General features: G+C 61.0%; 50 protein-coding genes (1 of these 50 only partly in view). 46 read left to right on the top strand and 4 right to left on the bottom strand.

The genetic code is table 11. From position 1 onward, the window contains the following. Positions 1-84: 84 nt before the first annotated feature. The 4 genes from DXT77_RS30135 to phhA form a co-directional block, all read right to left on the bottom strand. Positions 85-216: a hypothetical protein gene (locus tag DXT77_RS30135; protein ID WP_256574703.1), complete on the bottom strand. Its 132-nt coding sequence runs from the start codon at positions 214-216 to the stop codon at positions 85-87. A 249-nt stretch (positions 217-465) separates the two neighbouring features. Beyond that, entirely contained in the window at positions 466-1,659 is a 1,194-nt protein-coding gene (locus tag DXT77_RS19740) for an amino acid aminotransferase (protein WP_119428847.1), read from the bottom strand. Beyond that, positions 1,659-2,015: a 4a-hydroxytetrahydrobiopterin dehydratase gene (locus DXT77_RS19735; protein ID WP_003222798.1), complete on the bottom strand. Its 357-nt coding sequence runs from the start codon at positions 2,013-2,015 to the stop codon at positions 1,659-1,661. The genes DXT77_RS19740 and DXT77_RS19735 overlap by 1 nt, the downstream gene beginning before the upstream one ends. Before the next feature lie 110 nt (positions 2,016-2,125). Then, positions 2,126-2,962, bottom strand: coding sequence for a phenylalanine 4-monooxygenase (gene phhA, locus DXT77_RS19730; RefSeq protein ID WP_225739972.1), 837 nt, complete (start codon positions 2,960-2,962; stop codon positions 2,126-2,128). 223 nt (positions 2,963-3,185) lie between these two features. Between phhA and DXT77_RS19725 the strand changes: the two genes are divergently transcribed. The 46 genes from DXT77_RS19725 to fliL form a co-directional block, all read left to right on the top strand. Beyond that, positions 3,186-4,745, top strand: a complete 1,560-nt coding sequence (locus tag DXT77_RS19725; protein WP_096822212.1) for a sigma-54-dependent transcriptional regulator — start codon at positions 3,186-3,188, stop codon at positions 4,743-4,745. Between the two features lie 310 nt (positions 4,746-5,055). Further along, entirely contained in the window at positions 5,056-5,796 is a 741-nt protein-coding gene (locus DXT77_RS19720) for a flagellar basal body rod protein FlgF (RefSeq protein WP_119428846.1), read from the top strand. A 45-nt stretch (positions 5,797-5,841) separates the two neighbouring features. Continuing rightward, positions 5,842-6,627, top strand: coding sequence for a flagellar basal-body rod protein FlgG (flgG, locus tag DXT77_RS19715; RefSeq protein ID WP_007958342.1), 786 nt, complete (start codon positions 5,842-5,844; stop codon positions 6,625-6,627). A 53-nt stretch (positions 6,628-6,680) separates the two neighbouring features. Next, positions 6,681-7,376: a flagellar basal body L-ring protein FlgH gene (flgH, locus tag DXT77_RS19710; RefSeq protein ID WP_007965503.1), complete on the top strand. Its 696-nt coding sequence runs from the start codon at positions 6,681-6,683 to the stop codon at positions 7,374-7,376. Positions 7,377-7,403: 27 nt separating this feature from the next. Then, the gene (locus DXT77_RS19705) at positions 7,404-8,492 is read left to right on the top strand and encodes a flagellar basal body P-ring protein FlgI (RefSeq protein ID WP_065260802.1); all 1,089 of its coding nucleotides are present in this window, start codon (positions 7,404-7,406) and stop codon (positions 8,490-8,492) included. Positions 8,493-8,503: 11 nt separating this feature from the next. Further along, positions 8,504-9,796, top strand: a complete 1,293-nt coding sequence (gene flgJ / locus DXT77_RS19700; protein ID WP_119428845.1) for a flagellar assembly peptidoglycan hydrolase FlgJ — start codon at positions 8,504-8,506, stop codon at positions 9,794-9,796. A gap of 21 nt (positions 9,797-9,817) precedes the next feature. Beyond that, on the top strand, positions 9,818-11,863 hold the full coding sequence (gene flgK / locus DXT77_RS19695) for a flagellar hook-associated protein FlgK (protein ID WP_119428844.1): 2,046 nt from the start codon (positions 9,818-9,820) through the stop codon (positions 11,861-11,863). 13 nt (positions 11,864-11,876) lie between these two features. Next, positions 11,877-13,448 (top strand): flagellar hook-associated protein 3, encoded by a 1,572-nt coding sequence (locus DXT77_RS19690; protein WP_119428843.1) that lies wholly within the window; start codon positions 11,877-11,879, stop codon positions 13,446-13,448. 116 nt (positions 13,449-13,564) lie between these two features. Beyond that, a complete protein-coding gene (locus DXT77_RS19685; protein ID WP_119428842.1) occupies positions 13,565-17,161 on the top strand; it encodes a glycosyltransferase in 3,597 nt (1,198 codons plus the stop codon). 229 nt (positions 17,162-17,390) lie between these two features. Next, positions 17,391-19,799: a calcium-binding protein gene (locus DXT77_RS29830; RefSeq protein ID WP_158593101.1), complete on the top strand. Its 2,409-nt coding sequence runs from the start codon at positions 17,391-17,393 to the stop codon at positions 19,797-19,799. A 253-nt stretch (positions 19,800-20,052) separates the two neighbouring features. After that, positions 20,053-20,826 (top strand): glucose-1-phosphate cytidylyltransferase, encoded by a 774-nt coding sequence (gene rfbF, locus DXT77_RS19675; protein WP_085733770.1) that lies wholly within the window; start codon positions 20,053-20,055, stop codon positions 20,824-20,826. Next, a complete protein-coding gene (gene rfbG, locus DXT77_RS19670; RefSeq protein ID WP_119428841.1) occupies positions 20,808-21,890 on the top strand; it encodes a CDP-glucose 4,6-dehydratase in 1,083 nt (360 codons plus the stop codon). The genes rfbF and rfbG overlap by 19 nt, the downstream gene beginning before the upstream one ends. Then, complete coding sequence (locus DXT77_RS19665; protein ID WP_119428840.1) at positions 21,887-22,447, top strand: dTDP-4-dehydrorhamnose 3,5-epimerase family protein; 561 nt, start codon at positions 21,887-21,889, stop codon at positions 22,445-22,447. Before rfbG ends, DXT77_RS19665 begins: the two co-directional genes overlap by 4 nt. Further along, complete coding sequence (locus DXT77_RS19660; protein WP_119428839.1) at positions 22,444-23,670, top strand: class I SAM-dependent methyltransferase; 1,227 nt, start codon at positions 22,444-22,446, stop codon at positions 23,668-23,670. Before DXT77_RS19665 ends, DXT77_RS19660 begins: the two co-directional genes overlap by 4 nt. Further along, a complete protein-coding gene (locus DXT77_RS19655; RefSeq protein WP_119428838.1) occupies positions 23,667-24,788 on the top strand; it encodes a DegT/DnrJ/EryC1/StrS aminotransferase family protein in 1,122 nt (373 codons plus the stop codon). Before DXT77_RS19660 ends, DXT77_RS19655 begins: the two co-directional genes overlap by 4 nt. Next, entirely contained in the window at positions 24,785-25,450 is a 666-nt protein-coding gene (locus DXT77_RS19650; RefSeq protein ID WP_119428837.1) for an acetyltransferase, read from the top strand. The genes DXT77_RS19655 and DXT77_RS19650 overlap by 4 nt, the downstream gene beginning before the upstream one ends. A 30-nt stretch (positions 25,451-25,480) precedes the next feature. Beyond that, complete coding sequence (locus DXT77_RS19645) at positions 25,481-26,209, top strand: cephalosporin hydroxylase family protein (protein WP_119428836.1); 729 nt, start codon at positions 25,481-25,483, stop codon at positions 26,207-26,209. 49 nt (positions 26,210-26,258) lie between these two features. Continuing rightward, complete coding sequence (locus tag DXT77_RS19640; RefSeq protein WP_119428835.1) at positions 26,259-29,183, top strand: TIGR00180 family glycosyltransferase; 2,925 nt, start codon at positions 26,259-26,261, stop codon at positions 29,181-29,183. A gap of 25 nt (positions 29,184-29,208) precedes the next feature. Then, a complete protein-coding gene (gene pseB / locus DXT77_RS19635; protein WP_119428834.1) occupies positions 29,209-30,210 on the top strand; it encodes a UDP-N-acetylglucosamine 4,6-dehydratase (inverting) in 1,002 nt (333 codons plus the stop codon). Beyond that, positions 30,207-31,364 (top strand): UDP-4-amino-4,6-dideoxy-N-acetyl-beta-L-altrosamine transaminase, encoded by a 1,158-nt coding sequence (gene pseC / locus DXT77_RS19630; protein WP_119428833.1) that lies wholly within the window; start codon positions 30,207-30,209, stop codon positions 31,362-31,364. Before pseB ends, pseC begins: the two co-directional genes overlap by 4 nt. 31 nt (positions 31,365-31,395) lie before the next feature. Continuing rightward, entirely contained in the window at positions 31,396-32,016 is a 621-nt protein-coding gene (locus tag DXT77_RS19625; protein WP_119428832.1) for a pseudaminic acid biosynthesis-associated methylase, read from the top strand. Further along, positions 32,013-32,708: a pseudaminic acid cytidylyltransferase gene (gene pseF / locus DXT77_RS19620; RefSeq protein ID WP_119428831.1), complete on the top strand. Its 696-nt coding sequence runs from the start codon at positions 32,013-32,015 to the stop codon at positions 32,706-32,708. The genes DXT77_RS19625 and pseF overlap by 4 nt, the downstream gene beginning before the upstream one ends. Beyond that, a complete protein-coding gene (gene pseG, locus DXT77_RS19615; RefSeq protein ID WP_119428830.1) occupies positions 32,705-34,207 on the top strand; it encodes a UDP-2,4-diacetamido-2,4,6-trideoxy-beta-L-altropyranose hydrolase in 1,503 nt (500 codons plus the stop codon). Before pseF ends, pseG begins: the two co-directional genes overlap by 4 nt. Then, a complete protein-coding gene (gene pseI / locus DXT77_RS19610; protein ID WP_119428829.1) occupies positions 34,204-35,256 on the top strand; it encodes a pseudaminic acid synthase in 1,053 nt (350 codons plus the stop codon). The genes pseG and pseI overlap by 4 nt, the downstream gene beginning before the upstream one ends. A 226-nt stretch (positions 35,257-35,482) precedes the next feature. After that, the gene (locus DXT77_RS19605; protein ID WP_085710450.1) at positions 35,483-36,409 is read left to right on the top strand and encodes a ketoacyl-ACP synthase III; all 927 of its coding nucleotides are present in this window, start codon (positions 35,483-35,485) and stop codon (positions 36,407-36,409) included. Positions 36,410-36,495: 86 nt separating this feature from the next. Continuing rightward, complete coding sequence (locus tag DXT77_RS19600; protein WP_119428828.1) at positions 36,496-37,788, top strand: motility associated factor glycosyltransferase family protein; 1,293 nt, start codon at positions 36,496-36,498, stop codon at positions 37,786-37,788. Next, the gene (locus DXT77_RS19595; protein WP_119428827.1) at positions 37,785-38,051 is read left to right on the top strand and encodes a hypothetical protein; all 267 of its coding nucleotides are present in this window, start codon (positions 37,785-37,787) and stop codon (positions 38,049-38,051) included. Before DXT77_RS19600 ends, DXT77_RS19595 begins: the two co-directional genes overlap by 4 nt. Positions 38,052-38,294: 243 nt before the next feature. Continuing rightward, the gene (locus DXT77_RS19590) at positions 38,295-39,146 is read left to right on the top strand and encodes a flagellin domain-containing protein (protein ID WP_064594348.1); all 852 of its coding nucleotides are present in this window, start codon (positions 38,295-38,297) and stop codon (positions 39,144-39,146) included. A gap of 71 nt (positions 39,147-39,217) precedes the next feature. Continuing rightward, positions 39,218-39,574, top strand: coding sequence for a flagellar protein FlaG (locus DXT77_RS19585; protein ID WP_119428826.1), 357 nt, complete (start codon positions 39,218-39,220; stop codon positions 39,572-39,574). An 81-nt stretch (positions 39,575-39,655) separates the two neighbouring features. Further along, the gene (fliD, locus tag DXT77_RS19580) at positions 39,656-41,119 is read left to right on the top strand and encodes a flagellar filament capping protein FliD (RefSeq protein ID WP_119428825.1); all 1,464 of its coding nucleotides are present in this window, start codon (positions 39,656-39,658) and stop codon (positions 41,117-41,119) included. A gap of 129 nt (positions 41,120-41,248) precedes the next feature. Beyond that, positions 41,249-41,647 carry a flagellar export chaperone FliS gene (gene fliS, locus DXT77_RS19575; protein ID WP_119428824.1) on the top strand — a complete coding sequence of 133 codons (399 nt, stop codon included), beginning with the start codon at positions 41,249-41,251 and terminating at the stop codon, positions 41,645-41,647. A gap of 10 nt (positions 41,648-41,657) precedes the next feature. Beyond that, positions 41,658-41,954, top strand: coding sequence for a flagellar protein FliT (locus tag DXT77_RS19570; protein WP_085733751.1), 297 nt, complete (start codon positions 41,658-41,660; stop codon positions 41,952-41,954). A 172-nt stretch (positions 41,955-42,126) separates the two neighbouring features. Next, a complete protein-coding gene (locus DXT77_RS19565; protein ID WP_003222863.1) occupies positions 42,127-43,602 on the top strand; it encodes a sigma-54 dependent transcriptional regulator in 1,476 nt (491 codons plus the stop codon). 110 nt (positions 43,603-43,712) lie between these two features. Then, on the top strand, positions 43,713-44,924 hold the full coding sequence (locus tag DXT77_RS19560; RefSeq protein ID WP_119428823.1) for a PAS domain-containing sensor histidine kinase: 1,212 nt from the start codon (positions 43,713-43,715) through the stop codon (positions 44,922-44,924). Between the two features lie 5 nt (positions 44,925-44,929). Further along, positions 44,930-46,321 (top strand): sigma-54-dependent response regulator transcription factor FleR, encoded by a 1,392-nt coding sequence (gene fleR, locus DXT77_RS19555; RefSeq protein WP_119428848.1) that lies wholly within the window; start codon positions 44,930-44,932, stop codon positions 46,319-46,321. 128 nt (positions 46,322-46,449) lie between these two features. Continuing rightward, positions 46,450-46,779, top strand: coding sequence for a flagellar hook-basal body complex protein FliE (gene fliE / locus DXT77_RS19550; protein ID WP_085710460.1), 330 nt, complete (start codon positions 46,450-46,452; stop codon positions 46,777-46,779). 15 nt (positions 46,780-46,794) lie between these two features. Further along, positions 46,795-48,582, top strand: coding sequence for a flagellar basal-body MS-ring/collar protein FliF (gene fliF, locus DXT77_RS19545; RefSeq protein WP_119428822.1), 1,788 nt, complete (start codon positions 46,795-46,797; stop codon positions 48,580-48,582). Then, complete coding sequence (gene fliG, locus DXT77_RS19540; protein WP_007958288.1) at positions 48,575-49,594, top strand: flagellar motor switch protein FliG; 1,020 nt, start codon at positions 48,575-48,577, stop codon at positions 49,592-49,594. The genes fliF and fliG overlap by 8 nt, the downstream gene beginning before the upstream one ends. Positions 49,595-49,598: 4 nt before the next feature. Continuing rightward, positions 49,599-50,405, top strand: coding sequence for a flagellar assembly protein FliH (gene fliH, locus DXT77_RS19535; RefSeq protein WP_119428821.1), 807 nt, complete (start codon positions 49,599-49,601; stop codon positions 50,403-50,405). After that, positions 50,395-51,753, top strand: coding sequence for a flagellar protein export ATPase FliI (gene fliI / locus DXT77_RS19530; RefSeq protein ID WP_119428820.1), 1,359 nt, complete (start codon positions 50,395-50,397; stop codon positions 51,751-51,753). The genes fliH and fliI overlap by 11 nt, the downstream gene beginning before the upstream one ends. Positions 51,754-51,759: 6 nt before the next feature. Then, entirely contained in the window at positions 51,760-52,209 is a 450-nt protein-coding gene (gene fliJ, locus DXT77_RS19525) for a flagellar export protein FliJ (RefSeq protein ID WP_119428819.1), read from the top strand. Between the two features lie 101 nt (positions 52,210-52,310). Beyond that, positions 52,311-52,616 carry an STAS domain-containing protein gene (locus tag DXT77_RS19520; protein ID WP_119428818.1) on the top strand — a complete coding sequence of 102 codons (306 nt, stop codon included), beginning with the start codon at positions 52,311-52,313 and terminating at the stop codon, positions 52,614-52,616. A 5-nt stretch (positions 52,617-52,621) separates the two neighbouring features. Then, a complete protein-coding gene (locus DXT77_RS19515) occupies positions 52,622-54,325 on the top strand; it encodes a fused response regulator/phosphatase (protein WP_119428817.1) in 1,704 nt (567 codons plus the stop codon). A 30-nt stretch (positions 54,326-54,355) separates the two neighbouring features. Further along, on the top strand, positions 54,356-54,703 hold the full coding sequence (locus tag DXT77_RS19510; protein WP_119428816.1) for an Hpt domain-containing protein: 348 nt from the start codon (positions 54,356-54,358) through the stop codon (positions 54,701-54,703). Between the two features lie 105 nt (positions 54,704-54,808). Continuing rightward, on the top strand, positions 54,809-56,185 hold the full coding sequence (locus tag DXT77_RS19505; RefSeq protein WP_119428815.1) for a flagellar hook-length control protein FliK: 1,377 nt from the start codon (positions 54,809-54,811) through the stop codon (positions 56,183-56,185). A 212-nt stretch (positions 56,186-56,397) separates the two neighbouring features. After that, position 56,398, top strand: partial view of a flagellar basal body-associated protein FliL gene (gene fliL, locus DXT77_RS19500; RefSeq protein ID WP_085733741.1) — a 1-nt sliver only. 503 nt of this gene lie beyond the right edge of the window; a 1-nt sliver of its 504-nt coding sequence is all that appears in the window; the start codon is cut by the window's right edge — 1 of its three bases falls inside, at position 56,398; the stop codon falls past the right edge of the window.

Raw genomic sequence — 56,398 nt, 5'->3', positions numbered from 1 at the left:
AGATGTGTATAAGAGACAGCGGTTTCAGGCAGTGTGGAAAGCGCATGTTAGCGCTTTCCACACGGTCTGTACGGCGGGTGTTACTTACTCTTCGCTGTCGGCCGGGCGGCTTTCGGCGGCTTCTTTCGGCTCGGGCTGTTGGGCGCCGGCTTGTTGCGTGGTCGTCTGCTCAGGTACGTGCAGGCTTGGGAAGGGGAGATTGGGAATCTCGTGCATGGTTGCGCTCCTCGCTAAGTCTGTTGATAGATCTGGTAGATCCGCGCTTTCAGAAAGCCTGCGAAGGATACAGCAGGAAAAGTGACAATCAGATTTTTAAATCCATTTGTTGCGACAAATGGCCACATGAGCGAAGGCGGCACACAAATCATTGTGGGAGCGAGCCTGCTCGCGATGAGTGCGTGCCAGTCGACATTTGTGCTGACTGATACACCGCTATCGCGAGCAGGCTCGCTCCCACAATTGTGTTTATTTGCAGACGTTGGCGATCGCCTCGGCCAGCAGATCGAGGCGCGTCGCATCGATCCCGGCGACGTTGGCCCGGCCCGAGCTGACCATGTACACGCTGTGATGCTCACGCAGGTTTTTCACTTGTTCCGGCGACAGGCCGGTGTAGGAAAACATCCCGCGTTGCACGCCAATGTGCGCAAAACGCTCGCGCAAGCCGTGGGGCTCCAGCGCTTCCACCAGTCCACTGCGCAACTGGGCGATGCGCAGACGCATGGCTTCCACTTCGTCGGCCCAGCGGCGTTTCAGCTCCGGGTCGGCGAGGATCGTGGCGACCACAGCCGCGCCATGATCCGGCGGAGTCGACCACAGGTTGCGGGCGATATGCGCCAGTTGGCTGCGGATGTCGATCAGCTTGTCGGCGGTTTTCGCGCAGACGATCAGCGCACCGGTGCGGTCGCGGTACAGGCCGAAGTTCTTCGAGCAGGAACTGGTGATCAGCAGCTCGGGCAACTCGGCGGCGAACAGCCGGGTTGACCAGGCATCCTGCTCCAGACCGTCGCCGAAACCCTGGTAGGCAAAGTCGATCAGCGGCAGCAGGTTGCGGCTGCGCACCACGTCCAGCACCCGGTGCCAGTCGTCGTGACTCAGATCGAAACCGGTCGGGTTGTGGCAGCACGCGTGCAGCAGCACCACATCGCCTTTCGGCACTTCATTGAGCACGGCGAGCATCGCATCGACGTCGAGACGGTTGTCGCTGCCGACGTACGGGTAATGGCAGATCTTGACCCCGGCGGCCGCGAAAATCGTTTCGTGGATCGGCCAGGTCGGGTTGCTCAGCCATACGCCTTTGCCCGGCAGGCATTGCGCGATGAAGTCTGCCGCCAGACGCAGGGCACCCGTGCCGCCCGGGGTCTGGGTGGCGCCGGCGCGCTGCTGGGCGATCAGTGCCGAATCGGCACCGAGCACCAGCTCATTGATCACCTTGCCGAACAGCGGATTGCCATGGCCACCGATGTAGGTCTTGGTGTCCTGACTCTCGACCAGACGCGCCTCGGCGATTTTCACCGCCTCGGGGATTGGCGTCAGGCCCTGGGCATCCTTGTAGACGCCCACACCGAGGTCGAACTTGCGCGGGTTGGAATCCTGCGCGTAGGCCTCCATCAGGCCGAGGATCGGGTCGCCGGGCACCCGGCCGATGGCGTCGAAGTGCATTACTTGCGTCCTTCTGCAGTCTTGGCCACTTCGTCGGTGCGCGCGGCCATGATGAAGTCGTTGCGGTGCAGGCCTTTGATCGAGTGGCTCCACCAGGTCACGGTGACTTTGCCCCACTCGGTCAGCAGGCCCGGGTGGTGACCTTCGGCCTCGGAGATCTCGCCGACGGCGTTGGTGAAGGCCAGGGCGTGCTTGAAATTCTTGAACAGGAAGACTTTTTCCAGCTGCATGATGCTGTCGCGTACTTCGATGTTCCAGTCAGGGATCTGCTTGATCAGGATCGGCAATTCTTCATCGCTGACCTGTGGAGCATCGGCACGGCACGCTTCGCAATGGGCTTGGTTCAAGGTGGACATGGTGTACTTCCTGAAATCTAGAGGTGTTTTTTTATATTGGCTGGCAATGCCGTCACGCTAAACCAAAGCCGCGACGACTGACAGACTCACTTGTAAGTAAAAGCCACGGTTCACGCAGCTTTTGGTTTCGGCGGAAATTTCGGCGCGTGCAGACCCAACTGCATGCCTTGCTTGACCATGCCCATGATGTCTTCGTGGGCGAGATCGAACAGGCGCTTGAGGTTCGGCAGGACAAAATACAGCGGTTGCAGGATGTCGATGCGATACGGCGTGCGCATGGCTTCCAGCGGATCGAAGGCCTGGTGTTCAGGTTCGTCCGACAGCGAGTAAACGGTTTCTTTTGGCGAAGACAGGATGCCGCCACCGTAGATGCGTTTGCCTTGCGGGGTGTCGACCAGGCCGAACTCGATGGTCATCCAGTACAGGCGCGCCAGATAAACGCGTTCTTCCTTGGTCGCTTGCAGACCGAGCTTGCCGTAGGTGTGGGTGAATTCGGCGAACCACGGGTTGGTCAGCAGCGGGCAGTGGCCAAAGATCTCGTGGAAAATGTCCGGCTCTTGCAGGTAGTCCAGTTCTTCACGGGTGCGAATGAAGGTGGCCACCGGAAACTGCTTGCTGGCGAGCAATTCGAAAAAGGTCTGGAAGGGAATCAGTGCCGGGACGCGGGCGACCTGCCAGCCGGTGGTCTCGCCGAGCACCTTGTTGATCTCGCCCAGTTGCGGGATGCGGTCGTGGGGCAGGCCGAGTTTTTCGATACCGTCCAGGTATTCCTGGCACGCACGACCCTCGATCACTTTCAACTGGCGGGTGATCAGCGTGTTCCACACCGCGTGTTCTTCGGCGGGGTAGTCGATAAAACCTTGCGCATCGGGCTCGCGGGCCACGTATTGCGTCTGCTTCATACTGCTCTCCTGCGAGGGGAATTCGTTCTTGTTATGTCCTGCTATGGACTGAGAAATACCCCAGAGCGTGCCGTGTTGCAGCAGGTTGAAGAACCGTCGGGTAGGAAAAGTCTCTATAAATCGTAAAATTATCGTTACGCTTTGTGCGATAAGTCGTGATTGCGGTGATTCGAGGGTTTGAAACGATCTGTGTCTGTCACATAATCTTGACGACTATCTTGCGGGCGGTAGAGAAAAATCCGCCCCTTTACCTGTTTCGGGCCTTTATATGCGTATCAAAGTCCATTGCCAGAACCGCATCGGCATCCTGCGCGACATTCTCAATCTGCTGGTGGAGTACGGGATCAACGTCGCCCGCGGCGAGGTCGGCGGTGAACACGGCAACGCGATCTATCTGCATTGCCCGAACCTGATCAACCTGCAGTTCCAGGCGTTGCGGCCGAAGTTCGAAGCCATCGCCGGGGTGTTTGGTGTGAAGCGGGTAGGGCTGATGCCCAGCGAGCGTCGGCACATGGAGCTGAATGCGTTGCTCGGGGCGCTGGAGTTTCCGGTGCTATCGATCGACATGGGTGGCTCGATCGTTGCCGCCAACCGTGCGGCGGCGCAGTTGCTCGGCGTGCGGGTCGACGAAGTGCCGGGGATTCCGCTGTCGCGTTACGCCGAAGACTTCGACCTGCCGGAGCTGGTGCGCGCCAACAAGTCGCGAATCAACGGCATGCGGGTCAAGGTCAAGGGCGACATCTTTCTGGCCGACATCGCTCCCCTCCAGTCGGAGCACGATGACAGCGAGGCCATGGCCGGTGCGGTATTGACGCTGCACCGGGCGGACCGGGTCGGCGAGCGCATCTATAACGTGCGCAAGCAGGAGCTGCGGGGTTTCGACAGCATCTTCCAGAGCTCGAAAGTGATGGCGGCGGTGGTGCGCGAAGCCCGGCGCATGGCGCCGCTCGATGCGCCTCTTCTAATTGAAGGCGAAACCGGCACCGGTAAAGAGTTGCTGGCGCGGGCCTGTCACCTGGCGAGCCCGCGCGGCCAGTCGCCGTTGATGGCGCTCAACTGTGCGGGGCTGCCGGAGTCGATGGCCGAGACCGAACTGTTCGGCTACGGCCCTGGTGCCTTTGAGGGCGCGCGGGCCGAAGGCAAGCTCGGGCTGCTGGAGTTGACGGCAGGCGGCACGCTGTTCCTCGATGGCGTCGGCGAAATGAGCCCGCGCCTGCAGGTGAAATTGCTGCGTTTCCTGCAGGACGGTTGCTTTCGGCGTGTAGGCAGTGATGAAGAGGTTTATCTGGATGTGCGGGTGATCTGCGCCACTCAGGTGGATCTGTCGGAGCTGTGTGCGAGAGGGGAATTCCGCCAGGATTTGTATCACCGCCTCAACGTGCTTTCCCTGCACATTCCGCCATTGCGCGAATGCCTCGACGGTTTGACGCCGCTGGTGGAGCACTTCCTCGATCAGGCCAGCCGGCAGATCGGTTGCCCGTTGCCGAAACTGGCGCCGGCGGCGATGGATCGGCTCAGTCATTACCACTGGCCGGGCAACGTACGGCAACTGGAGAACGTGCTGTTCCAGGCGGTTTCGCTGTGCGATGGCGGGACGGTCAAGGCCGAGCATATTCGTCTGCCGGACTATGGCGTGCGTCAGCCGCTTGGCGATTTCTCTCTCGAAGGCGGGCTGGACGAGATTGTCGGGCGCTTCGAGAAAGCGGTGCTGGAGCGGTTGTATTCCGAGCACCCGAGCAGTCGGCAACTGGGCAAGCGGCTTGGGGTTTCGCACACCACGATTGCCAACAAGCTGCGTGAATATGAAGTCGGCAAAACCGAGTCATAACGACCGGGTGCATTGTCTGTGATGACCTCTTCGCGAGCAGGCTCGCTCCCACAATTGAAATGCGATCCCTGTGGGAGCGAGCCTGCTCGCGAATGCGGTAGTCCACGTAACCTCTGTGCCAGCCTTTGCCACCTACCGGCATAACACCGCCGGTTTTTCGTCTTCGATACATTTCCTTCTTTCCCGCAAAACCCCTCAAGTCCTTTGTTTATCGGGTCCCTGGCTGTCAGAAAAAAGTTGGTCTGCAAATTGCTTGTGGCTCAGCAGTACAGCGGTGGGCGGCAAACGTCCGGCATGCAGAGGAAAGAGTGTGGACAAGTACCTTTATGTGGCAATGACCGGCGCCAGCCAGAACGCACTGGCGCAAAAGGCTCATGCCAACAACCTGGCGAACATCTCCACCAATGGTTTTCAGCGCGACCTGGAGCAGGCGCGTTCGATGCCGGTGTTCGGTGACAGCTTTCCGGCGCGTGCGTTTGCCATGAGCGAACGGCCTGCCACCGATTTCACTCCGGGTTCGCTGGTGCAGACCGGGCGTGACCTCGACGTGGCCGTCAGCGGCAACGGCTTCATTGCCGTGCAGAACCCCAATGGCGGCGAAAGCTACGTGCGCACCGGCAGCCTGAATATCGACGCCCTTGGCGTGCTGCGTGCCGGCAACGGCATGCCGGTGCTGGGCAATGGCGGTCCGATTGCCATTCCGCCGGAGCAGCAGGTGGAAGTCGGCGAAGACGGCACCATCAGTATCCGTGCGATGGGCGAAGGCCCGCGCGTCATGGCCGAGGTCGACCGGATCAAACTGGTCAACCCGGGCATCAAGAACATGAACAAGGGCCTGGACGGTTCGATCTACACCAAGGACGGCCAGCCTGCGCCGGCCGACGCCAACGTCAAACTGGTGTCGGGTTTCCTGGAGTCGAGCAACGTCAATGCCGTGGAAGAGATGACCTCGGTGCTGGCCCTGGCCAAGCAGTTCGAGTTGCACGTCAAGATGATGAACACCGCCAAAGACGACGACCAGGCCATGGCTCGGGTCTTGCAGATCAGCTAATTATCAGAACGTCGCGCCGTAAAACAGGCGCACGAGGAGAATCGAATGCTTCCGGCTCTATGGGTTGCCAAAACCGGTCTGTCCGCCCAGGACACCAACCTGACCACCATTTCCAACAACCTGGCCAACGTGTCGACCACGGGTTTCAAACGTGACCGCGCCGAGTTCCAGGACCTGCTGTATCAGATCAAGCGTCAGCCAGGCGCCCAGTCGACCCAGGACAGCGAACTGCCGTCGGGTCTGCAAGTGGGTACCGGTGTGCGCATCGTCGGCACCCAGAAAAACTTCACCGCCGGCAGCCTGCAAACCACCGAGCAGCCGCTGGACATGGCCATCGACGGCCGTGGTTTCTTCCAGATCCTGCAGCCGGACGGCACCACGTCCTACACCCGTGACGGTACTTTCCACCTCGATTCCAACGGCCAGATCGTCAACGCCAGCGGTTTCGCTCTGGAGCCGGCGATTGTCATCCCGAACAACGCCCAGACCTTCACCGTCGGCCGTGACGGCACCGTGTCGATCACCGTTGCCGGCAACGCCGCTTCGCAAGTGATCGGCAATCTGCAGACCGCCGACTTCATCAACCCGGCCGGCCTGCAGGCCGTGGGCAACAACCTGTTCCTGGAAACCGCCGCTTCCGGCGCGCCGCAAGTCGGTACTCCGGGCCTGAACGGTTTCGGCACCACCCTGCAGAACACCCTGGAAACCTCCAACGTGAGCACCGTGGAAGAGATGGTCAACATGATCACCACCCAGCGTGCTTACGAGATGAACTCCAAGGTGATCTCCACCGCCGACCAGATGCTCTCGTTCGTAACGCAGAATCTGTAATCAAGTCTATGAGGCGGCCATGAGGCCGCCTGCAACACCGTGAGGTAAGGGTCATGAAACGCTTCGTATCTGTTCTGGCATTGGGTGGGGTCGTCTCGCTCGCGGGCTGCGTCGCTCCGACGCCCAAGCCCAATGACCCTTACTACGCCCCGGTGTTGCCGCGTACGCCGTTGCCGGCGGCCGCCAACAACGGCTCGATCTATCAGGCCGGTTTCGAACAGAACCTGTACAGCGACCGCAAGGCGTTCCGGGTCGGTGACATCATCACCATCACCCTGAACGAGAAGACCCAAGCCAGCAAAAACGCCAACTCGCAAGTGGCCAAGAACAGCAAGACCGGCATCGGCCTGACTTCGCTGTTCGGCGGCAGCGGCACCACCAACAACCCGTTGGGAGGTAACGATCTGAGCCTGGACGTCGGCTACAGCGGCGACCGCGCGACCAAAGGCGACAGCAAGGCGGCCCAGGGCAACACCCTGACCGGCTCGATCACCGTGACCGTCGCCGACGTGTTGCCGAACGGCATCATCGCCGTGCGCGGCGAGAAGTGGATGACGCTCAACACTGGTGATGAACTGGTGCGAATCGCCGGCCTCGTACGCGCCGATGACATCGCCACCGACAACACCGTGTCGTCGACCCGGGTCGCCGATGCGCGCATCACCTACTCGGGCACCGGTTCGTTTGCCGATGCGAGTCAGCCAGGCTGGTTCGACCGTTTCTTCCTCAGCCCGCTGTTCCCTTTCTAGGTGGCCAAGTTGAATTTCAAGAGCCTCATGGTGGCTGCCGTTTTGTTGTCGGCGGCCTTCAACGCACAAGCCGAGCGGCTGAAAGATATCGCCAGCATTTCCGGCGTGCGTTCCAACCAGTTGATCGGCTACGGCCTGGTGGTCGGGCTTAACGGCACCGGCGACCAGACCACGCAAACCCCGTTCACCCTGCAGACCTTCAACAACATGCTCTCGCAGTTCGGCATCAAGGTGCCGCCGGGATCGGGCAACGTGCAGTTGAAAAACGTCGCGGCGGTATCGGTGAGTGCCGATCTGCCGGCGTTCGCCAAACCGGGTCAGCAGGTCGATATCACCGTTTCGTCCATCGGTAACTCCAAGAGCCTGCGCGGCGGCACCCTGTTGCTGACCCCGCTCAAGGGTATCGACGGCAATGTCTACGCCATCGCCCAGGGCAACCTGGTGGTGGGTGGTTTCGATGCCGAAGGTCGTGACGGCTCGAAGATCACCGTCAACGTTCCGTCGGCCGGTCGCATCCCGGGCGGTGCCTCGGTCGAGCGTTCGGTGCCGAGCGGTTTCAACCAGGGCAACAGCCTGACGCTGAACCTCAACCGTTCCGACTTCACTACCGCCAAGCGCATCGTCGACAAGATCAACGACATGCTCGGCCCGGGCGTTGCCCAGGCCATCGACGGCGGTTCGATCCGTGTCACTGCGCCGCTTGATCCGAGCCAGCGTGTCGACTATCTGTCGATCCTGGAAAACCTCGAAGTCGATCCGGGGCAGGCGGTGGCGAAAGTCATCATCAACTCCCGTACCGGCACCATCGTCATCGGCCAGAACGTGAAGGTGTCGCCGGCCGCCGTGACCCACGGCAGTCTGACCGTGACCATCACCGAAGACCCGATCGTCAGCCAGCCTGGCCCGTTGTCCAACGGCCAGACCGCCGTGGTGCCGCGCTCGCGTGTGAATGCTCAGCAGGAAGCCAAGCCGATGTTCAAGTTCGGCCCGGGCACCACCCTCGACGAAATCGTCCGTGCGGTGAACCAGGTCGGCGCGGCACCGGGTGACCTGATGGCCATTCTCGAAGCACTGAAGCAGGCCGGCGCGTTGCAAGCCGACCTGATCGTGATCTGAGGACGCCGCCCATGGATATGCGCAAAAGCGGTCTGGTCAGCAGCAGCGATTCGGGTTCGTACTCCGACCTCAATCGCCTGAACCAGCTCAAGGTCGGCGACAAGAACAGCGACGGCAACATGCGCAAGGTGGCGCAGGAATTCGAATCGCTGTTCCTCGGTGAAATGCTCAAGTCGATGCGCTCGGCCACTGAGGCGCTGGGCCAGGACAACCCGCTCAACACCCCGGCAGCCAAGCAATATCAGGAAATGTACGACCAGCAACTGGCCGTTTCCCTGTCCCGCGAGGGTGGTGGTATCGGTCTGGCCGACGTGCTGATGAAGCAGATGTCGAAGAACAAACCGATGGCGCCGGGCGAGGCCGCCGCCGCATCCGCTGCCAAGCAGCAGGAAGCGCTGGCCAAGGCCGCTGCGGTGGAAACGCCGATTGCTGCCGGCACCGTGGCCACCAACGGTCCGCTGTCGCGCCTCAATGGCGAGCGTCCGTTGTGGGCTTCGCGTTCGGTACATGCGCCGAACACCCAGCTCGCCCATCGCAATGACATGGAGATGATCAACCAGCGTCGCCTGGCACTGCCGCCGAAACTGGCTGACCGCCTGCTCGCCGGTCTGGTGCCTTCGGCCACGCCGACGGCTGCCACTCAATTGCCGCAACGTGCCGCGACGGCCGCTGCCACCGGTTCCGGCCCGCTGTACAACGGCGACTGGCTGGCCCGCGCCGAGGCGGACAAGGCTTCCGGCGGACAGATGCAGATCTACGGTCGCGCCATGGCGCAGATTCCGCTGGCCCCGGCGAAGAAAGCGTTCAGCAACGCCGACGAATTCGTCAACACCATGCTGCCGATGGCCAAGGAGGCGGCGGCGCGCATTGGTGTCGATCCACGTTATCTGGTGGCTCAGGCCGCACTCGAAACCGGTTATGGCAAATCGGTCATGCGCGCCCAGGACGGCACCAGCAGCCACAACCTGTTCGGTATCAAGGCCAGCAGCAACTGGAAGGGCGATTCGGCCCGGGCGATCACCAGCGAGTTCCGCAACGGGCAGATGGTCAAGGAGACGGCCGAGTTCCGTTCCTACGCCTCGTACAAGGACAGCTTCCACGATCTGGTGACTTTGCTGCAGAGCAATAATCGCTATCAAGATGTGCTGAAGTCGGCCGATAACCCAGAACAGTTTGTACGCGAGTTGCAAAAGGCCGGTTACGCAACCGACCCGAACTACGCAAGCAAGATTTCGCAGATTGCCAGGCAGATGACGGTAAATCAGAACTACGCTGCGGCCGGCGTTTCAACAACGCCTTTATAAACACAAGGTAAGGTTTGAATCATGAGTTTGCTCAATATCGGGATGTCGGGGTTGGCCGCGAGTTCGTCCTCTCTGGCTGTGACAGGTAACAACATTGCCAACGTCGACACCGCCGGTTATTCACGCCAGCAAACCGTGCAGGGCACCAAGTCATCGATCCAGACTGGCAACGTGTTCATCGGTACGGGCACGACCCTGGCCGACGTGCGCCGGGTGTACAACTCATACCTGGAAACCCAGCTGCATACCGCCACGTCGCTCAACAGTGAAGCGGCTGCCTACGGTGGCCAGGCGACTGCCCTGGACAACTCGTTGTCCGATACCAACACCGGCCTGACCGGCGTGTTGCAGAAGTTCTTCACCTCGATGCAGGGTGTGGCGACTTCGGCGACCGACGACACGTCCCGTCAATCGGTACTGACCGGCTCGCAAGCGCTGACCAGCCGCTTCAACGCCCTGGCCAAACAGCTGAACGATCAGAACACCACGATCAATGGCAACCTCGGCGACATGGCCGCCCAGGTCAACAAGCTGGCCACCTCGATTGCCAATCTCAACCAGAAGATCGGCGAGGTTTCCACCAGCGGCGGTCAGCCGAACGATCTGCTCGACAGCCGTAACGAAGCGGTGCGTCAGCTCTCCGAACTGGTCGGCGCGCAAGTGGTCGAGCGCGGCACCAGCTTCGACGTCTACGTCGGCAGCGGTCAGCCGCTGGTTGTCGGCAACACCACCAACACCCTGAGCACCGTTCCGAGCAAGGACGACCCGTCGCGCATGGGCATCCAGATGGATCGTGGCTCAAGCACCATCGACATCACTTCGGTAATCAGCGGCGGTGAAATCGGTGGTCTGCTGACCTATCGCAATGAAGTGCTCAACCCGTCGCTCAACGAGCTGGGTCGTGTAGCATTGGTCATTGCCGACCAGATGAATCGCCAGCAAGCCCAGGGCATCGACAAGAACGGTGACTTCGGTGCGCCGATCTTCAACGACATCAACAGTGCCGCGCTGATCAGCCAGCGCAGCATTGCCTCGGCAGGCAACAGCGCGGGTTCCGGCAACCTGAACGTCACCATCAAGGACACCGGCAAGCTGACCACCAGCGATTACCAGGTCACCTTCACCAGCGCCACCAACTATTCGGTCAAGCGCTCCGACGGCACCGACATGGGTTCGTTCAGCACCACGACCACGCCACCGCCAGTGATCGACGGCTTCACCCTGGCCCTCAACGGCGGCGCGATGAACGCCGGTGACACCTTCAAGGTGACCCCGACCCGTGACGCGGCCACCAACATTCAGACCGTGCTCACCGATCCGAAGAAAATCGCGGCGGCAGCACCGTTGACCGGCGTGGCCAGTGCCAACAACTCCGGCACCTACACCCAGCCGACGCTGGTCGATACCCTCGACATCACCAACCCGGCCTCCCAGGCCGAGTTGCAGAACGCGCTCAAGTATTCGACGCCGGTCAAACTGGTCATGGGTGCGGTCACCAGCGGCAGCCAGTCGTACAACATGGTCGATGCCAAGGGCAACACCATCGGCACCGGCACCATCGTTCCGGGGCAGGCCAACACCCTGAACCTGAAGATCGGCATGGTCGACTCCACCGGTGCACCGGTGATGGATACTTCGGTTACGCCGAACGTGCAGAAAACCTTCACCGTGCAGACCACCGTGGGCGCGACGCCGAAGCCAGGCGAAACCTTCACGATCAACCTGACCGGCGCCGCTTCTTCTGACAACCGCAACGCGCAGGCGCTGGTCGGCCTGCAGACCAAGCAGACCGTGGACACCGGCACCGGCAGCAAGGGCATCAGCCTGACCGACGCCTACAACAAACTGGTGACCAACGTCGGTACCAAGGCGGCCCAGAGCAAGTCCGACAACGAAGCCACCTCGACGATCCTCGATCAGGCCAAGGGTGCGCGCGACTCGCTGTCCCAGGTCAACCTGGATGAAGAGACCGGCAACCTGGTCAAGTATCAGCAGTACTACACAGCGTCTTCGCAGATCATCAAGGCTGCGCAGGAAACTTTCGCCACGCTGATCAACAGTCTTTAAGGAGTCGTAATTCATGCGCATTTCCACCGCTCAGTATTACGCGACACAAGCTTCCCAATATCAGCGTAACTACAGCAAGACTGTTGCCACCGCGAACGAAGCGAGCAGCCTGCAACGCATCAACACTGCCGCCGATGATCCGATCGGGGCCGGACGCCTGCTCAAGCTGGGTCAACAGGCCGCGATGCTCGAGCAATATCAGGGCAACATCGATACCACCAAGAGTGCACTGACCGTGCAGGAGTCCACGCTGAACTCCATCACCACGGCCTTGCAGCGCGCCAAGGAAATCGGCCTGGCGGCCAACAACGGTATCGCCACCGACGCAGACCGCAAGGCCTACGCATCCGAGCTGAGCCAGATCCAGCAACAAGTGCTGGGCCTGATGAACTCCAAGGACGCCAATGGCAATTACCTGTTTTCCGGCTCCAAGACCGATACCGCGCCGTACTCGCAGAATGCCGATGGCACCTACACCTACAATGGTGACCAGACCCAGATCAACCTGGGCATTGGCGACGGCCTCTCGGTAGCCACCAACACCACGGGTTGGGATGCATTCCAGCAGACCATCAACACGAGCCGCACCACGACCACCATGACCGCGCCTGCCGTCGATGATGGTCGTGTGGTGCTGACCAACGGCATCGTTGGCACTGCTGCGACGTACAACGCCAAGTTCGCGGCCGGCCAGCCCTACACCGTGGATTTCATCAGCAGCACGCAGTTGAAAATCACCGATGCCCTGGGCAACGACGTGACGAGCGAAGCCAGTCAGAGCGGTGCGATCACCAACAGCAACGGTGCCAACCAGACCGTCAGCTTCCGTGGTGTCGACCTGAAGTTGAACATCAACCTCAAACCTGGCGACACCAACCCGGATGCGGTCATCGCCGGCCACAGCTTCCAGCTGGCGGCCACGCCTGACTCGTTCACCACCTCGCGCAGCGCGGGCAACCCGTCGACCGCGGTCATCACGGGCTCCGGCGTAACCAACCAGGCGGCCTACGACGCGGCATTCCCGTCCGGCGGCGGTGCGATCCTGAAGTTCACCAGCGCCACGGCTTTCGACCTGTACGCCGCGCCGGTCACCGCTGACAGCAAGCCGGTTTCGTCGGGCACGCTGGTCGGCAACAATGCTACCGCCGCCGGTGTGACGTTCACCCTCGGCGGTACGCCAGGTGCGGGCGATCAGTTCTCGATCCAGTCCAACAACCACCAGACCCAGAACGTGCTAGACACCCTGGGCCAGATGGTCACGGCGCTGAATGCGCCGATTGATGGTGATCCGGTGGCCAAGCAGAAATTCCAGGGTGCCATGGAGTCGGCGCTGGGCAACATCGACAGCGCGTCCAACCAGATCGGTTCGGCGGTGACTTCGATCGGTGCCCGCGGACAGTCGCTGGATGACCAGAACACCACCAACCAGAGCCTGACTCAGGCGAATACCACCACTCAGGGTTCGATCCGTGATTCGGATCCTGCCGAAGTGATGACCCGCCTGACCTTGCAGCAGACCATGTTGCAGGCCTCGCAACTGGCGTTCAGCAAAATCAGCCAGCTGGGTCTGTTCAACAAGATCTGATGCTGACCGGGCGCGCGAGCGCCCGGTTTTCTTGATCGTTCTGTACTTATTGTCTTCTTTTGCGGTTTCGAAGGGCTCGCTGTTCCGGGCGGGTTCCCGCCGCTTGCGAGTCCGCCGTGAATTCACTCCCGCTTGTCAGCCTCGTCATTCCCGCCTTCAATCCGCGCTTTTTTGAAAAGGCCTTGAGCAGTGCCGTGAGTCAGAGCTATGGCAATCTCGAAATCATCGTCTGCGACGACAGTCGTGGCAGTGAGATCGAGGCCATTGTCGCTTCGGTCACCGAGAGCAGCGGGGTTACGGTTCGTTATGTGCGCAATCCCCGGACGCTCGGGCTGGTGGGTAACCTGCATGCGTGCCTGGAGCATGCGACGGGTGAGTTCATCAAGTTTCTGTGTGATGACGATCAGTTGTTTTCCACCTGTGTCGAACGCCAGGCGCAGACGCTGATCGACCATCAGGACGTCAATCTGGTACTCGCCCAGCGGCTGTTCTGGGATGCCGGTGACCTGCCGTTGCCGTCGCGCCTGGAGAACACGCCGCTGTCTCCGGTGTGCGGATTGTTCAAGGGCGATGACCTGCTGGCGATTTTCGAGAATTTCCCGGTGAACATTCTCGGAGGCTTCAGCAATGCCCTGTTTCGTCGATCCGATGTGCAGGAGCTTTTGCCGGCCCTGACTCAGTCCGGTCACTGTTTTGTCGCCACGCTCGATTTTGCTTTGTACGTCTGCCTGCTGCGCCGCGGCAACGTGGTGATGTCTAACCATGTCCTGAGCATCGAGCGCCTGTACCCTGAGCGTTTGAGCAGCCAGCAAGCGATGCGCGATGCAGCCGAGACCGAGCGGCAATGGCTGACGCAGATGCTCAAGGCGCGCAGCGGCGAATCCGCACCGGCGCCGGGCTGGGTCCGTTATGTGCCGATCACCAGGGCCCTGGAAACTCCGCGGGTCTGGGAAGAGTTGCCACTGAGCCGCACGCTGGGCACCAAGCAGACCACGCAGGACTGGCATGTCGGAATTGCCAGTGTCAGTTTCGCCGAGCTGTACGCCCAGTGGCTGGCCTGCCGCGCACTGACCGAAGGCCAGCGCGAGCTGTTGCCGGACACGCTGGCCGCCTGGCCGCGCGTGCCGAAAATCGTTCCGGTGATCATCGACGAACAGGGCAGTCGTTCGGCGCTCGAACTCACCCTGCAATCGCTGGCCGCACAGGAATACCTGCCGGAGCTGACCATCGTGCTCTCCGCGTCCTGCACCGAGGCGCAGTTGCAGGAGCGCATCGTGCGCATGCCGCTGCAGGATGACTGGCAGCAACAGATCAACGAATTGTTGCCGCAGCTCGACGGTGCCGACTGGTTCTATCTGCTGCGCGCCGGTGATCGTCTGGTGGTGCCGGCGTTGCTGGTGATGGCCGAACGTATCGCGCTCTCGCGCACCGTTACCTGCCTCTACAGCGATGAAGGAGGTCTGAGCCAGGGTGAGTCGACCGAGCCTGTGTTCAAGCCGGACTTCAACCTGGACCTGATGCGCAGCTACCCGTATGTGGGCAGGGCGCTGGCCTTCGAGCGCGAGCGTTTCCTCGCCCTGGGCGGTTTCGATTCCGCATTCGGTGAGCTGGCGCCCCACGATGTGCTGTGGCGCATGGTCGAGCAGGACGGCACGCACGTCATCGGTCATGTTTCCGAGGTGTTGCTGGAGTCGGCGTACGACCTCTCCAAGTGGCTGTCCGAACCGCAAATGGCGGACCGCAACTCGCAGTTGATCTCGGCTCACCTGGCGCGTCTGGGCATCGTCCACGAGATTCGCAATGGCGCCTCGGCGCTGCTCAACCGGGTCGATTATCACCATGACCGTCAGCCTCTGGTGTCGATCGTCATCGTCAGCAAGGATCAGACGGCAGCCGTACAGCGCTGTGTCGAGAGCCTGCTGGAGAAAACCCTCTACGCCGAGTATGAGTTGCTGCTGGTCGACAACGGCAGCGAGAGTGCCGAAGCACGGGCCTGGTTCGAGGGTATGGGGCAACTGGGCAGCGAGCGGATCCGCATTCTGGACTGCCCGCAGCAAGACAACATGGCGGCGGTGCGCAATGCGGCGGTGAGTCAGGCGCGGGGCGAATACGTCCTGCTGCTCAATCCTTATGCGGTGATCACCCAGGGCGACTGGCTGGCGGAAATGCTCAATCACGCCCAGCGACCGGAAGTCGGTGTGGTCGGCGCCAAGCTGTTCAATCCGGATGGGCGGATCCTGCACGCCGGCCTTATTCTCGGCTTGCAAGGGCCGGCCGGCGTTCCGTTTTACGGAGAGACCCTGCAGGCGACGGGGTACATGTACCGGCTGCTCGTCGCTCATGACCTGAGCGCCGTTGGTGGCGATTGCCTGATGGTGCGCAAGGCCGTGTTCGAGGCGGTCGGCGGCCTCGATCAGCAGGATCTGGCACAGTCGCTCAATGAAGTGGATCTGTGCCTGCGGGTCGGCCGGGAAGGTTACCTGGTGGTGTGGACGCCTTACGCTCAGCTGGCGTTGGGCGCACAGCCGGCACAGGCGCCGAAGGATGGCGAAGAAGCACGGCTCGGCCAGGAACAGGAAACGTTCTACAAGCGCTGGTTACCGATCGTCGCGCGGGATCCGGCGTACAACGCCAACCTGGCGCTCAACGGTCTGGGCGGTTCGAGCTTCCGTCTCGATCCGGGCCTGCGTACCGGCTGGAGTCCGTTTTCGCATCCGCAATTGCCGAAGATCCTGGCGCTGCCGGTCAATGCGTCGGCCATCGGTCACTACCGTGTGACCCAGCCACTGATCGAGCTGGAAGCGGCGGGCAGGGCGCTGGGGCGGATTCACTACAACTTGCCGACGATCATCGAAGTCGAGCGCCAATCCCCTGACGTGATCATTTTGCAGGGGCGCTATGCCGAAGCGCCAATCAACGAAATCCCGATCCTGCAGAAATACTCGAATGCCCGGCGGATCTATGAACTCGATGACTATGTGATCGACGTTCCCCATCGCAATGCCCACATCCGCAACATGCCGAACAAGGACGAAATGGAAAAACTGGTCCGGCGTGCCATCGGCATGTGTGACCGGGTCGTGGTGTCCACGGCGCCGCTGGGTAATGCACTGTCGAGCATGCACAGCGACATTCGGGTCGTCCCCAACATGCTGGCCAAACACCTGTGGAGCGATTTGCGCAGTCAGCGTCGTACCTCGAAAAAACCTCGGGTCGGCTGGGGTGGTGGCACCAGTCACCATGGCGACCTCGCGGTCATCGCCGATGTGGTGCGCGAACTGGCCAACGAAGTCGACTGGGTGTTTTTCGGCATGTGCCCCGACGACCTGCGACCGTACATGCATGAGTTCCACGGCGTGATCGGACTGGACGTGTACCCGGCGAAGCTGGCCAGCCTCAACCTCGACCTGGCCCTGGCGCCGCTTGAGTTCCACATCTTCAACGACTGCAAGAGCAACCTGCGTCTGCTGGAATATGGCGCCTGCGGCTACCCGGTGATCTGCACCGACACCGAGGCCTATCGCGGTTATCTGCCGTGCACGCGGATCAAGACCAACACCACGGATGAGTGGCTGCAGGCGATCCGCATGCACCTGGCCGATCCGGACGCCAGCTACCGCATGGGCGACGAATTGCGCGAGGTCGTGCTGCGTGATTACGTCCTGCGTGGCGACAACCTGCGGTACTGGGAAAACGGCTGGCTGGCGGACTGACCGGTTCATCCGCGCTCCAGAAAAAACAGGCGACTATTGCAGTCGCCTGTTTTTTTTGCCTGCCTGTTCGTCTTTGTTTCATTCTTGATACATTTCTTTGCAACGAGCTCAAACGCAGGGTGCTACCTGTCGATATCAACACATTGCAGTTCAAGAAAATGATGCCGCGGTGACGTGTGATCGCCACGCTGGCCTGTACCGGTTCACAAACAAGGCAAGGAAGAAACAAATGTCAGTAGTGAATGGAACGAGTGACGTGGATTATCTGGTGGGCACCGATGGCAATGATGAACTCTATGGACTGGAGTCGGATGACCAACTGATTGGCAGTTCCGGATCGGACGTACTGGATGGTGGGGAGGGGTTTGATACGGCGGACTATCGCGTACTGTCTTCGGCCGTCAATGTCGAGATCGGCAATGACGCGTCGACTGTCACGGGCGCCGAGGGCAAGCACGACACCTTGCTCAACGTCGAGAAAGTCATCGGTACGTCTTTCAGCGACACCTTCACCGGCAACATTGCCGGTGTAACGCTGGACGGTAGCTGGGGTGACGATGTGTACATCGTCGGCAGCGAAGGCGTGACCATCATCGAAGAAAGCTACGGCGGTTACGACGAGCTGCGCACCAGTCTCAACACCATCAAGATGGATCCCTTCATCGAGAAACTGACCTTCACCGGCACAGGTGATTTCAAGGCCTGTGGCAGTGACACCGACAACGAGATCGTTGGCGGTGCCGGCAACGACTGGATGTGGGGCGGCGACGGGGCGGATCACTTCGTGGGTGGCGAAGGTTTCGATACCGTCAGCTACAGCGACAGTCTCGAAGGGGTGAGAATCGCGGACTGGAGCAACTATGACGGGTTGACCATTGCCTACGGAGACACCTTCACCGGTATCGAAGCCATTGAAGGTTCGAAGTTCGACGATCTGATCTATCGCTCCGAAGGGTCGATGATCATTGACGGCTCCGACGGCTACGACACGGTGAGCTATAAATGGAACGCGGGGCCGGTCACCATCGAGATCGGCAGTGGTATCAATGCAGTGGGCGACACCTTTCGCAATGTCGAAAAGATCGTTGGCACCAACAATGCCGATCAGTTTACCGCCAACATCGGTGGCGTGACCCTGGCCGGTGGCGATTGGAACGATGTGTACATCATCAACAGCACCGGTGTGACCATCGAAGAAGCCGAGGGCTTCATGGGCGGCACCGATCAGGTGTACACCACGCTGTCCGAGATGCACCTGGATCCGTTCGTTGAAAACCTGACGTACACCGGGACCGGCGATTTTACCGGCTACGGCAACGACACCTGGAACACGATCGTCGGCGGCAGTGGCAACGACGTGCTGTTCGGCGGTGCCAAAGGCGACTCCTTCGACGGTGGCGACGGTATCGATGTGCTCAGCTACGGCGACAGCACGGTCGCCATGACGCTGAACTGGGCAACCCGGGAGTTTTCGGGGATCGCTGATGGCGATACGTTCCAGAACATCGAGATCATCCGTGGCAGTGACTTCAACGACACTTTTTACGCGACCGGCATGGCCTGGTATTTCGGCCTGGATGGCGGACAGGGGCAGGATCTGATCAGCTTCAAATACGCCTTCATGCCGATGACGATCGACCTGAGTGGTGCAGTCTACAAGCCCTGGGATCCGATGCCTGAATACACCAGCATCGAATTGATCGAAGGCAGTCAGTACGTTGATTTCTTCATCGGTTCGGCCGGCAATGAAACGTTCATCGGTGGTGGTGGCGGTGATACGGTCGATGGTCGCGACGGCATCGATAACGTCTGGTACCTCACCAGTGCCACGGCGGTAGAGATCAATCTGCAGACCGGTATCAACCTGGGTGGCGATGCACAGGGCGATACGCTGGTCAATGTCGAAGGCGTGATGGGCAGTCATTTCGACGACACCTTGACCGGCAACGAAGCGGACAACTACCTGGAAGGCGGGCGCGGCAGCGATCTGATCAATGGCGGTGACGGCAACGACGTCATCTACGGCGGCCTGGTATCCGACATCGGACCGTTCAGCCTCGAAGGTGTGGCTGATAATGCGCAGGCCGATCAGTTGTATGGCGGGGCGGGTGATGATGTGATCATCAGTGCCGAAAACGATCTGGGCACCAACGCATTCGGTGAAGACGGCAACGACACCGTGACGGTGGTCAACGGCAGCGCCATCGGCGGTATCGGCAACGACGTATTGACCGGCAAGGGCAGCAGCTACTCGTTGTTCGGAGGTGAGGGTGACGACCGGTTGATTCTCAACCTTGGCGGCCAGCAGGTCTCCGGTGGTTTCGCCAATGGCGGTGAAGGTGATGACACTTACGTGGTGAACACCTCCGGTCTGGTGGTGATTCAGGACAGCGGCACCAGCCTGAACGACACCCTGATTCTGAACACCATTGCCAACGCCAGCCAGTTGAACGTGACCCGTATCGGCGACGACGCCTATTTGCACAGCGCCAATGACGGCAGTGTCGGTGCGCCGACCGGTGGCGTGAAACTGGCGGGCTGGTATGCGGGCTTCAACAACATCGAGCACATTCAGACCGCGGACGGCCATGCCTTCTCCCTGCCAGCCGCTACCGATGGATTTGCCCTGTTCGGTTGATCCGATCGATTGATTGAAGCCGCTCGATGAAAGGGATGAGTCCGGCAACGACTCATCCCTTTTTTCATGCCCGTGTCCCCATCGACGCAGTGCCGGTGGAGCTGGCGCGTTTCCTGCAAGTCCCCCTCAAATCGCCATAAAACGAGCGCTCGCGGCCATTGCCCCGACGCCCGGAACGGCAGAAAGGTTTAGCCAGACGGCCGCAAAGCTTGGAAAGCCGCGCGCAGCCCTGTGACGAACGAGAGGGGAGACCATGAAGGCAGTTATTTTGGCGGGTGGCCTGGGCACGCGCATCAGTGAAGAGTCGCACCTCAAGCCGAAACCGATGATCGAGATCGGTGGCAAGCCAATTCTCTGGCACATCATGAAACAGTATTCCGCCCACGGAATTCACGACTTCGTGATTTGCCTCGGCTACAAGGGCTACGCGATCAAGGACTTCTTCGCCAACTACTTCCTGCACACCTCCGACGTGACCTTCGACATGCGCGAAAACCGCATGGACGTTCACCAGAACTACAGTGAGCCATGGCGCGTGACGCTGGTGGACACGGGTGAGGAAACCATGACCGGTGGCCGTCTGCGCCGGGTGTCGCGCTATCTGGAAGACGAAAAAGCCTTCTGCTTCACCTATGGCGACGGTGTTTCTGATCTGAACATCAGCGCACTGGTCGACTTCCATCTGACCCACGGCAAACTGGCTACAGTGACTGCAGTGCAGCCGCCGGGCCGCTATGGTGCTCTGGATCGCGACGGTGACCGGGTACTCGGGTTCACCGAAAAACCGCGGGGTGACGGTGGCTGGATCAACGGTGGTTTCTTCGTGCTGTCACCGAAAGTCCTGCCGCTGATCGAAGGTGATTCGACCTCGTGGGAATCCGGCCCGCTGGACGGTCTGGCCGAGCGCGGTGAACTGTTGGCCTACCAGCACGAAGGTTTCTGGCAGCCAATGGACACCCTGCGTGACAAGAACCATCTCGAAGCGCTGTGGCAGAGCGGGGAGGCCCCATGGAAGCAATGGGCCTGAGTCCGGAATTCTGGCGCGGCAAGCGGGTTCTGGTCACTGGACACACCGGTTTCAAGGGCAGCTGGCTGACCCTGTGGCTGCAAAGCCTCGGCGCGCAAGTCAGCGGTTTCTCCCTCGATCCTTCGACCGAGCCGAGCCTGTTCGAACTGGCGCGGGTGTACGAAGGCATCAACGACCAGCGTGGCGACCTGCGAGACCTGGGCGCCTTGCTGGAAATCATTGCCGATACCGAGCCGGAAATCGTCCTGCACCTGGCGGCCCAGCCGCTGGTGCGTGAAGGCTATCGCGATCCGCTCGGCACGTATTCCAGCAACGTCATGGGCACCCTGAACCTGCTCGAAGCGATTCGTCAGGTCGGTTGTGTGCGCGCCTGTGTGCTGGTGACCACCGACAAGGTTTACGCCAACAAGGAATGGCTGTGGCCGTACCGCGAAGATGAAGCCCTCGGTGGCCACGACCCTTACAGCAGCAGCAAGGCGTGCTGCGAGTTGCTGGCGCAGTCTTATGCCGCGTCGTTCTTTCCGGCCGACAAGTACGCCGAGCACGGTCTGGCCCTGGCCACCGCGCGTGCCGGCAATGTGCTGGGCGGTGGTGATTTTGCCCCTGAACGGCTGATTCCCGATGTACTGAAAGCCTGGTCGGCCGACGAGCCGGTGACCCTGCGCTACCCGCAAGCCGTGCGTCCGTGGCAGCACGCGCTGGAGCCGCTGGCCGGTTACCTGCAACTGGCCGCCGGGCTCTACGAAGAAGGTCCGGAATACGCCGGGGCGTGGAACTTCGGCCCGGGCGAAGCGGACATGTGCAGCGTCGGCGAAGTGGTCGAACTGCTCGCCAACCGCTGGCCGCAGGCCCGTGGTCTGCGCATCGAACCGAGCGAGCTGCACGAAGCCGGCCTGCTGCGCCTGGACAGCAGCCGCGCCCGTCAGGTGCTCGGCTGGCAACCGCGCTGGTCGTTGCAGCAATGCCTGACCCAGACCCTCGACTGGCACCTGGCGTGGCAGAACGGCGACGACATGCGCACCGTGACCCTCGGCCAACTGAACCTGTACCGGGGCGCGCTGTGAGCGAATTTTCCTTGAAACAGTTACCGCTGGCCGGGCTGTTCAGCGTCCAGCACAAACGCTTCGAAGATCAGCGCGGGCACTTCGCCCGGCTGTTCTGCGAGGGCAGCCTGAAAGCGTTCGGCAGCGAATTTCACATCCGCCAGATCAACCATTCCTGCACTCGCGAGAAGGGCAGCGTGCGCGGTCTGCATTACCAGAATGCCAACGCGCCGGAAGCCAAATTGATCACCTGCCTGCGCGGTGAAGTGTGGGACGTGGCGGTGGACCTGCGCCCGGATTCGGAAACTTTCCTGCACTGGCATGCCGAGCACCTGAAGGCCGGCGACGGTCGCAGCCTGTTGATTCCCGCCGGTTTCGCCCACGGTTTCCAGACCCTCACCGAAGATGCCGAGCTGCTTTACCTGCACAGCGCCGATTACGCGCCGCAGCACGAAGGCGGCCTGTCGGTGAACGATCCACGGCTGGCGATCGCCTGGCCGTTGCCTGTCAATAATTTGTCAGCGCGTGATTCCAGCCATCCCGCGCTCGATCAACACTTTGCTGGAGTGCGTCTATGAACTGCCGTGGGTGCGCCGCACCGCTGAGCCTGCCGCTGATCGACCTCGGCACCTCGCCACCGTCCAACGCCTATGTGCATGCCGATCGGCTGGAGCAGGCCGAGCAATGGGTGCCGCTGAAAGTTGCCGTGTGCCAGCAATGCTGGCTGGTGCAGACCGAGGACTACACCAGCGCCGACAGCCTGTTCGACGCCGAGTACGCCTATTTCAGTTCGTTCTCCAGCACCTGGCTGGCCCACGCCGAGCGTTATGTGGCGGAGATGGTCGAGCGCTTCGGCCTGACCGCCGACAGCCGGGTGGTGGAAGTCGCGGCCAACGACGGCTACCTGCTGCAATACGTCGCCGGTCGCGGCATCCCGTGCCTGGGCGTCGAGCCGACCCGCAGCACCGCGCAGGCTGCCCGGGAAAAAGGCCTGGAGATCCGTGAACTGTTCTTCGGTCGCGACACCGCGGCTCAGCTGAAAAGCGAAGGCTGGGCCGCCGACCTGATGGCCGCCAACAACGTGCTGGCCCACGTGCCGGACATCAATGACTTCCTCGGCGGTTTCGCCGCGCTGCTCAAGCCGACCGGCGTCGCCACTTTCGAATTCCCGCAACTGCTGACGCTGATGGCGGGTGCGCAGTTCGATACGCTCTATCACGAACACTATTCCTACCTGTCCCTGACCGCCGTGCAGACGTTGTGCGAGCGCAACGGGCTGGAAGTGTTCGACGTCAGTCAGTTGAGCACTCACGGCGGCTCATTGCGGGTGTTCGTGCAGCGCAAGGATGGCGAACGCCGTGCCGTGCAGCCAGCGGTACAACAGCAGTTGCAGGCCGAGCTCGACGCCGGGGTAAAAACCACTGAGTACTACGCCACGCTGGCGCCGGCCGCCGAACGCATCAAGCATGACCTGCTGCGCTTCCTGTTGCAGGCCAGGGCCGATGGCAAGCGTGTGGTCGGCTACGGCGCCGCCGCCAAGGGCAACACCTTGCTCAACTACGCCGGGGTCAAGCCTGACCTGTTGGCCTGGGTCGCCGACGCCAACCCGCACAAGCAGGGCAAGTGCCTGCCGGGCAGCCGCATTCCGATCGTGGCGCCCGAGCGCATTGCGCAAGAGCGGCCTGACTACATTCTGGTACTGCCGTGGAATCTGCTGAGCGAAGTGACGCAGCAGTTGTCGTCGGCCAAAGCATGGGGCGCACGCTTTGTCGTCGCCGTTCCGGAGTTGATCATTCAATGAGCAGAATTCACTACACCAAACCGAGTGTCGGCGAACTCGAAGCGCAATATGCCCTGGACGCCGTGCAGAACGGCTGGGGCGCGCGTTGCTACGAATACCTGACCCGTTTCGAGCACGGTTTCGCCGAGCATCTGGGGTCGACCTACGCAATCGCTACTTCCAGTTGCACCGGCGCCCTGCACATGGGCATGGCGGCATTGGGCATCGGTGCCGGCGACGAAGTGATTCTGGCCAACACCAACTGGATCGCCTCCGCAGCACCGATTACCTACCTGGGTGCCACACCGGTGTTTGTCGATGTCCTGGGCGATAGCTGGTGCCTCGATCCGCAACAGGTCAGAAACGCGATCAGCCCGCGCACCAAAGCCATTCTGGCGGTGCACCTCTACGGCAATCTTTGCGACATGGATGCCTTGCTGGCCATCGGCAAGGAATTCGGCATTCCGGTGATCGAGGACGCCGCCGAAGCCATCGGCTCGCAGTGGCGTGGCAAGGCTGCCGGTTCGCTGGGGGCCTTCGGAGCGTTCTCGTTCCATGGCACCAAGACCATGACCACCGGCGAGGGCGGCATGTTCGTCACCTCGGACAAGGCCTTGTATGAGCGCGTGCTGACCCTGTCCAACCATGGCCGTGTAGCGGGTTGCACCAAGCAGTTCTGGCCGGAATTCGTCGGTTTCAAATACAAGATGAGTAACCTGCAGGCGGCGGTCGGCTGCGCGCAGGTCGAGCGCATCGAAGAGTTGATTGCGCGCAAGCGGGCGATCTTTGCCAACTATGCGCAGGCGCTGGAAGGCGTGTCGGGCGTGTCGCTCAATCCCGAGCCGGCTCACGGGCGCAACGGTTACTGGATGCCGACCGTGGTGTTCGATGCCGATACCGGTATCCATCGCGAGCAACTGATCGCGGCGTTCCAGGCCGCCGACATCGATGCCCGAGTATTTTTCTGGCCGCTGTCGACGCTGCCGATGTTCTGCGAGCACAACGTTGACACCCCGGTGTCCTTCGCCCTGCCGGAGCGCGCTTTCAATCTGCCGAGTTATCACGAAATGACTGACGCCGATCAGCAGCGTGTGGTGCAAGTGGTGCTCGACTTGCTGGCCAGCAGGAACGCACCGTGAAGATGTATCTGCTGGGCGCTGCCAACCCGGAAGCGGTGCGCATGCTGCAGGCCGTCAAGCGCAGCACGCCGAACATCGAGTTTGCGTTTCTCGACAACGATCCGCGCAAGCACGGCACGCTGTTTTACGGCGTGCCGGTGGTCGGCGGTTCGGAGCGGGTGGCAGAGCTCAATGGACCGGACGTGCGCTTCGTCAATCTGATCACCGGCAGTACCCGTTTACGCTACGAAACCACCTGCCAGTTGGTAGAGGCCGGCGCGCAACTGGGCCAATTCATCCATCCCGGCATCGACCTGAGCATGATTCGCATGGGGCAGGGCAGTTACCTGCAGGAAGGCGTGTTGATGCAGGCCGAGGTCGAGCTCGGCGACAACACCAGCATCAGCGCCGGCAGCGTGGTGGGGCATGAAGGGCGGATCGGTCATTCGGTGTTCATGGCGCCCGGCGTGTGTATTGCCGGCTGCGTGGAAATCGGTGACGGCACCTTCATCGGTACCAACGCCACGATCCTGCCGCGCCTGCGCATCGGTCGCTGGGTGACCATCGGCGCGGGCGCCGTGGTGACGAAAGATGTCCCGGATTTTTCGGTCGTGGTGGGTAATCCCGCCAGGATCATCAAGAACAACACGGTGCCTTACCCGGACGCCAAGGTGTTCAAGTAAGCCGTTTTCCCGAATTTTTGGAGAGTCGCAATGAATCCACATGAGCAGTTTCGCGAAGAAGTGAAGGCCAACATCGAAGGCCTGCAACAGGACAAAGCGTTGCAAACCGAGTCGCTGGACTGGGTCGGCACCACCGCAAAGCACAAGTACACCTACAACTTCAGCTGGATGGGCCGGCCGATCATCCAGTTCCCGCAGGACATGGTCGCCATGCAGGAAATCATCTGGAACCTGCGTCCGGACGTGATCGTGGAAACCGGTATCGCCCACGGCGGTTCGCTGGTGTTCTACGCCTCGATCCTGGAGCTGATCGGTCATGGTGAAGTGCTGGGCGTCGACATCGACATCCGTCAGCACAACCGTGAAGCCATCGAAGCGCATCCGATGTTCAAACGCATCAGCATGATCCAGGGTTCGAGCATCGATCAGGCCATCGTCGACCAAGTGCGCGAGCGCGTGCAGGGCAAGAAGGTGCTGGTGGTGCTGGACTCCAACCATACCCACGAGCACGTCCTCGAGGAACTGCGTCTCTATGCACCGCTGGTGTCGGTGGGCAGCTACTGCGTGGTCATGGACACCGTGGTCGAAGACATGCCGGAAGACGCCTTTCCGGATCGTCCGTGGGGCAAGGGTGACAACCCGAAAACCGCCGTTTGGGCATACCTGGAAGAGAACCGTGATTTCGAGATCGACCAGTCCATTCACAGCAAGTTGCTGATCACAGTCGCGCCGGATGGTTATCTGCGCCGCGTACGTTAATCGACAAACAACGCAGAGTTTTCGGCGACTCGCCGCTTGTGGGGAAAATATGCAAGGCAAGAACAGTTCTGAACACGGTGTGGCACTCAACGACCAGTTGACCGTTGTGCTGATCTCTCACGAACGCCCGGCGTTTCTGCGCAGGGCCGTGCGTTTCTACAGCACGCTGCCGTGCCGGATCCTGGTACTGGACTCGTCCGCCGAGGCGCTGCCGGGCGTGGCCGGGCAATTCACCAACGTGGATTATCAGCACCTTCCGCAGTTCGGCTATTGGGGCATTCGCGCCAAGCTGGCCTACGGTGTTCAGCAGTTGCAGACGCCCTACATGGTGTTCGCCGCCGACGATGATTTCCTGGTGCACGATGCCCTGCATGAAGCTGTCGCCTTCATGCAGGCCAATCCCGACTACAGCCTGTGCCACGGCTACAGCATGATGTACCTGACGCTGGCCAACGGCGTCAGCTACTACCGGCGTGACAAGAAAGTCTGCGAAGACTACGCGTCCGATCGAGCCCAGGATCGTCTGCTGGATTACATGTCGCAGTACCTCCCGCCGTTTTATGCGGTGCAGCGCACGCAGGTGCTGCGCGACTGGTATGACGCGATGCCGGAAGACACGATTTTCCAGTGGCAGGAAGTCGGTCACACCTATTACATGCTGGCGCGGGGCAAGGCACGCATTCTGCCAATCCCTTATGTCGTGCGGGAAATCAACTACCAGCATTCCGATCACAACACCGAGATCTTCCACTCGTTGGCGTACACCGACGCCAGGTCGGTGTCCGAGCGCGAAGCCTTCGCCGCTTTCCTGGCCGGCCTGCCGACGCAGGTCGAGCACCAGGATCCGCAGCAGGGCAAACAGTTTGTCCTGGAGAGTTTCGAGGCCCTGGCCGACAGCCTGCGTACCGGTCGGGCATTGACCGCAGAGCTGATTATCGAGTCGGCCTGGACGGATATCGAAACCGGCCCGCAGCGTCGTTTCGGGCCGCGTCAGTACGTTGAAATGCCGTTCTACAATCAGGCGTTTTTCGATCAACTGACTCAGTTCGAGTTTCTGCTGCACGCCATGCCGGCCGGCCGCATTCAGTTGCAAGGGCTGGAGGGCATCTGGGCCCGCCAGGAAAACCTGATGCTGGCCCGCAACAACGACACGCCGGAAAGTGTGGTGGACCGCTTGTGGCAAGCCCACGACGCCAACGTGTTCAACCGTACCGTCATCAAACGTCTGGTAGCTCAGTTGCAGTTGCTGGGTGAAGACGAGGACGCCGAAAAGCTGCGTAAGTGGAATGCGCGCCTGGAAGCGGTATCGCTGGAAGGCAATCAGGCGACATTCAGCAAAATGCGCACGGGCCGCTTGCTCAAGTGGCTCGATGCGCGTCAGCCCGACACCGAGCAGGCCGAGGCGATTGCCCGTCACCTGGCGGCGAATGGCGGCGGCCCTCAGTTCGGCATTTTCCTGCTCGATCTGGATAACGACATCGACAAGTTGCAAGTCACCCTGGACAGCTTGCTCGAAGGTCACAGCAAGGCGTTCAAAGTGGTGGTGTTCACCACCGGAGAGCCACCGGCGGCAACCACCGCGCAGAACACCCTGCACTTTGTGCGGGTCACCCAGAGTAACTTCGTCGACAAACTGAATCTGAGCGTGCGCCAATCGCCTTGCGACTGGCTGCTGCTGGCAGAAGCGGGCGACGAGTTCACGGCGGGCGGTCTGTTGCGCGCCGGCCTGGAACTGATGTCGGCCGGTGAATGCCGTGCCGTGGCCACTGACGAAATCCAGCGCACCGCCGAAGGCGCATTGATCGATACCTTCCGTCCGGGCTTCAACCTTGACCTGCTGCAAAGCCTGCCGGCACAGATGGCTCGGCATTGGCTGATCCGCCGTGACGTACTGGTCGAGGCCGGCGGCTACCAGGCCGATTTCAGCAAAGCGCTGGAGTTCGATCTGCTGCTGCGCATCATCGAGCAGGGCGGTCTCAATGGACTGGCGCACCTTGATGAACCGTTGCTGATTTCCCGGGCAGCGGAACCGGAAGAAAACGCCGACGAGCGTCAGGCCCTGCTGCGGCATCTGGGCAATCGCGGCTACAAGGCCAGGATCACCTCGACGCAACCTGGCACCTATCAGGTCGACTACCGTCACACCGAGCAGCCGCTGGTATCGGTCATCCTGCCGGCCAGTGATGATCTGCCGGCACTGAAGCGTTGCCTGGAAGGTATTTTGCTCAGAACGCGCTACACCCGTTATGAAGTGTTGATCGCGGCCAATCCGAACCTCTCGGCTGACGTCAATGACTGGCTGGGAACCCTGCGCAACGCCAAGGTCCGCGTGCTGCGCGCCGAGCAGGTCCTGAGCGACGTGGCGCTGTGCAATGCTGCCAGCCAGGAGGCACAGGGCGAGTTCCTGGTGCTGATGGCGGCCGATGGTGAAGTGGTCAACCCGAACTGGATCGAGCAGTTGCTCAATCACGCCCTGCGGCCGGAGGTCGGCATCGTCGGTGCGAAACTGGTCGACCGTGACGGCAAGATCTCCCAGGCGGGTCTGATTCTCGGCTTGAATGGCAGCGTAGGTTCTGCCTTTGTCGGTGAGAAACACGACGCCAACGGTTACATGCATCGCCTGGCGGTGGAGCAGAACTACTCGGCGGTATCGGGCGTCTGCCTGATGGTGCGCAAGGAACTGTTCGATGCGCTGGGTGGCCTGGATGAACAGGCATTCGCCGACGGTTACAGCGATGTCGATCTGTGCCTGAAGGCGGGCCAGGCCGGTTTCCTCACCGTATGGACGCCGCTGGTCCAGGTGATTCATTCCGGTCATCAGGCGCAGTCGCCGCAAGCGCTTCAGGCATTGCGTGAGAAATGGTCTGGCGCGTTCGCGGGCGATTCGGCTTACAACGCCAACCTGAGCCTGATCGGCAAAGGGTTTGTCCTGGATGAAAGCGCTTCGCTGAACTGGGCACAGTTGATCGCCTAGGTCGACAGGGAACGGGACTCAAGACATGTTCAACGGTAAATCGATTTTAATCTCCGGTGGCACCGGCTCGTTCGGGCGCAAATTCATTGCGCGCCTGCTCAAGCAATACCAGCCCAAACGTGTGGTGGTGTTCTCCCGGGATGAACTCAAGCAATACGAAATGCAACAGACGTTCAACGCGCCGTGCATGCGTTACTTCCTGGGTGACGTGCGCGACGCCGAGCGTCTGCGCCAGGCCATGCGCGGCATCGATTACGTGGTGCATGCCGCGGCGTTGAAGCAGGTGCCGGCGGCGGAGTACAACCCGACCGAATGCATCCGTACCAACGTCAATGGCGCAGAGAACATCATCGCCGCCGCCATCGACAACGGCGTGAAGAAAGTCGTCGCACTGTCCACCGACAAGGCGGCGAGCCCGATCAACCTGTACGGCGCCACCAAGTTGCTGTCGGACAAGTTGTTCGTCGCCGCCAACAACATTGCCGGTGAGCAACAGACGCGTTTTGCCGTGGTGCGCTACGGCAACGTGGCCGGTTCGCGCGGCTCGGTGGTGCCGTTTTTCAGCAAGCTGATTGCCGATGGCGCGACCGAATTGCCGATCACCGACGAGCGCATGACCCGTTTCTGGATCACCCTCGATCACGGCGTGCAATTCGTCCTCGACAGTTTTGCGCGGATGCACGGCGGTGAAGTGTTCGTGCCGAAGATCCCGTCGATCCGCATTGTCGATCTCGCGCGGGGAATGGCCGAGCACCTGCCGCACAAGAACGTCGGTATCCGTCCCGGCGAGAAGCTGCACGAGCTGATGGTGCCGCTGGACGATGCGCGGATGACCCTGGAGTTCGAGGATCACTATACGATCCAGCCTTCGATCCGCTTCACCAGCGTCGATGTCGATTTTGCTGTCGATAAACTCGGCGAACACGGGCGGCCGGTGGGCGAGGACTTTGAGTACCGCTCCGACACCAACCCGCATTTCCTCTCGGTGGGGCAGATCGCCGACCTGCACGCGAAGCTGTCGGTATGATTCCCTACGGTCGGCAAAGCCTCGACCAGACGGACATCGACGCGGTGGTCGAGGTGTTGCAGTCCGACTGGCTCACTCAAGGTCCGACCATCGAGCGCTTCGAGCAGGCGATGGCCGAGCGTTGCCAGGCGGATTTCGCGGTCGCGGTGTGCAACGCCACGGCGGCGCTGCACATTGCCTGCCTGGCCGCAGGGTTGGGTGCGGGTGACCGTTTGTGGACCACGCCGAACACCTTTCTCGCGTCGGCCAACTGCGGCCGTTACTGCGGCGCCGACGTTGACTTCGTGGACATCGATCCGCTGACCTGGAACCTCGATGCCGAAGTTCTGGCCGGCAAGCTCGATGCTGCCGAGCGCGACGGCACCTTGCCCAAAGTGCTGGTAGCGGTGGCGTTTTCCGGGCAAAGCTGCGACATGCGGCGAATCGCCGAACTGGCCGAACGTTACAACTTCACCGTGATCGAAGACGCCTCCCACGCGGTTGGCGCCAGCTACGCCGGGCGTCCGGTGGGTTGCGGCGAATTCGCGGCGATGACGGTGTTCAGCTTCCATCCGGTGAAGATCATCACCAGCGGCGAAGGCGGCATGGTGCTGACCAATCGCCCGGAACTGGCCGGGCGCCTGCAACGCCTGCGCAGCCACGGCATGACCCGCGACCCGCAGCAGATGACCGAAGCCAGCCACGGGCCGTGGTACTACCAGCAGGTCGAGTTGGGCTTCAATTACCGGATCACCGATCTGCAAGCCGCACTGGGCCTGTCACAGCTGGGCAAACTGGACGACTTCATTGCCCGTCGCCGGGAGCTGGCAGCACGTTACGACCGTTTACTGGCCTACTTGCCGGTCACCGTGCCGAGTGCTCAGCAGGACGCCGAATCAGCATGGCACTTGTACGTAGTGCGCTTGCAGACCGATCGCATCAACCTCAGCCACCGTCAGGTGTTCGAAGGCTTGCGCGCGGCCGGCATCGGCGTGAACCTGCATTACATTCCGGTGCATCTGCAGCCGTACTATCGTGAACTGGGTTTCGCCGAGGGAGACTTTCCCGAAGCCGAGCGTTATTACGCCGAAGCGATCAGCCTGCCGCTGTTTCCGCTGCTGAGCGATCAGCAGCAGGATTACGTGGTCGAGCAATTGCGTCGATTGACTGAATGAGTGCCGCTGCGGCGGTGGATGGAAAACGGCAATGCGTGATCTGAGCGAACAGGAACAATTCTGGCAGGGCGAATTCGGTAACCAGTATGTCGACCGCAATATCGGGCAACCGCTGGTGGCCGCCAATCTGGCGTTGTTCGCCAAGGCGCTGACGCGAGCCGGGCGGATCGACAGCCTGCTGGAACTGGGTACCAACGCCGGGAACAACTTGCAGGCGTTGCGTCAGCTGTTGCCGCGCTGCGAACTGTTCGGTGTCGAAATCAACGCCAGCGCCTGTGCCCAGGCCCGGGCGCTGGATATCGCACAGATCTGGCACGGCTCGCTGTTCGACTTTCCCCGGGAGCGCCAATACGACCTGACGCTCAGCAAAGGCGTGCTGATTCATCTGGCGCCGGAGCTGTTGCCGACTGCCTATGCGCAGTTGTACGAGCTGAGCCAGCGCTACATTCTGGTCGCCGAATACTACAATCCGTCGCCGGTGGAAGTGTCCTATCGCGGCAACAGCGGCAAGCTGTTCAAGCGTGATTTCGCCGGGGAAATGCTCGATCGCTATCCGGATCTGCAGCTGCTGGATTACGGCTTCGGTTATCACCGCGATCCGCAATTCCCGCTGGATGACATCACCTGGTTCCTGCTGGAAAAACGCCCTTGAGCAACGTCGCAATCATCCCGGCCCGTGGCGGAAGCAAACGCATTCCGCGCAAGAACCTCAAACCGTTCGACGGCGTGCCGATGATTGCCCGTTCGATTCGCACGGCACTGGATTCGGGTTTGTTCGATCAGGTGGTGGTCAGCACCGATGACGAGGAGATTGCCGAGCTGGCACAGGCTCATGGTGCGCAGGTACCGTTCTTGCGACCGGCGGAACTGGCCGATGACTTCACCGGCACCGCAGCAGTGATCGTGCATGCCTTGCAGCAACTGCCGACCTTCGATTACGCCTGCTGCGTGTACGCCACGGCGCCGTTGTTGCAGGCGCGGTTCCTGCGTCAGGGGCTGGAGTTGCTGGCACAGCATCCGGACAAGGCCTTTGCTTTTTCGGTCACCGATTTCGGCTTTCCGGTGCAGCGCGCCTTGACCCTCGACGAGCAGGGCGCGGTGAGGGCGTTGTACCCCGAGTTTCGCAATACCCGTTCGCAGGATCTGCCCGCTGCCTATCAGGATGCCGGCCAGTTCTATTGGGGGCGCAACGAGGCCTGGTTGCGGGGTGAGTTTCTGTATTCGCCGGCCAGCCTGCCAGTGATCCTGCCCCGGCATCTGGTGCAGGACATCGACACCGCTGAAGACTGGAAACGTGCCGAGTATCTCTACGCGGCACTCAAGGCCGGCGGAGAGCTGCAATGAGAGTGCTGATCCGCGCCGACGCCTCGCCGACCATCGGCAGCGGCCATATCGCCCGATGCCTGACGCTGGCGCGAATGTTGCGTGCGCAGGGCAGTCATGTGGCATTTGCCTGTCGTCGTTTGCCGGGGCATCGGCTCGATGCGTTGCAGGCCGAAGGCTTCGAGACGTTCGCGTTGCCGGATCGCTACGCCGGTGAAGACCCGGAGCAGGCCATCGAGTCGATGCTGCCGTGGCAGGCGGATATCGATGCGCTGGCGACGCAGCTGGAAGGGCAGGCCGGATTCGACTGGGTCATCGCCGACCATTACGGCCTCGATCATCACTGGCAGACCGCTGCCCGACGCTTCGCACCACGGATCGCCGCTGTCGACGATCTGGCGACCCGTCGCTACAGCGTGGATCTGCTGCTCAATCAGAATCTCTCCGGCCTCAGTGAAAACTATCAGCCGCTGCTGCCGGCTGGTTGCCGAACGTTGCTCGGCCCGCGCTTTGCCATGCTGCGTGAAGAGTTCGGCGGCCCGGCCATCGAAATCAAACCTGTGGCGCGGCGGGTGCTGGTGAATTTCGGCGGCTTCGACGCTGCCCGCCAGACCCACCACGCGATGCGGGCGCTGGCGGATTTTTCCGGGCTTGAAGTGGACTTTGTCGCGGGTGCAGACAACCCGGCATGGACAGAGATGCAGGCACTGGCCGAGACGCGGCCGAACTGGCGTCTGCACAGTTTTGTCAGCGATTTTCATCGACGCATGACCGAAGCCGACCTGTTCATCGGTGCCGGCGGTGGTACCAGTTGGGAGCGCGCGGCCTTGGGCCTGCCGACTATCTGCATTGCGGTGTCGAACAACCAGCAGAACAACGGCGAGGTGATGGCGGCGGCCGGGGCCCATGTGTTCATGGGCGCCCGGGAGCAGGTGAGCGTCGAGCAACTGCGTGATGCCATCGGCTTTGTCGTCGACAATTTTTATCTGCGCCAGAGCCTGGCCGAGCGTTCACGACAATTGGTCGACGGGCGCGGTGCGCCGCGGGTCGCGGCGGCACTGGCCGGTGCGGTGCTCAAGTTGCGTGCAGTGACGCTGGACGATGCGCAGGTGTTGTTCGACGGGCGCAATGCCGAAGCGGTGCGTCGCTGGTCGCTGGAAAGCGGCGTGATCGAGTGGTCGCAACATCTGAACTGGTTGAACGCCAGTCTGCGCAATCCTCAACGACTGTTGTTGATCGCCGAGGCCGATGACGGCCCGGTCGGTGTGTTGCGCTACGATCTGCGCGGTTTCGAGGCCGAGGTTTCACTGTATCTGCTGGAGGGGCGATTCGGTCTCGGCTGGGGCAGGGCGCTGCTGACGAGGGGCGAGGCGTTCGTCACGACGCACTGGCCGCAACTGACCGCGATCAGCGCACAAGTCTTGCCGGCCAATCAGGCCTCATTGAATGTATTTCGTGACGCCGGGTTCACTCAAAGTGCCTGCGCGTTCACCAAGGATTTGAAGGAACACCGTTCATGAACAGTTTCAAGATTGGCGATCGCCTGATCGGTGCCGACGCACCGCCGTTCATCATTGCCGAAATGAGCGGCAACCATAACCAGTCGCTGGACGTCGCCCTGCAGATTGTCGAGGCGGCGGCCAAGGCCGGTGCTCACGCCTTGAAGCTGCAAACCTACACCGCTGAAACCATGACGCTGGATCTGGCGGAAGGCGAATTCTTCATCAAGGATCCGAACAGCCTGTGGGCCGGCACCTCGCTGTACAACCTGTACGAAAAGGCCCACACGCCGTGGGAATGGCACGCGCCGATCTTCGCCCGGGCCAAGGAGCTGGGCATGCTCGCGTTTTCGACGCCGTTCGATGACAGCGCCGTGGACTTTCTTGAAAGCCTCGACGTGCCGGCCTACAAGATCGCCAGCTTCGAAAACACGGATCTGCCGTTGATTCGTCGTGTGGCGGCCACCGGCAAACCGCTGATCATTTCCACCGGTATGGCCAGCATCGCCGAACTCGATGAAACCGTGCGCGCGGCCCGTGAAGCCGGTTGCAAGGATCTGGTGCTGCTCAAGTGCACCAGCACCTACCCGGCGACGCCGCTCAACAGCAATGTGCGCACCATCCCGCATCTGCGAGAGCTGTTCGGTTGTCAGGTGGGGCTGTCCGATCATTCGATGGGTGTTGGTGTGTCGGTGGCCGCTGTGGCGCTCGGGGCTACGGTGGTTGAAAAGCACTTCACCCTCGACCGCGCAGCGGGCGGGGTGGACGCCAGTTTCTCGCTGGAGCCCGCGGAAATGGCCAGCCTGGTGGTCGAAACCGAGCGCGCCTGGCAGGCCATGGGCCAGGTGCATTACGGCGTGACCGAGGCCGAGAAAAAGTCTCTGGTCTACCGTCGGTCGCTGTACGTCACGGCCGATATGGCGGCCGGTGAACCCTTCACGGCGGCCAATCTGCGCGCCATTCGTCCCGGTCTCGGTCTGCCGCCCAAGCACACTGACGCCGTCCTCGGCCGCCGCGCGCGCGCGCCGATCAAACGCGGCACGCCGCTGGACTGGTCGCTGGTCGAATAACCCGATCTGCACCGATTCGGCAAAATAGCGTGACCTGCGAGTCATAACGCGCATCTTCACTGTATTGTATTGACCGCGGAGATGGCGCCTGGCCCGTTAGCGGCTCCAGTGATAGCCCTTTGCGCTCCCCGTGGCTGCCCGTTGTGGCGGCCGTTTTCTGTTTGTCGGCGCCCCTCGAAATCCTTGCGAGCGGTGGTATTGGGCTGTTTATTATTGGGAAGCCGTAATGATTGGCATAAAAAGCATTGCGAGCTACGTTCCTGTAGCCGGCGTGGACAATTACGCACAAGGTGCAAAATTCGAGAAGGATGAAGAATTCATCCTCGGCAAGATCGGTTCGGCCTTCCTGCCACGTAAAGACGCAGAACAGGAAACTTCCGATCTGTGCGTTGAAGCGGCCAATGCGCTGTTTGCCAGCAACCCTGAGCTGAAGCGTGAATCCATCGATGCGCTGATCGTCGTCACCCAGAACGGTGATGAAGAAGGCCTGCCGCATACGGCAGCGATCGTGCAGGACAAGCTTGGCCTGCCAACCAATGTCGCCGCGTTCGACATTTCCCTGGGCTGCTCCGGTTACGTCTACGGCATCTACGCGATCAAGGGCTTCATGGAAGCCGCCGGTCTGAAGAACGGTTTGCTGATCACTGCCGACCCGTATTCGAAAATCGTCGACCCGGAAGATCGCAACACCACGATGCTGTTCGGCGACGCGGCCACCGCGACCTGGATGGGTGAAGACCCGGTCTGGGCGCTGGGCAAGGCCAAGTTCGGCACCGACGGTTCCGGTGCGCCGCACTTGAAAGTCACCGATGGCGTGTTCTTCATGAACGGTCGTCAGGTGTTCAACTTTGCATTGTTGAAAGTCCCGGCGCACTTGCATGAGTTGCTCGACGATTCCGGCCTCAACGCCGATGACATCGATGCGTTCTGCATTCACCAGGGCAGCGCGGCGATTGTCGATGCCGTGGCGCGGCGCTTCGAAGGCGAGCCGGAGAAGTTCATCAAGGACATGGTCGAGACCGGCAACACCGTGTCGTCGAGCATTCCGCTGCTGCTGGAGAAGCACGCGCTGGATTCCAGCTGGAACCGAGTGGCGCTCAGCGGTTTCGGCGTCGGTCTTTCGTGGGGTTCGGCGATTATCTATCGTCCTTGAACCCACCCAAAACGACGGATACAAAAATAGCGTTCAAGGGGTAACCTTGAACGCTATTTTTTTGCCTGAAAGGAGCGCGAGGCGCCATGAGCGAGTTTTTCCACGCCAACGCCAACGTCATCGAGCGACGCTGGCCGGCGCTGTTCGCGCGATTGCTGAACGAAGACAGTTCGGTGATCGAGGCCGGATTGACGCAGGGGCTGGGTTCGACGCTGAACATCAACGGCATTCAGCTCACCAGTCGCCACGACCGCGTCCATGAGGCCCGGATTCAGGCCGCCAGCCTGCCGGCGGACAAGTCGCGATTGCACGTCTATGGCACCGGCCTCGGAGATTTGCCGACCGTGCTGCTGGAGCGTGCCGGGCTTGAGCGCTTGTATGTGCATATCCTCAATGGCGCGCTGTTCGCACTGGTGTTGCAACTGATTGATCAGCAGCAATGGCTGGAAGATCCCCGGGTAGAGCTTCTATACGCCGGTGACCTGCCGGACATCTGCACGCCGTTCTTTGCCTTGCCGGCGGAGATGCTGCTGGCCGACGACTTCAACGCGAAGATCCGTGATCGGCTGGTCAGTGAAGTGCACCTGAGCTTCAACAATCGTGAGTTCGATCCGCAGTCGCCCTTCATTCAACAACGCCTGCAGGACTGCCTGCCGGTGTTGCTCGCTGACGATGACGTGGCGCATTTGTTCGGCACCTGCGTCGGTCGGGAGATCTACGTGATCGGCACCGGGCCGACCCTTGAGCAGCATTTCGAGCGACTGGCCGCCATTCGCGAGCGAGACGAGCGCCCGCTGTTCATTTGCGTCGATACCGCTTACCGGCCGCTGCGTGAGCACGGAATCGTGCCCGACTATGTGGTGAGTATCGATCAGCGCATCAGCTTCCGGCATTTGCCCTATGAAGAGTCCGACGGCATCCCGCTGGTGTATCTGCCCATGAGCGACCCTGAGGTACTGAGGGCCTGGAAGGGCAAGCGCTACGGCGGCTATTCGCTGAGCCCGGTCTATGCAGCATTGCGTGAGCAGCATCCAAGGGCACTGCTGCATGTGGGCGGCAGTGTGATTCACCCGGCGGTGGATCTGGCGGTGAAGATGGGCGCGGCGCGGATCACGCTGTTTGGAGCCGACTTTGCGTTTCCGATGAACAAGACCCACGCGGGCTGGAGTGATGGTGATCTGGGGCCATCGGTGAATCAGGCGCGGCACTGGGTGCGTGACGGCTTCGGTGAGCGGGTCAGTACTCAGCTCAATTTTCGCGGCTATCTGTGTGTGCTGGAGCGATACATCGCCAGTCAGCCGCACGTCGAGTTTTTCAACAGTAGCCGCGCAGGTGCGTTGATTGCCGGGACGCGTTTCAATCAGGAGTTCGTGCAATGAGTGCGCTGCAAGGCTGTGTCGACGAATGCCGGCGCTGTGCAGGCCTGTTTCGCCTGGGGCGTGATGTTGAAGCGGCGCTGGACATGGTGGATGTGTTCGAAGGTGCACAGCTTCTGCTGGTGTCCGCTCCGCCGGATGTCCAGCAGTCGTGGGCGCAAGTACTCACGCAAATGCTCGAATGTCAGGAGCGCCAGGACTGGCTCGGGCTCGCCGATTTCATGGAGTACGAATTGATCGGGTTGCTGGAAAAATCTGCGGTTTGAAGAAAGCCGACAGCACTGGCCCGCAGGTTTGCGCCACGGACGGTTTTATGGCGTCATTTTTTCGGGGGTGAAGTGCTGCTAAGTCTTTGTTTTCGCGGGGGTGGCAGGGTGATGGCAAAAATTTTCAAAAAAGCCCTCAAGCAACCTGCAAACCCGACGATAACTATTACGAAGGTTCTCTAGGCCATACCCGGCGGTTGCCAGGGCCGGAAGCCGCAGTACCCAACCAACGAGGAATTCGTCATGGCTTTAACAGTAAACACCAACACCACGTCGTTGAACGTTCAGAAAAACCTGAACCGCGCCTCCGACGCTCTGTCGACTTCGATGCAGCGCCTGTCTTCCGGCCTGAAAATCAACAGCGCTAAAGACGACGCCGCTGGCCTGCAGATCGCTACCCGCATGTCCTCGCAGATCCGTGGTAACACCCAGGCTATCCAGAACGCCAACGACGGTATCTCCGTTGCCCAGACCGCTGAAGGCGCTCTGCAAGCTTCGACCGACATCCTGCAGCGTATGCGTGAACTGGCTGTTAAAGCTCGTAACGGTACCAACGGCACTGCTGACCAGACCGCAACCAACGCTGAATTCGCTCAGATGTCTGACGAAATCACCCGTATCTCGGCTGCTACCAACCTGAACGGCAAAAACCTGCTGGACGGTTCGGCTGGTACTGTAACTCTGCAAGTTGGCGCCAACACTGGCTCCGCCAACCACATCGACCTGGTACTGAGCGGCAAGTTCGACGCCGTCAGCCTGTCGGTAGGTAGCGGTACTGTTGTTCTGACCGGTGCTACTTCGGCTGCCGCCGCTTCGAACATCGACAACGCGATCACCGCGATCGACGCTGCAATTGCGAACATCAACGCCACTCGCGCCGCTCTGGGTGCTTCGCAAAACCGTCTGACCAGCACCATCCAGAACTTGCAGAACATCACCGAGAACACCACTGCTGCACAAGGTCGCGTACAAGATACCGACTTCGCCGCAGAGACTGCTAACCTGACCAAGCAGCAAACCCTGCAACAGGCTTCGACCTCTGTTCTGGCTCAAGCCAACCAACTGCCTTCCGCTGTACTGAAGCTGCTTCAGTAATTTCGGAATGAGTTTGGCGGGGGAGTGCGCTTGCGTGCTCTCTCGCTTTTTCACGTTAAGAGGTGATGAGCATGGACATGAGCGTAAAGCTTAACGTGACTTATCCGGCTCCCAAACCAGCCAATACTGTCACTGACAAGCCGTCGGAAACGAAGCCGCAGGCTGCTGATGCCGTTGCTGCCGTGAAAGACAGTCAGGAAACGGATGAAAGCAAATTGAAGTTGGCGGTGCAGGAGATCGAGAAGTTCGTGCAGTCGATCAAGCGCAATCTGGAGTTCTCTATTGATGAGCATTCCGGGAAAGTCATCGTCAAAGTGATTGCAAGCGAGACGGGCGAAGTCGTACGGCAGATCCCCTCCGCAGAAGCGCTGAAGCTGGCAGACAGCCTCGCCAACGCGAGCCACGTGTTGTTCGACGCCAAAGTCTGATAGCTGGCATGAATCGTGTTTGAAGTTCTTTAGGCGCCTGCACGGGTCAAAAGACTGGCAACAACCCCAAGGGAGATGCACATGGCAAGTCCAATTTTACCGGGTACGGGCCTGGGTTCCGGCCTGGACATCGGTGCGATCGTTACTGCGCTGGTCAACGCGGACAAGTCGCCGAAGCAGACGCAGATCGATAACGCTACCAAAACCAACACGCTGAAGATTTCCGGTATCGGTACGCTGAAGAGCGCGCTGACCGCATTCCAGACAGCGATGACCAACCTGGGCAGCAAGACCAACCCTGCCTTTGCCGGTTACACGGCGACTTCGGGTACTCCTGCCGTGCTGGGCGTCTCTGCCGATAACACTGCAGTGTCGGGTACTTACAGTGTCGTTGTGAACAAGCTGGCCACCGGCTCGAAAGTCGCCAGTGCATCCTTTGCCGGCGGTGCTGCCAGTGCCATTCCGAGTGGTACCCTGAAAATCAGTCAGAATGGCACTGATTACAATGTCACGATCCCGGCCAATGCCACTTTGCAGAGCACTCGGGATGCGATCAACTCGGCTCAGGCCGTCAACGGTATTTCCGCCAACATCGTGACTGACAGCTCGGGTGCTTCGCGCCTGGTGATCAGTTCGAGCAAGACGGGCGCTGGTTCCGACCTGACGGTCAGCGGCATTGCCGGTCTGGAAATCGACGGCACCCAAACGATGGGGGCCAACCCGGCTGCCGGTGCTTCCGGTGCGGTCAACGGCCTCGCACAGGATGCGTCGTTGACCATCGACGGCCTGGCGGTGACCAGCAAGAGCAACACGGTTACCGGTGCTATCAGCGGTCTGACAATGAACCTGGTAACGGCCAGTCCGGGTACTCCGCCGACACCTGTCACGGTGACTGTCGACGGTAACACCAAAGGTTTGCAGGCGTCGGTTCAGGCGTTCGTCGATGCCTACAACACCTTGAAAAGCACCATCGACACCTTGTCCAAGGCGACCCCGGACGAAGATGGCAAGCTGACCGTTCAGGCGGCGTTCACCGGTGACTCCCTGGCGCGTTCATTGGTTGCCGATATCCGCGGGCAATTGACGGCCCCGAGTGCCACGGCAGGCAGTCCGATGGCCTATCTGTCGCAGTTGGGCGTCATGACTGACCGCAATACCGGTAACCTGACGTTCGACACGGCTGCGTTCAACAAGGCCATGTCCACGCCGGGCATGACCGGCAAAGTCCAGGACATGTTCACCGGCACCAACGACACCAATGGTCTGTTGACCCGCATGAGCAAGGCGGTCGATCCTTACCTGAAGGCTTCGCCCGATGGCAAGACCACGACCGGTCTGCTGGATCAGCGTCTGACCATCCTGAACAACAACACCAAAAACATCACCAGTCAGCAACTGGCGCTGGATCTGCGGGTCGCCAACCTGACCAAGACGTTGACTGCCAAGTACAACGCCATGGACTTGCTGGTAGGGCAGATGAAGGCCACGGCGAGCAACATTACTTCGTTCTTCAGCTCGCTGAACGCTCAGCAATCTGCGAAGTAACATGCAAGCGCGACAAAAACCCGGCTACGCTTTCGAGCGTGTGCCGGGTTTTTGTCTTATGGTCTAAAGTTTTTCGACTCGCAGGCGATACACTGTTCATACGAGTCATTGTGGCAAATGAGGTAGAACATGAATCCGATGTTAGCCCTTCGGCAATACCAGAAAGTTGGCGCCCACGCTCAGACGTCCGAAGCGAGCCCTCACCGTCTGGTACAAATGCTGATGGAAGGTGGCCTGGACCGCATCGCTCAGGCCAAGGGTGCGATCGAGCGCAAGGATATTCCAGCCAAGTGCACGTCGATCAGCAAGGCCATTGGTATCGTCAGCGGCCTGCGTGAAGGTCTGGATCTGGAAAAGTCCGCGGACATGCTGGCTGATCTTGATGGCCTTTATATCTACATGATGAAGCGTCTTGCCGAGGCGAACATCAGCAGCGACCCGCGCATTCTGGACGAGGTCGCCGGCTTGCTGAGCACGGTAAAGGAAGGCTGGGACGCCATCGCGCCTGCGCCCGCTCCTCAGTTCTAAGGAGATCACCATGAGTCTTGTATTGCAGCGAATCGAAGAAACCCGAGAGGCGTTGGTCGGTGCACTGGCCGAGCGCAACTGGGAGGCCATCGGTCAACTGGATCTCGATTGCCGTTCCTGCATGGAAGATGTCTTGAGTGAGGCTTCGCTGGATGAAGTGGCGCTGCGTGACAATCTTGAGGAGTTGCTGCATGTCTACAAGCAGCTTCTTGAGGTCGCCATGGGTGAGCGTCAGGCGATAGTCGACGAGATGTCGCAGATCACCCAAGCGCAGAACGCGGCAAAGGTTTACCATCTGTTTGGTTAATTAACCCTCAGTTAATCCAGACATGTGCGCCATAAATTTGACTGTGCACGGTTTTTTGACTTAACTAGTGGCTGTTTTCAGATTTCAGGCGTCTACAGGCACGAAGTGTCCTGCAAGCGTCTCGCTTGCCCCTCGTTTCGGGCATTGAGTTGACTAGGGAAGTTGCTATTGCATGTGGCGTGAAACCAAAATTCTGCTGATCGATGACGATAGCGTCCGCCGCCGCGACCTGGCGGTGATTTTAAATTTTCTTGGCGAAGAAAATTTACCCTGCGGAAGCCATGACTGGCAGCAGGCAGTCGGCTCTTTGTCGTCTAGTCGTGAGGTCATTTGCGTGCTGATCGGGACGGTCAATGCTCCTGGTGCGCTTTTGGGCCTGTTAAAGACACTCTCAACCTGGGATGAGTTCCTTCCGGTTTTGCTGATGGGCGATAATTCTTCGGTGGACTTGCCCGAAGACCAGCGCCGCCGGGTGCTTTCGACTCTCGAAATGCCGCCGAGCTACAGCAAATTGCTGGACTCCCTGCACCGTGCCCAGGTCTATCGCGAAATGTACGACCAGGCCCGCGAGCGCGGTCGTCATCGCGAACCCAATCTGTTCCGCAGCCTCGTCGGCACCAGCCGGGCGATCCAGCATGTGCGCCAGATGATGCAGCAGGTGGCCGACACCGACGCCAGCGTGCTGATCCTCGGCGAGTCCGGCACCGGCAAGGAAGTGGTTGCGCGTAACCTGCATTACCATTCCAAGCGTCGTGATGCGCCGTTTGTGCCGGTCAACTGCGGGGCGATCCCGGCAGAGCTGCTGGAAAGCGAACTGTTCGGCCACGAGAAGGGCGCCTTCACCGGCGCGATCACCAGCCGTGCCGGCCGCTTCGAGCTGGCCAATGGCGGTACGCTGTTCCTCGACGAAATTGGCGACATGCCGCTGCCGATGCAGGTCAAGCTGCTGCGCGTGCTGCAGGAGCGCACCTTCGAGCGCGTGGGCAGCAACAAGACCCAAAGCGTCGACGTGCGGATCATCGCCGCGACCCACAAGAATCTCGAAAGCATGATCGAGATCGGCACCTTCCGCGAAGACCTCTACTATCGCCTGAACGTGTTCCCGATCGAGATGGCGCCGCTGCGTGAGCGCGTCGAAGACATTCCGCTGCTGATGAACGAACTGATTTCGCGGATGGAGCACGAGAAGCGCGGTTCGATCCGTTTCAACTCCGCCGCGATCATGTCCCTGTGCCGCCACGGCTGGCCGGGCAACGTCCGCGAACTGGCCAACCTGGTGGAGCGCATGGCGATCATGCACCCGTACGGGGTGATCGGCGTGGTCGAACTGCCGAAAAAATTCCGCTACGTCGACGACGAAGACGAGCAAATGGTCGACAGCCTGCGCAGCGATCTGGAAGAGCGCGTGGCAATCAACGGCCACACACCGGACTTCACCGCCAACGCCATGCTGCCGCCGGAAGGTCTGGACCTGAAGGACTACCTCGGTGGTCTGGAGCAGGGCCTGATCCAGCAGGCGCTGGATGACGCCAACGGCATCGTGGCCCGTGCCGCTGAACGTCTGCGTATCCGTCGCACCACGCTGGTGGAGAAGATGCGCAAGTACGGCATGAGCCGGCGTGAAGGTGATGAACAGGCGGATGATTGACGCCTGTTTTTCAACTCCTTCATTTATAAGCAGTTTTTTTTAGGCACGGGTATTGCTACATCCCTCGCAACGTTCCGTTTAACTGACGGTCAGCCAAGCGAGAGAGCACAATGCCCCAAGCCTCCCAGATGTCTTCTGTTCCCGAGTCCTCGGGGCAACTGCCGTCCGTAGAGCAGGCCAGTCGGCAGGGTCTTGAGCAGGCGTTCGCGCTGTTCAACCAGATGTCGAGTCAATTGACCGACTCCTACAGCATGCTTGAGGCGCGGGTCACCGAGCTCAAGGGTGAGCTGGCCGTGGTCAGCGCCCAGCGCATGCAGGAGCTGGCGGAAAAAGAACGTCTGGCCAACCGTCTGCAAAATCTCCTTGATCTGTTGCCCGGTGGCGTCATCGTCATCGATGGTCACGGCATCGTGTGCGAGGCCAATCCGGCCGCCATCGATCTGCTGGGCCTGCCGCTGGAAGGCGAGCTGTGGCGCCATGTCATTGCCCGTTGCTTCGCGCCCCGTGAAGACGACGGTCATGAAATCTCCCTGAGAAACGGCCGACGCCTGTCGATTGCCACCCGTTCGCTGGACGCCGAGCCGGGGCAACTGGTGCTGCTCAATGACCTGACTGAAACCCGTCACTTGCAGGATCAACTGGCGCGTCACGAGCGCCTGTCGTCGTTGGGGCGCATGGTCGCCTCGCTCGCTCATCAGATTCGTACGCCGCTTTCCGCCGCGCTGCTGTATGCCAGTCATTTGACCGAGCAGGCGCTGCCGGTCGCCACCCAGCAGCGGTTTGCCGGGCGCCTCAAGGAGCGTCTGCATGAGCTGGAGCATCAGGTGCGCGACATGCTGGTATTCGCTCGCGGTGAATTGCCGCTGACCGACCGCATCACGCCCAATGCCCTGATGCAGTCGTTGCAGGCCGCCGCGCTGACCCATGTGCAGGATCTGCCAATTCGCTGGCAGTGCGACAGCCATGCAGGCGAGCTGCTGTGCAATCGTGACACGCTGGTCGGGGCAATCCTCAATCTGATTGAAAACGCGATTCAGGCCGGTGGCGGTGATGTGCGTCTGAAAGTGCATTGCTACACCCGCGACAACACCCTGCGCCTGTGCGTCAGTGACAACGGCGGCGGCATCGAGCCGGCGGTGCTGGCGCGGCTCGGCGAGCCGTTTTTCACCACCAAGGTCACCGGCACCGGCCTGGGCCTGACCGTGGTCAAGGCCGTGGCCCGTGCGCATCAGGGAGAATTGCAGCTGCGCTCGCGGGTCGGGCGCGGCACGTGCGCGCAGGTCGTCCTGCCGATGTTTTCCGCTGTACAGGGAGCTGAGTGAAGGTCATGGGCATCAAGGTTCTGCTGGTCGAGGATGACCGTTCATTGCGCGAGGCGTTGGCCGATACGCTGCTGCTGGCCGGTCACGACTATCACGCCGTGGGTTCTGCCGAGGAGGCGCTGAAAGCCGTGGAGTGCGAGGCGTTCAGCCTGGTGGTCAGCGACGTCAACATGCCGGGCATGGACGGTCACCAGTTGCTCGGCCTGCTGCGTACGCGCCAGCCGCAATTGCCGGTGCTGCTGATGACGGCTCACGGCGCTGTCGAGCGTGCGGTCGATGCCATGCGTCAGGGCGCGGCAGATTATCTGGTCAAGCCATTCGAGCCCAAGGCGCTGCTGGACCTGGTTGCGCGCCATGCCCTGGGCAACCTCGGCACAGCTGACGCAGAAGGGCCGGTTGCCGTCGAGCCGGCCAGTGCGCAGTTGCTGGATCTGGCGGCGCGGGTCGCCCGCAGCGATTCCACCGTACTGATTTCCGGCGAGTCCGGCACCGGCAAGGAGGTGCTGGCCCGCTACATTCACCAGCAATCCCATCGCGCCAGTCAGCCGTTCATTGCGATCAACTGCGCAGCGATCCCGGACAACATGCTTGAAGCGACATTGTTCGGTCACGAGAAAGGTTCGTTCACCGGCGCCATCGCGGCGCAGGCCGGCAAGTTCGAGCAGGCCGACGGCGGCACCATTCTGCTCGACGAGATTTCCGAAATGCCCCTGGGCCTGCAGGCCAAGTTGCTGCGCGTGCTGCAGGAGCGTGAAGTGGAGCGGGTCGGCGCACGCAAGCCGATCACCCTCGACATTCGTGTCGTCGCCACCACCAACCGTGATCTGGCGGGCGAAGTGGCGGCGGGGCGGTTCCGTGAAGACCTCTACTATCGCCTGTCGGTGTTTCCGCTGGCCTGGCGTCCGCTGCGTGAGCGCACCGCCGATATCCTGCCGCTGGCGGAGCGTTTGCTGGCCAAACACGTCAATAAAATGAAGCATGCGATGGCGAAGTTCTCGCCCGAGGCGCAGGCGTGCCTGATCGGTTATCCATGGCCGGGCAATGTGCGCGAGCTCGACAACGCGGTGCAACGGGCGTTGATTCTGCAGCAGGGCGGGTTGATCCAGCCGCAGGATTTCTGTCTCTCCGGGCCTGCGCTTTTCGCGCCATTGCCGGTGACAGTGCCGGCAGCGGCGGTCATTCGTGAGGTCGAGATCGAAGCGGATTCGGCCGGCGCGCTGGGCGATGACCTGCGTCGTCGCGAGTTCCAGATGATCATCGACACCCTGCGCACCGAACGCGGTCGACGCAAGGAAGCTGCCGAAAAACTCGGTATCAGCCCCCGTACATTGCGCTACAAACTGGCGCAGATGCGCGATGCCGGGATGGACGTCGAAGGGTATCTGTTCGCCACGTAAGCGGTGGCGCAAACGTTTGAAAACGCATTTCTCGAAGCGGTGCCCGTGAGCTGGCACCGTTGTTGCTAACACCTGAGTACCCGCCGAGTGAGTGTCAAAAAAATGCGGGCCGCCCAAGAGAGTAGACCATGAGCCAAGGTATTGAATTTAATCGGTTGATGATGGACATGAAGGCCATGCAAATGGACGCCATGTCGAAGCCGAAATCGACTGCAGCCGTCCCTGAAGTGGCGGGCAGCAGCTTTTCCGACATGCTCGGTCAGGCCATCAACAAAGTGAACGATACCCAACAGGCCTCGAGCCAATTGGCCAACGCGTTCGAAATCGGCAAGAGCGGCGTCGATTTGACGGACGTGATGATTTCCTCGCAGAAGGCCAGCGTGTCGTTCCAGGCTCTGACCCAGGTGCGCAACAAACTGGTTCAGGCTTATCAAGACATCATGCAGATGCCGGTTTAAGGACGAGATTGAGTCATGGCAGAAGCAGTCGCCGATAACGTTCCGGCCAAGGCCACCCCGATAGACGGCAAACCGCCGCTGTTCGGCCTGTCCTTCCTGGAAAACCTCTCCGAGATGACCATGCTGCGTCAGGTGGGCCTGTTGGTCGGCCTGGCTGCGAGCGTGGCGATTGGCTTTGCCGTGGTGCTGTGGTCGCAGCAGCCGGACTACCGGCCTCTATACGGCAGCCTTGCCGGTATGGACGCCAAACAGGTCATGGATACCCTGGCCTCCGCCGACATTCCTTACACCGTCGAGCCAAACTCTGGCGCCTTGCTGGTCAAGGCCGATGACCTGTCCCGTGCGCGACTGAAACTTGCCGCTGCTGGTGTCACTCCCAGCGACGGCAATATCGGTTTCGAGATTCTCGACAAGGAACAGGGTCTGGGCACCAGCCAGTTCATGGAAGCGACCCGTTACCGTCGCGGCCTCGAAGGCGAACTGGCCCGCACCATCTCCGCCCTGAACAACGTCAAGGGCGCACGCGTTCACCTGGCGATCCCGAAAAGTTCGGTGTTCGTGCGTGACGAACGCAAGCCAAGCGCTTCGGTACTGGTCGAGTTGTACTCCGGTCGTTCGCTGGAGCCTGGCCAGGTCGTTGCCATCATCAACCTGGTGGCCACTTCCGTTCCCGAGCTGAGCAAATCGCAGATCACCGTCGTCGATCAGAAGGGCAACCTGCTGTCGGATCAGGCTGAAAACGCCGAAATGACCATGGCCGGCAAGCAATTCGATTACAGCCGCCGCATGGAAAGCATGCTGACCCAGCGTGTGCACAATATCCTGCAACCGGTACTGGGTAACGATCGCTACAAGGCTGAAGTGTCGGCCGACATCGATTTCAGTGCTGTCGAATCCACCGCCGAGCAGTTCAACCCGGATCAGCCGGCGCTGCGCAGCGAGCAGTCGGTCAACGAACAGCGTACCGCCAGCAATGGCCCGCAAGGCGTACCGGGTGCCCTGAGCAACCAGCCGCCATCGCCAGCCTCGGCGCCACAAACCACCGGCGGCGCAGCAACTTCGACGAGCATGGTGCAACCTGGCCAGCCACTGGTTGATGCCAACGGTCAGCAGATCATGGACCCGGCCACCGGCCAGCCGATGCTAGCGCCGTACCCGGCGGACAAGCGTCAACAATCCACCAAGAACTTCGAACTCGACCGCTCCATCAGCCACACCAAACAGCAGCAGGGTCGCCTGAATCGCCTGTCGGTGTCGGTGGTGGTGGACGATCAGGTCAAGATCAACCCGGCCAACGGCGAAACCACTCGTGCGCCGTGGAGCGCCGATGAATTGGCGCGCTTCACTCGCCTGGTGCAGGACGCCGTCGGTTTCGACGCCAGCCGTGGCGACAGCGTCAGCGTGATCAACATGCCGTTCTCCGCCGAGCGCGGCGAAGTGATTGCCGATATTCCGTTCTACTCCCAGCCATGGTTCTGGGACATCGTCAAACAAGTGCTGGGTGTGTTGTTCATCCTGGTGCTGGTGTTCGGCGTGCTGCGTCCGGTGCTCAACAACATCACCGGTGGCGGCAAAGGCAAGGAACTGGCCGGTCTGGGCGGTGACGTGGAACTGGGTGGCATGGGCGGTCTGGATGGTGAACTGTCCAACGATCGCGTCAGCCTCGGCGGCCCGACCAGCATCCTGCTGCCGAGCCCGAGCGAAGGCTATGACGCTCAGTTGAACGCAATCAAGAGTCTGGTGGCAGAAGACCCGGGTCGTGTGGCTCAGGTCGTGAAAGAGTGGATTAACGCAGATGAGTGATAACCGAGCCGCCGTCGCCAAACTGTCCCGGGTCGATAAAGCCGCGATTCTGCTGCTGTCCCTGGGTTCGACCGATGCTGCACAAGTGCTGCGCCACATGGGCCCGAAAGAGGTTCAGCGAGTCGGCGTGGCCATGGCCCAGATGGGCAACGTCCACCGCGAGCAGGTCGAGCAGGTCATGAGCGAGTTCGTCGACATCGTCGGCGACCAGACCAGCCTGGGCGTCGGCTCCGACGACTACGTGCGCAAAATGCTCACCCAGGCCCTGGGTGAAGACAAGGCCAACGGCCTGATCGACCGCATCCTGCTGGGTGGCAACACCAGCGGCCTCGACAGCCTGAAATGGATGGAGCCACGCGCCGTAGCCGACGTGATCCGCTACGAGCACCCGCAGATTCAGGCGATCGTGGTTGCTTACCTCGATCCGGACCAGGCCGGTGAAGTGCTGGGCAACTTCGACCACAAGGTGCGTCTGGACATCATCCTGCGCGTCTCGTCGTTGAACACCGTGCAGCCGGCCGCACTGAAAGAATTGAACCAGATCCTCGAGAAGCAGTTCTCCGGCAACTCGAACGCCTCGCGCACCACCCTGGGTGGCATCAAGCGGGCGGCGGACATCATGAACTTCCTCGACAGCTCGATCGAAGGCCAGCTCATGGACTCGATCCGCGAAGTCGACGAAGACCTGTCCGGTCAGATCGAAGACCTCATGTTCGTGTTCAACAACCTGGCCGATGTCGACGACCGCGGTATCCAGGCGCTGTTGCGCGAAGTGTCTTCCGATGTGCTGGTGCTGGCCCTCAAGGGTTCGGACGAAGGCGTCAAGGAAAAGATCTTCAAGAACATGTCCAAACGTGCTGCCGAACTGCTGCGCGACGATCTCGAGGCCAAGGGCCCGGTGCGCGTCAGCGACGTGGAAACCGCGCAGAAGGAAATCCTCACCATCGCCCGCCGTATGGCCGAAGCCGGAGAAATCGTGCTCGGTGGCAAGGGCGGCGAGGAAATGATCTAACACCATGGGCAAGAACGACGACGATGTGACGGACCTGATCCGTGCCCGGGACGTCCGCGGCTTCGAAACCTGGGCCATCCCGAGTTTCGATCCGCCGCCACCGGAACCCGAGCCGGAGCCGGAGCCCGAACCGCCGGAAATGGAAGAAGTGCCGCTGGAGGAAGTCCAGCCACTGACCCTGGAAGAACTCGAAAGCATCCGTCAGGAGGCTTACAACGAGGGCTTTGCCATCGGCGAAAAAGAAGGTTTCCACAGCGCCACCCTCAAGGTGCGCCAGGAAGCCGAAGTGGTCCTCACCGCCAAGGTCAACAGCCTTGAGCAGTTAATGGTGAACCTGTTCGAGCCCATCGCCGAACAAGACACGCAGATTGAAAAGTCGCTGGTCGACCTCGTGCAGCACATCGCCCGTCAGGTGATCCAGCGCGAACTGGCCATCGACTCGACGCAGATCGAACACGTCATGCGCGACGCCCTCAAGCTGTTGCCGCTGGGCGTGGGCAATGTGCGGCTGTACGTCAATCCACAGGACTTCGAGCAGGTCAAAGCCCTGCGCGAACGCCATGAGGAAACCTGGCGCATCGTCGAGGACGAATCGCTGTTGCCGGGCGGTTGCCGGGTTGAAACCGAACACAGCCGGATCGATGCGAGCATCGAAACCCGTGTCGGTCAGGTCATGGCCAAGCTGTTCGATCAACTGCACGAACAAGCCTTGCACCCGGCCGAACCGGATCTGAGCCTCGACTTGCCGGAAACGCCGAAACCGGCCCCTGTCACCGACGAGCCGCTCGCGGACGCCCCCGATGCGCCTTGAACGCACCAGTTTCGCCAAGCGCCTGAGCACCTACGCCGAGGCCACCGAGATCCCCGGTGCGCCGATCCTCGAAGGGCGCCTGCTGCGCATGGTCGGCCTGACCCTCGAAGCCGAAGGCCTGCGCGCCGCCATGGGCACGCGCTGCATGGTGATCAACGACGACACCTACCATCCTTCTCAGGTCGAAGCCGAAGTCATGGGCTTCTCGGGCAGCAAGGTGTTCCTGATGCCGGTCGGCAGTGTTGCCGGTATCGCGCCGGGCGCCCGTGTGGTGCCGCTGGCCGATACCGGTCGTTTGCCGATGGGCATGAGCATGCTGGGTCGCGTGCTGGACGGCGCCGGACGTGCGCTGGACGGCAAGGGCGGCATGAAGGCCGAAGACTGGGTGCCGATGGACGGCCCGACCATCAACCCGCTCAACCGTGACCCGATCAGCGTGCCGCTGGACGTCGGCATCCGTTGCATCAACGGTTTGTTGACGGTCGGTCGCGGTCAGCGTCTGGGTCTGTTCGCCGGTACCGGTGTCGGTAAATCCGTCCTGTTGGGCATGATGACCCGCTTCACCGAGGCCGACATCATCGTCGTCGGCCTGATCGGTGAGCGGGGTCGGGAAGTTAAAGAATTCATCGAGCACATTCTCGGTGAAGAAGGCCTCAAGCGTTCCGTGGTGGTGGCGTCCCCTGCGGACGATGCGCCACTGATGCGTCTGCGTGCGGCGATGTACTGCACGCGCATCGCCGAATATTTCCGCGACAAGGGCAAGAATGTCCTGTTGCTGATGGATTCCCTGACCCGTTTCGCCCAGGCCCAGCGGGAAATCGCCCTGGCCATCGGCGAGCCGCCGGCGACCAAGGGTTATCCGCCTTCTGTTTTTGCCAAACTGCCGAAACTGGTGGAGCGCGCCGGTAACGCGGAGAGGGGCGGTGGTTCGATCACCGCGTTCTATACCGTGCTGTCCGAGGGCGATGACCAGCAGGACCCGATTGCCGACTCGGCGCGAGGCGTGCTCGACGGCCACATCGTGTTGTCCCGGCGCCTGGCCGAAGAAGGGCATTACCCGGCCATCGATATCGAAGCGTCGATCAGCCGTGTAATGCCGGCCGTGGTGCCGCCCGATCACATGGTCCGGGCGCAATTCTTCAAGCAGCTGTGGTCGCGTTACCAGCAGAGTCGTGACCTGATCAGTGTCGGTGCCTACGTCGCCGGCGGTGATCGCGAGACTGACCTTGCCATCAATCTGCAGCCACAACTGGTCAGATACCTGCGCCAGGGTCTGAACGACAGCATCAGCCTGGGCGAAAGCGAGGCCTACCTCGAAACAATTCTCGCCCCTGCGACCGGCGGGTAACCGGCCATGGCCCTGAGCCGCGCCGCGCGTCTGGCACCGGTGGTGGAAATGGCCGAAAAGGCCGAGAAAACCGCCGTGCAGCGTCTCGGGTATTTCCAGGGGCAGGTGAAAGTGGCCGAAAGCAAACTCGCCGACCTGCATGCCTTTCGTCTGGATTACTCCGAGCAGTGGATCGTGCGCGGCAGCACCGGGGTGACCGGGCAGTGGCTGCTCGGGTTCCAGGGGTTTCTGACCCAGCTCGATACGGCGGTCGACCAGCAACGGCAAAGCCTGCAGTGGCACCAGAACAATCTGGACAAGGCCCGCGAGGCCTGGCAACAGGCATTTGCCCGGGTCGAAGGCTTGCGAAAACTTGTACAACGCTATCGCGATGAAGCCCAGCGAGCCGAAGACAAGCGCGAGCAGAAGCTGCTGGACGAACTGTCCCAGCGCCTGCCGCGCCGTGATGCCTACTGACGGGTTGATCTCTGACAGTTTGCGGTGACTTCCTGCCTTGCCCCTTACCCTTGCAAGTGCTAAACCTTGTACAGGTTCGTCAATGACAAGGAAGCCAGTACATGTCAGTCGTTACAGAAGTTTCTCCGGATGGCCAAAAGCTGACGATCTCGATCAAGGGCCGGTTCGATTTCGGTCGCCATCAGGAGTTTCGCGAGTCCTACGAGCGACTCAATAAAAAGCCCGACTCCATCGTGGTGGATCTCAAGGATGCCACCTATCTCGACAGTTCGGCCTTGGGCATGCTGCTTCTGCTGCGCGATCATGCCGGCGGCGACGACTCGGACGTGCGGGTGGTCAACAGCAATTCGGATGTGCGCAAGATCCTCGCCATCTCCAACTTCGACAAACTGTTCGACATCAGTTGACGGCCATGCAGCCGCAAGAACCCCTGACGATCCTGATCGCCGAGGACAGCGCCGCTGACCGGCTGCTGTTGTCGACCATCGTGCGACGCCAGGGGCACGAGGTGCTGACGGCCACCAATGGGGCCGAAGCGGTCGAGGTATTTTCCCGTCAACAGCCGCATCTGGTGCTGATGGACGCGATGATGCCGGTCATGGACGGCTTCGAAGCCGCGCGGCAGATCAAGGTGCTGGCCGGTGAAAACCTGGTGCCGATCATATTCCTCACGTCGCTGACCGAAAGCGAAGCGCTGGTGCGATGCCTGGAGGCTGGCGGTGACGACTTTCTGGCGAAGCCATACAACCAGGTGATCCTGTCCGCCAAAATCAAGGCGATGGATCGCTTGCGTCGCCTGCAAGCCACGGTGCTGGAACAGCGCGACCTGATTGCCCGGCACCACGACTACCTGCTCAACGAGCAGCGGGTCGCCAAGGCGGTTTTCGACAAGGTCGCGCATTCCGGCTGTCTGAGTGCGCCGAACATCCGCTACCTGCAATCACCCTATGCGCTGTTCAACGGCGACCTGCTGCTGGCGGCCTACACGCCGGCCGGCGACATGCATGTGTTGCTCGGTGACTTCACCGGGCATGGTCTGCCGGCGGCGGTAGGGGCCATGCCCCTGGCGGAAGTGTTCTACGGCATGACTGCCAAGGGTTACGGGCTGGCCGAAACCCTGCGGGAAATGAACGCCAAGCTCAAGCGCATCCTGCCAGTGGACATGTTCTGCTGTGCCACGCTGCTCTGCCTGAGTTTTCAGCGGCGCAGCGTGGAGATCTGGAACGGCGGCATGCCCGACGGCTATCTGCATCGCATCGCCACGGGCGAGCGGGTACCGCTGGCGGCGCGGCACCTGCCTCTGGGGGTGCTCAGCCCGCAGGCCTTTGACGATCAAACCGAAGTGCTGTCGATGGCGGTGGGCGATCGGGTGTTCCTGTTGTCCGACGGAGTGATCGACACCTGCGACGCCAATGACCAGCTGTTCGGTGTCGAACGCTTGCAGCGGGTGTTTGCCGGCAATCGCCAGCCGGATCGGCTGTTCGCCGAGATCGAACAGGCGTTGCAGGATTTTCGCGGCGAAGCCCGGGACGATGTGAGCATGGTCGAGGTCAGCCTGCTGGAAATGGCGCAGGTCAATCCGCCGGCGCCGGTCTATTCCGACAGCGGTCAGTCGTGCCCGCTGGACTGGTCGGTGAGTTTCGAATTTCGCGGCGCCACGCTCAAACGCTTCAATCCTTTACCCTACCTGCTGCAATTGCTGCTCGAAGTGCATGGCTTGCGCACGCAGAGTGGCGCACTGTACAGCGTGCTCGCCGAGCTTTACTCCAATGCGCTGGAGCATGGGGTGCTGGGGCTGGACTCCAGCCTCAAGCGCGACGCTTCGGGTTTTGCCCGTTACTATGAACAGCGCAATGCGCGCCTCGATGCCCTGCAGGATGGATATGTGCGCGTGCATCTGGAGGTTCGCCCAGAGGGCGAGGGCGGTTGTCTCGTCGTGCGTGTCGAAGACAGTGGCAAAGGCTTTGACGTGGCTCGGGTGATGGAACGGCCGCTCGACGGTGTCCGCCTGTCGGGGCGCGGCGTCAGTCTGATCCGGCAATTGAGCAGGAATCCAAGCTGGTCGGACGATGGTCGTAGTGCTCGCGTGGAGTTTTTCTGGGAGGCTCTGGCATAATCCGCGCATTCTTGATCAAGGAGTGAACAAGTGACTGATGCCTGTGTAGATCGCGACGTACTGAGTGCGTTGCAAGAAGTCATGGAGGATGGCTATCCGGAATTGCTGGATACTTTCCTGGCAGATTCCGAAGCGCGCCTGCGTGAACTGCAAAAAACCGCCGATGCCGACGCCTTGTCGTCGGTGGCTCATAGCTTCAAAGGCAGTAGCAGCAACATGGGCGCCACCCGCCTGGCTGAGCTCTGTCAGGAGCTGGAACAGCACGCCAAAGACAAGAGCCCGTCCGAAATCATCAAGCTGGTGGCCGACATCCATGACGAGTTTGCGGATGTACGCCCCGTCTATGAAGCCGAGCGACAGCGCTCTCCCGCCCATTGAATCAACCGTCCGGCGTTTTTATCCGGCGCCGGACGAAACTGGCCCGGCACTTGCAGTCATCTCGTTCAACTGTACCTACGATCCCAGTGCAGCGGAGACCGTGCCATGCCTGCAACCCCTAACATTCTTATTCAGACTGCCGCCCAGGCCAAGGCGCAAGCCGCCTCTGCCAAACCGTCAGTGGTGGCCGCAGGCCCCGGGGACAAGGCTTCGAGCTTCGCTCAGGTGTTTGCCGATCAGGGGCAGAACAAGCCTGCCGTCACGGTCGATAACTCGGTAAAACCTGCACGTGACAAGGTCGCCGACAACAGCGGCAAGAAGGACGCTGGCAAGGACCAGTCTGCCGCTCCGGACGCCACGGTTGCCGATAGCGGCAAAGCCTTGCCCGCCGACAAAACCTCGTCGACCGCAACGGATGATTCGGTAGCCAGTGACGATACCTCCGATACGCCGACCGCGCCGGTCGCCGACACCACCCCGGTTGTGGATCCGACGCTGGACCCGGCGCTGATGCAGGTCGTTCAGCCGGTCGTCACGCCGCCGGTTGTCGCTGCACCGGTCGTTGAAACACCTCCGGTGAAGCCAGAGGCCCAGGCGCCGGCGGTGGCGGCATTGCCGGTGGCCGCTACTGCAACAGCACCTGCCGTTGACAGTGATTTCGATCCCGAGGCCGATCCACTCGATTCGATGCCGGCCTTGCGCATGGCGATGGAGCAGAGCGGTCACATTTCCGCGTCCAGCCAGTCGCAACCCAAGGCGACGCCGGCCCAGACCCAGGCTGACGGCGAGCTGACCTCGGCTCAGACTTTTGCCGCCGGCATGGCCAGCATGCTGGATGTGCAGGCCGACAAAGACAGCACCAGTCAGGGCGGCGAAAAAGCCTTCAGTGGTCTGATCGACGATGGTCTGAAAGACCTGAAATCCGCAACCAGCGATACTCGCGTCGATGATTTCGCCAACCGTCTGGCGGCACTGACCCAGGCGGCCACACCGAAAACCGCCAACGCGGTGCCGGTGAACCAGCCGATCGCCATGCATCAGAACGGCTGGACCGAAGAAGTGGTCAACCGCGTCATGTACCTGTCGAGCAACAACCTGAAGTCTGCCGATATCCAGTTGCAGCCGGCCGAACTGGGTCGCCTGGATATCCGGGTGAACATGGTGCCGGACCAGCAGACCCAGGTGACCTTCATGAGTGCTCACCCGAGCGTTCGCGAAGCGCTCGACGGCCAGATGCATCGCCTGCGTGACATGTTCACCCAGCAAGGCATGGGGCAGGTCGATGTCAACGTTTCCGACCAGAACCGTGGCTGGCAAGGGCAGGGTCAGGAGCAGGCGCAGCAGGGCCAGACGGGGCGCACCAGCGCCGCCGGCGGTCGCCTGGACTCTTCGGAAGAGGAGTTGACGCCAGCTGCCGTGGCTGAAGCGGCTGCTGCCACCACCCACGTGATCGGCTCCAGCGCCGTCGACTACTACGCCTGATTCGGCATTGAAAAAACTGTGGGAGCCAGCCTGCTGGCGATGGGTTCCTGATGGTCAACATAGATGTTGACTGCCAGGCCGCTATCGCCAGCAGGCTGGCTCCCACATTGTTTTGCTGTGCGCCCGATCCCTCCCTCCGACACTTCTGGCATAACACTTGCTCTTGCCTTGCCGTGCGACTGTGAAAACCCGATTAGTGACGGATTATTGGCA

Origin of the sequence: Pseudomonas sp. 91RF (assembly GCF_003576265.1) — a bacterium.
Lineage (GTDB): Bacteria > Pseudomonadota > Gammaproteobacteria > Pseudomonadales > Pseudomonadaceae > Aquipseudomonas > Aquipseudomonas kribbensis.
The sequence above is the reverse complement of the archived record's forward strand: the minus strand, read 5'-3'. Positions and strand labels throughout refer to the sequence as shown.

Excerpts from the sequence above, each read along its gene's own strand:
- pseC (WP_119428833.1), top strand. The coding sequence starts at position 30,207 with ATGATTCCCTACGGTCGGCAAAGCCTCGACCAGACGGACATCGACGCG.
- fliE (WP_085710460.1), top strand. The coding sequence starts at position 46,450 with ATGAGCCAAGGTATTGAATTTAATCGGTTGATGATGGACATGAAGGCC.
- fliS (WP_119428824.1), top strand. The coding sequence starts at position 41,249 with ATGAATCCGATGTTAGCCCTTCGGCAATACCAGAAAGTTGGCGCCCAC.
- DXT77_RS30135 (WP_256574703.1), bottom strand. The coding sequence starts at position 216 with ATGCACGAGATTCCCAATCTCCCCTTCCCAAGCCTGCACGTACCTGAG.
- DXT77_RS19565 (WP_003222863.1), top strand. The coding sequence starts at position 42,127 with ATGTGGCGTGAAACCAAAATTCTGCTGATCGATGACGATAGCGTCCGC.
- DXT77_RS19655 (WP_119428838.1), top strand. The coding sequence starts at position 23,667 with ATGAGCAGAATTCACTACACCAAACCGAGTGTCGGCGAACTCGAAGCG.
- DXT77_RS19690 (WP_119428843.1), top strand. The coding sequence starts at position 11,877 with ATGCGCATTTCCACCGCTCAGTATTACGCGACACAAGCTTCCCAATAT.
- DXT77_RS19560 (WP_119428823.1), top strand. The coding sequence starts at position 43,713 with ATGCCCCAAGCCTCCCAGATGTCTTCTGTTCCCGAGTCCTCGGGGCAA.
- fliJ (WP_119428819.1), top strand. The coding sequence starts at position 51,760 with ATGGCCCTGAGCCGCGCCGCGCGTCTGGCACCGGTGGTGGAAATGGCC.
- pseB (WP_119428834.1), top strand. The coding sequence starts at position 29,209 with ATGTTCAACGGTAAATCGATTTTAATCTCCGGTGGCACCGGCTCGTTC.
- DXT77_RS19735 (WP_003222798.1), bottom strand. The coding sequence starts at position 2,015 with ATGTCCACCTTGAACCAAGCCCATTGCGAAGCGTGCCGTGCCGATGCT.
- DXT77_RS29830 (WP_158593101.1), top strand. The coding sequence starts at position 17,391 with ATGTCAGTAGTGAATGGAACGAGTGACGTGGATTATCTGGTGGGCACC.
- DXT77_RS19585 (WP_119428826.1), top strand. The coding sequence starts at position 39,218 with ATGGACATGAGCGTAAAGCTTAACGTGACTTATCCGGCTCCCAAACCA.
- flgJ (WP_119428845.1), top strand. The coding sequence starts at position 8,504 with ATGGATATGCGCAAAAGCGGTCTGGTCAGCAGCAGCGATTCGGGTTCG.
- fliI (WP_119428820.1), top strand. The coding sequence starts at position 50,395 with ATGCGCCTTGAACGCACCAGTTTCGCCAAGCGCCTGAGCACCTACGCC.
- fliD (WP_119428825.1), top strand. The coding sequence starts at position 39,656 with ATGGCAAGTCCAATTTTACCGGGTACGGGCCTGGGTTCCGGCCTGGAC.
- DXT77_RS19590 (WP_064594348.1), top strand. The coding sequence starts at position 38,295 with ATGGCTTTAACAGTAAACACCAACACCACGTCGTTGAACGTTCAGAAA.
- DXT77_RS19605 (WP_085710450.1), top strand. The coding sequence starts at position 35,483 with ATGATTGGCATAAAAAGCATTGCGAGCTACGTTCCTGTAGCCGGCGTG.
- DXT77_RS19660 (WP_119428839.1), top strand. The coding sequence starts at position 22,444 with ATGAACTGCCGTGGGTGCGCCGCACCGCTGAGCCTGCCGCTGATCGAC.
- DXT77_RS19625 (WP_119428832.1), top strand. The coding sequence starts at position 31,396 with ATGCGTGATCTGAGCGAACAGGAACAATTCTGGCAGGGCGAATTCGGT.
- pseG (WP_119428830.1), top strand. The coding sequence starts at position 32,705 with ATGAGAGTGCTGATCCGCGCCGACGCCTCGCCGACCATCGGCAGCGGC.
- DXT77_RS19515 (WP_119428817.1), top strand. The coding sequence starts at position 52,622 with ATGCAGCCGCAAGAACCCCTGACGATCCTGATCGCCGAGGACAGCGCC.
- DXT77_RS19705 (WP_065260802.1), top strand. The coding sequence starts at position 7,404 with ATGGTGGCTGCCGTTTTGTTGTCGGCGGCCTTCAACGCACAAGCCGAG.
- fleR (WP_119428848.1), top strand. The coding sequence starts at position 44,930 with ATGGGCATCAAGGTTCTGCTGGTCGAGGATGACCGTTCATTGCGCGAG.
- DXT77_RS19520 (WP_119428818.1), top strand. The coding sequence starts at position 52,311 with ATGTCAGTCGTTACAGAAGTTTCTCCGGATGGCCAAAAGCTGACGATC.
- rfbF (WP_085733770.1), top strand. The coding sequence starts at position 20,053 with ATGAAGGCAGTTATTTTGGCGGGTGGCCTGGGCACGCGCATCAGTGAA.
- DXT77_RS19595 (WP_119428827.1), top strand. The coding sequence starts at position 37,785 with ATGAGTGCGCTGCAAGGCTGTGTCGACGAATGCCGGCGCTGTGCAGGC.
- DXT77_RS19600 (WP_119428828.1), top strand. The coding sequence starts at position 36,496 with ATGAGCGAGTTTTTCCACGCCAACGCCAACGTCATCGAGCGACGCTGG.
- flgH (WP_007965503.1), top strand. The coding sequence starts at position 6,681 with ATGAAACGCTTCGTATCTGTTCTGGCATTGGGTGGGGTCGTCTCGCTC.
- DXT77_RS19645 (WP_119428836.1), top strand. The coding sequence starts at position 25,481 with ATGAATCCACATGAGCAGTTTCGCGAAGAAGTGAAGGCCAACATCGAA.
- DXT77_RS19505 (WP_119428815.1), top strand. The coding sequence starts at position 54,809 with ATGCCTGCAACCCCTAACATTCTTATTCAGACTGCCGCCCAGGCCAAG.
- fliH (WP_119428821.1), top strand. The coding sequence starts at position 49,599 with ATGGGCAAGAACGACGACGATGTGACGGACCTGATCCGTGCCCGGGAC.
- DXT77_RS19740 (WP_119428847.1), bottom strand. The coding sequence starts at position 1,659 with ATGCACTTCGACGCCATCGGCCGGGTGCCCGGCGACCCGATCCTCGGC.
- pseI (WP_119428829.1), top strand. The coding sequence starts at position 34,204 with ATGAACAGTTTCAAGATTGGCGATCGCCTGATCGGTGCCGACGCACCG.
- fliG (WP_007958288.1), top strand. The coding sequence starts at position 48,575 with ATGAGTGATAACCGAGCCGCCGTCGCCAAACTGTCCCGGGTCGATAAA.
- flgG (WP_007958342.1), top strand. The coding sequence starts at position 5,842 with ATGCTTCCGGCTCTATGGGTTGCCAAAACCGGTCTGTCCGCCCAGGAC.
- DXT77_RS19640 (WP_119428835.1), top strand. The coding sequence starts at position 26,259 with ATGCAAGGCAAGAACAGTTCTGAACACGGTGTGGCACTCAACGACCAG.
- rfbG (WP_119428841.1), top strand. The coding sequence starts at position 20,808 with ATGGAAGCAATGGGCCTGAGTCCGGAATTCTGGCGCGGCAAGCGGGTT.
- flgK (WP_119428844.1), top strand. The coding sequence starts at position 9,818 with ATGAGTTTGCTCAATATCGGGATGTCGGGGTTGGCCGCGAGTTCGTCC.
- DXT77_RS19570 (WP_085733751.1), top strand. The coding sequence starts at position 41,658 with ATGAGTCTTGTATTGCAGCGAATCGAAGAAACCCGAGAGGCGTTGGTC.
- fliF (WP_119428822.1), top strand. The coding sequence starts at position 46,795 with ATGGCAGAAGCAGTCGCCGATAACGTTCCGGCCAAGGCCACCCCGATA.
- DXT77_RS19725 (WP_096822212.1), top strand. The coding sequence starts at position 3,186 with ATGCGTATCAAAGTCCATTGCCAGAACCGCATCGGCATCCTGCGCGAC.